Source organism: Kribbella sp. NPDC002412 (assembly GCF_053592935.1).
The window spans coordinates 56034-112742 of record NZ_JBSFBL010000003.1 but is presented as its reverse complement, the minus strand read 5'-3'; the positions used below and the strand labels follow the sequence as shown (position 1 = coordinate 112742).

The following is a 56709-nucleotide window of genomic DNA, read 5'->3' as shown; positions in this document are numbered from 1 at the left end:
CTTCCTGACCCTGATCATCGCCGCCGTCTTGCTCCGGGCCACCCGCCGCGAGCGGATCGAATACTGAGGGGCCGACGGACATGACCGTACCTGTACAGATCGACGTCGAGGACACCCGGCCGAAGACCGAGTCGGTGGCCCATCCGGCCGGTGGCAAGGAGCGTTCCTTCAGCCCGGTCAACGTGTTCTCCCACACGGTGCTGATCGCCTGGAGCATCCTGGTCGTGGTGCCGTTCGTGTGGGCGGTGATCGCCTCGCTGAAGAGCACCGGCGAGATCTTCGGCGACAACCCGTGGGCGCTGCCCAAGGACCTGCTGTGGTCCAACTACACCAAGGCCTGGGACAAGGGCATCGGCCAGTACCTGTTCAACAGCCTGGTCGTGGTGACCGGCGGTGTCTTCGGCACCATGCTGTTCGGCTCGATGGTGGCCTACGTGCTGGCCCGCTACGAGTTCCCCGGCAACCGGTTCGTCTACTACCTGTTCGCGGCCGGGATGATGTTCCCGGTCTTCCTGGCGATCGTGCCGCTGTTCTTCGTCGTCAAGGGCTTCGGGATGGTGTCGACGTACCAGGGCCTGATCCTGGTGTACATCGCCTACTCGCTGCCGTTCACCGTGTTCTTCATGCACGCGTTCTTCCGAACGTTGCCGACCTCGATCGCCGAGGCCGCCCTGGTCGACGGGGCCTCCCACACGACCACGTTCTTCCGGGTGATGCTCCCGATGGCCAAGCCGGGCCTGATCAGCGTCGGCATCTTCAACGTGCTGGGCCAGTTCAACCAGTTCGTGCTGCCGTCGTTCCTGTCGCCGGAGAAACCCGTGCTGTCGCAGGGCATCGCGACCCTGCTGGGCAGCCAGCGCTACGAGAACGACTGGGGCACGCTGTTCGCCGCCCTGACCATCGCCATGGTCCCGGTCATCGCGGTCTACCTGGTCTTCTACCGCCAGGTCCAGGCCGGCCTGACCGGTGCCACCCTGAAGTAGCTACCCTGCCGGGGTGCTGAAACGTCGGACTGTTCTGCAGGGCGCGCTGGCCGGCGCCCTGCTGACCGGCTGTTCCTCGGGCACGGAGCCGCCGCCCGCTGTGGATCCGGCGAATCCGTTCGGCGTGGCCGCGGACGCGCCGCTGGACGTGCTGGCCGGGGAGGAGTACGGCGGCTTCGGGGCGGCGGCGTACCGGAAGAAGTATCCGGCGGTGACCGTGACTCCGACCGTGTCGGACAAGCTGCGGGACCTGGTGCTGCCGCGGGTCGCGGCCGGCAACCCTCCGGATGTCGTGCTGAACACCGGCGACGGGCGGCTCGCGCTCCCGCGGCTGGTGGCGCAGGACCAGTTGGCGGATCTGCAGTCGCTGCTGGAGGCGCCGGCCTGGGACAACGCCGACGCCAAGGTGCAGGACGCCGTACTGCCTGGAGTGCTCGAGGCCGGGCGGTACGACGGGACGCAGCGGACGGTGAACTACGTCGCGACCGTGTACGGGCTGTGGTACTCGGCCAGCCTGTTCCAGCGGTTCGGCTGGGACGTGCCGCGGACCTGGCCGGAACTACTTGCCCTCGGCACCGAAATGAAGGCGGCCGGGCTGGGCCCGTTCGTCTACGCCGGCGCGCACCCGTACTACGTGCTGGAGCTGGTCCTCACGCTGGCCGCGAAGACCGGCGGCCACGACGTGCTGAAGCGGATCGACAACCTCGAGGACGGCGCCTGGAAGGACGAGAGCGTCACCCGGGCGATCACGGCGGTCGGCGAGCTCGCCAAGCGCGGCCTGATCGCGCCGGGCAGCCTCGAGTTCGACCACATCGCCTCGCAGAAACGCTTCCTGGCCTCCAAGGCCGGCCTGCTGCCGTGCGGCAACTGGCTCGAGAACGAGATGAAACCGCTGATCCCCTCGGGGTTCGTGCTCACCATGCTCGGCGTGCCGCCGCTCGACGGCTCCCCGGCGCTGGTCCGCGGCGTGCACGTGGCGGCCACCGCGCCGTACCTGGTTCCGGAGAAGGCCAAGAACAAGGCGGGTGGACTCGAGTACCTGCGGGCGATGCTGTCCAGGGACGTCGCCGCCCAGGTCACCACCGAGTCGAACCAGCTCACCGTCGTCCGCGGCGCGGCCGACGGTCTGGAGATCGGTACGGCGCTCCGCTCCGCCCGTGACCTGCTGACGGCAGCCGGTGACCAGCTCATCACCTGGTACTTCGCCGACTGGTACCCCGAGTTCGCCACCGCCGCCGCTCAGGCCACCGGCCAGTTCCTCGCCGGCGGCCTCGCGCTCCCCGAGTGGACCGCCCGCATCCAGTCCGCGGCCGACAAACTCAAGCAGGACAAGGCGGTCACGAAGTACCACCGGGACTGACTGCTGGGTTAGGTTAGGAAACCCTAACTCAAGTGAAATCCCTGTGAGGTTGTCATGCGGTCACTCCTGCGCCCGCTCGCGTTGCTCGTCGTTCCGTTGCTGGCACTCACCGCCTGCGGGGGCGCTGAGGAGGCGCCGGAGGCCGCGGCCGGGTCCCAGGCCGGGGCCGAGTCCGGGGCGTTCCCGGTGACGATCAAGAACAAGTTCGGCGAGACGGTCGTCAAGGAGGCGCCGAAGCGGGTGGTGGCGGTCGGGCTGGTGGAGCAGGACGCGCTGCTGGCGCTGGGCGTGGTGCCGGTGGCGACGACCGAGTGGTTCGGGGAGAAGCCCGGGGCGTTGTTCCCGTGGGCGAAGGAGAAGCTCGGCGACGGCGCGGTGCCGACGGTGCTGAAGGACAAGGACGGGATCCAGTTCGAGCAGATCGCGGCGCTGCAGCCGGATCTGATCATCGGGCTGTACTCCGGGATCACCGCCGACGACTACAAGAAGCTCACCGCGATCGCGCCAACCGTGGCGCAACCCACCGGGGTACCGGACTACGGCGTGGCCTGGCAGGACGTGGCCCGGACGGTCGGGCAGGCGGTCGGCAAGCCGAAGCAGGCCGACGAGCTGGTGAAGGGGATCGAGGCGCGGTTCGCCAAGGTGCGCGACGAGCACCCCGAGTTCCAGGGCAAGACGGCGCTGGCGGCGACGCCGTGGGAGGGCTACTTCATCTACGGCACCCAGGACCCGCGGTCGCGGTTGCTGACCGACTTCGGGTTCGCGCTGCCGGAGGGGCTGGACGAGGTGATCGGCGACAAGTTCGGCGGCAACGTCAGCGCCGAGCGGCTCTCGGTCCTCGACCAGCAGGTGCTGGTCTGGTTCCCGGCCAAGGGCGGTACGGCGAAGCTCAAGGCGGATCCGCTCTACAAGAACTTCAAGGTCCGCACCGAGGGCCGGGACGTCTTCATCGAGGAGAACTACGACGACCAGCTGTACGGCGCGATCCAGTTCGTCTCGGTGCTGAGCCTGCCGATCGTCCTCGACCAGCTGGTTCCCAAGCTGTCCACGGCAGTCGACGGAGACCCCGCCACGAACGCGTAACCGCGCGGAAAAAGACCTCGCCGTCGGCGGAGAGCCGTCGTAACCTCGGAAGAGGGTGGTGAGGTCGATGGAGTGGGTAGCTGTGCTGCTCCTTTTCTTGTTGTTGTGCGTGTTGCTCAACCTGCTGTTGCCGCAGCCGCCGGCGTCGCGCTGGCGCCGGGGGGTGCAGACGTCCGCGCGACGAGTCACCAAGCGGCTACGCCGGCAAACCGTGCCCGCGCCCGACCCGTTCGACACGCTCCGCCTGCAGACCCGGCTCGGCCACCTGGCCGGTGAGATCCGGCGGATCGAGTCCGCGCCCGGGGTGTACGCGCGTGCCCACAAGCTGATGGCCGTCGAGGCGGCGTACGACGACCTGCTCGACGAGGCCTGCCGTCTGGCCGGCGTGCCGGACGCGGACGACCTCGAGCGCAGTGAGGAGAAGCGCTGGCGCGAGGAACAGGCCCTCGCCTCCCGCGGCTGGTCCTGGTAGCCGCCCCGGTGTCGGGGGCGGACCTGGGGCGCTGGCAGAATCGGGGGCATGTCTGTAGCTGCGCCTGACCCCTCCGCAGCCGGATCCCAGCGTCGCCCTCGGGTGCTGTCCGGGATCCAGCCGACGGCCGACTCCTTCCACTTCGGCAACTACCTCGGTGCGTTGCGTCAGTGGGTGGCCCTGCAGGACGACCACGACGCGTTCTACTGCGTCGTCGACCTGCACGCGATCACGGTGGAGTACGACCCGAAGGCGCTGCGGGACCGGACCCGTCGTTCGGTGGCGCAGCTGCTCGCGGCCGGGATCGACCCGGAGCGGTCCACGCTGTTCGTCCAGTCGCACGTGCCCGAGCACGCCCAGCTGGGCTGGGTGCTGGGCTGCCTGACCGGGTTCGGCGAGGCCAGCCGGATGACGCAGTTCAAGGACAAGTCCGCCAAGGGCGGCGCCGACCGGGCCACCGTCGGTCTGTTCACCTACCCGATCCTGCAGGCCGCGGACATCCTGATCTACCAGGCCGACCGGGTCCCGGTGGGCGAGGACCAGCGCCAGCACCTGGAGCTGACCCGCGACCTGGCCCAGCGGTTCAACCACCGGTTCGGCAAGACCTTCCGGCTGCCCGAGCCGTACATCGTCAAGGAGACCGCGAAGATCGCGGACCTGCAGGACCCGACCGCCAAGATGAGCAAGTCCAGCTCGTCGCCGGCCGGCATCATCGACCTGCTCGACGACCCGAAGGTGAGCGCGAAGAAGATCCGCTCCGCGGTCACCGACTCCGGCCGCGACGTCGTCTTCGACCCGGAGAACAAGGCCGGCGTGGCCAACCTGCTGACCATCTACTCCGCGCTCACCGGCCGCAAGATCAGCGAGCTCGAGGACGAGTACGCCGGCCGCGGGTACGGCGACTTCAAGAAGGACCTGGCCGAGGTGGTGGTCGAGTTCGTCACGCCGTTCCGGGAGCAGACGCTCGGCTACCTGGACGACAAGGCCCAGCTGGACGCCATCCTGGCCGCCGGGGCCGAGCGCGCCCGGGCGGTGACCGAGCCGACGCTGCAGCGGGTGTACGACCGGCTGGGCTTCGTGCCCGGGCCGGCCCTCGGATCGGGCCGGTAGGCCCGCGGATGGCGACGATCGGTGTCGCGATCCCGATCGCCGAACCCTACGGCTCGGAATTGCAGAAGCACCGGGCCGACTTCGGTGATCCGATGGCCTTGTCGATCCCCACGCACGTCACCCTGCTGCCGCCGACCGAGATCGACGACGCCGACCTGGGGCTGATCGACGACCACCTGCTCGAGGTGGCCGCGCGGTTCCCGAGCTTCCGGATCCGGCTGCGCGGCACGGCGACGTTCCGGCCGATCTCGCCGGTGGTGTTCGTGCCGCTGGCCGAAGGCATCTCGTCCTGCGAGGTGCTGCAGTCGCAGGTCCGGTCGGGGCCGTTGCAGGTCGAACTCCGGTTCCCGTACCACCCGCACGTGACGGTGGCGCACGACCTGGACAAGGAGGCGCTGGACCGCGCGTACGACGCCCTCGCCGAGTACGACTGCGCCTTCGACGTCGACGCCTTCAGCCGGTACGAGCACGGCGCCGACGGCGTGTGGCGCCCCCAGCGCTCCTTCCCCCTGACAGGCTAGGTCTCCGTACGACGGGTACAGGAGATCAATGAACATCAAGGCGGCGTGGCGCCGGTTGAGCCGGACGCAGCTGTGGCGGGCCTGGCAGCGGTACGGCGACCGGCGGGGCAACCGGCTGGCGGGGGCGACGAGCTTCTTCGGGTTCCTGTCGATGTTCCCGCTGATCGTGCTGGCGGCGGCGGTCGTCGGCTCACTGCTCGGTGACGACGCGATCGAGAAGCTGAAGGAGACGCTGGAGAAGACCCTGCCCGGGATCGGCGACCGGATCGACATCGACTCGCTGGTCAGCCACGCCGGCACCATCGGGCTGATCTCGGCTGTCACGCTGCTGTTCACCGGCCTGGGCTGGATCGACTCGCTGCGGGCCTCGATCCGGTCCATGCACGAACTGGACGACGAGCCGGGCAACATCGTCCAGCTGAAGGTGGTCGACTTCGGCGCGCTGCTCGGGCTCGGCGTGATCGGCGTGATCGCCACCGGTGCCTCGTCGGTCCTGGCCGGGCTGTCGGAGCGCATCGTCGACTGGGCCGACCTGGAAGGAACCTGGCTGGCGCAGTGGGGTATCGAGGCCTGCAGCGTCGTGCTCGGCATCGGCGCCGGCGCCGTACTGGTCCTCTACATCCAGACGGCGTTGCCGCGGATCATCCTGCCGCGCAAGGTCGCGCTGATCGCCGCGCTGGCCGGCGGAATCCTGTTCTACGCGGCGCAGAAGCTCGGCAACGCCTACGTCGACCACGTGCTCGGCCGCAATGCGGCGTACGGCGCTCTGGCGTTGCCGCTGGCGCTGCTGGTGTGGATCTACCTGATCACGCGGGCGATCATGCTCATCGCAGCCTGGAGCAAGGAAGCGTGGCTCGACAAGCAGGCAGCTGAGGAGGCGGCCGCCGAGCCGGAACCGGAACCCGAGCCGGCACCGGAACCGCTGCTCGCCGGGCCGCCTGGCAAGCGCTACAAGGTCGTGCCGGTGCCGCAGAAGAAGGCGGACACGGTCGCCGTCGCCGCCGGCGCGGTGCTGGGCGTCACAGCCAGCGCTCTTGTCATGCAGCTGGCCAAAGCCGCCCGCTCGATCCGCCGGTAGCGCTAGTGCCGCCGCCTGCGGAGTGCGCGGGGGCGTCGGAGGAACAGGCCGAGGAGCAGGACCGGTGGTCCCGCGTAGGCCCACGCCGGGATGCGGACGACCAGTGACTGGACCGCCTGCCCCGGGTTGAGGACAGTACGGCTGCGTGGCGGCTGCGTCGCCGTACCGGACTCGGACTGCTTGCCGCCGACGGGGCCGCCGGCCGCCTTCGACGGCGGTGCGGCGGCGGGCTTGACCAGGGTGCCGACCGGGTTGAGCTGGTCGTAGTTCTTGAACGTCCAGCTGAGCAGGTTGGTCGCGTCCTCGGTGATGCCGTGCGGCGCGTTCATCAGCGTCACCACCAGGGTGTGGCCGTTGCGGCGGGCCGCGCCGATGAAAGTGTTGCGGGCCAGCGTCGTGTAGCCGGTCTTGATGCCGAGCGCGCCGTCGTAGTTGAACAGCAGCTTGTTCTGGTTCGCGACCTGGTACGTGCCCTTGTTGCCGACGTTCGGGAAGGCCGTGTACTTCGTCGACGCGTACTTGGCGAAGTCAGGCCGGGCCAGGCCCGCCCGCGCGAACAGAGCCAGGTCGTAGGCGCTGGAGTACTGTCCGTCGGCGTCCAGCCCGGTCGGGTCGGTCACCGTGGTGTCGTGCGCCCCGAGCTCCTTGGCCTTCTGGTTCATCCGCTGGATGGTGCTCTTGACGCCACCCTGGTCGTGGACGCACAGGGCGTGCACCGCGTCGTTGCCGGACGCCAGGAACATGCCCTGGAAGAGCAGGTCGACCGAGTAGCGCAGCCCGGGGTGGACGCCGACCTTGCTGCCCACGATCCCGGCGTCGCCGTCGGTGCCGACCAGCACGTCCGACTTCTTCAGCCGGGGCAGCAGCACGAGCGCGGTGAGGGTCTTGAGCGTGCTGGCGGGCCGCAGCTTGGCGTGCGGCGCCTTCGCGGCCAGCACCTCGCCGGTGTCGATGTCGGCGACGACGTACGCCGATGCCTGGACGGCCGGCGGTGTCGCGCCATCGGCGACCACCGTCGGCTTCGTGGTCAGCAGGTCGCCGCCGACCGGGCCTTGTGGGCCCTGGCCGGCGGCGGTTGCTGTCAGCGGACCGCTGACCACCAGTGCGGCGGTAGCGGCTGCCGTCAGAAGCACACGCATCGGCGGCACTCTAGACGGCGACAGGGTTAGGCGTCACGCCCGGTACGCGGTCCACATGTTGCTGATCCGCGTGCTCTGCCCGGGAGTGAACTGGTTGTAGCAGGCGTCGTACGAGTAGTCCATGTAGTTGTGGATCGGGTCCAGACCGGGCAGCGAGCAGGAGTCGCGGCCGGTCGGGCAGCCGTTGGTGGCGCTGCCCTGGGCCGGCGTGTCGGACACGGAGTCATTCGTGCTCGTGCAGCCGCCCTGGAACGTGTGGTAGAGCCCGAACCAGTGGCCGGCCTCGTGCGTGGCGGTCTTGCCGAGGTTGTAGTTCGTCGACGAACCACCCGGCAGCGAGCTGTACTGCACCCGGATACCGTCGATCGACGGGTTGCTCGCGTAGTCCCACGGGAACGTCGCGATACCGAGGTAGGAGAAGTTGACCAGCCAGATGTTGAGCGCGTTCTTGCCGCCCTTGCGGGTCTGCGAGCGGTAGGTGGTGCTCTGGCCGTCGCGGTGCCAGGTGCTGTTGTTGTAGCGGTAGGTGCCGGCCAGGTAGAAGCTGAAACCGGTGTTCGCGGCCTGGGACGACTCGCCGCCGGCGAAGTTCTGGTTCAGCTCGGCGATCTGCTGCGAGATCTGGGTGTTGGTCACGTCACCGGCGCCGGAGCTGCTGCGCATCACGTGCACGTACACGGGCACGCTCGCGGCGGCCAGCGTGCCGGCCTTCGGCGCCAGCCCGCGGGCTGCCTTCGCCTTCAGGATCTGCACGGTCTTCGCGTCGATCGCCTTCTGCTCGGCCACGGACAGCTCGCGGTGGTCAGCCTCCTGGCCGCCGCGCGCCGAGGTCGGGTCGGCCGGCATGAAGCAGGGGTTGCCGACCTGGTCGACCGGCAGCTTCGCCGACGCCTGACCGCCGAGTGGGCTGAACGTGAGCGCCGTACCGGCCAGCAGAACGGCCAGGGCGCGGGGACGGGTGATGAAAGATCGCATAGGAGCGTCCTCCGGAAAAGGGCCGCTTGGGCGGTGCGGCCGAATCCCCCGATTTTCCGCACGATCCCGGGAAGTGCAAACCCATCCGCTGACAGTTGAGTGCCACGGCACCACCGCGCCGGACGTTGACACGAGAGGGGTAGGCTTGAGTCAATGGACTGGTTGTAGACCAATAGACCGTGGGAGTGGCCGTGGCTTCTGGTGGTGGGAAGTTGAGCGTGCAGGAGCTCCGGGACCTGGTGGCTCGAGGTCAGGTCGACACCGTGCTGGTGGCGATCACCGACATGCAGGGCCGGTTGCAGGGCAAGCGCTGCGGCGGGCGGTACTTCGTCGAGGAGGTGCTGAAACACGGCACCGAGGGCTGCAACTACCTGCTCGCCGTGGACGTCGACATGAACACCGTGGACGGCTACGAGATGTCCTCCTGGGACCGCGGGTACGGCGACCTGGTGATGGCGCCCGACCTGGACACGCTCCGGCTGGTCCCATGGCAGCCGGGCACGGCGCTGGTGCTGTGCGACGTCGAGTGGCTGGACGGCACGCCGGTGGTGGCGTCGCCGCGGCAGGTGCTCAAGGCGCAGCTCGAGCGGCTGGCCGAGCGCGGCATGAAGGCGTACGTCGGCACCGAGCTCGAGTTCATCGTCTTCGACGACACCTACGAGGCCGCGTGGGACAAGCGCTACCGCGACCTCACCCCGGGCAACCAGTACAACGTCGACTACTCGCTGCTCGGCACCGCCCGGGTCGAGCCGCTGCTGCGCGCCATCCGCAACGGGATGACCGGCGCAGGCATGTACGTCGAGTCGGCCAAGGGCGAGTGCAACCTCGGCCAGCACGAGATCGCGTTCCGGTACGACGAGGCCGTCGTCACCTGCGACAACCACTCGATCTACAAGAACGGCGCGAAGGAGATCGCCGCCAACCACGGCAAGAGCCTGACCTTCATGGCCAAGTACGACGAGCGCGAGGGCAACTCGTGCCACATCCACCTGAGCTTCCGGTCCACCGAGGGCGCCGCGGTCCTGGCCGGTGACCGCGATCACGGGTTCTCCGAGCTGATGGAGCAGTTCATCGCCGGCCAGCTCGCCTGCCTGTCCGAGTTCACCTACCTGCTGGCGCCGAACATCAACTCCTACAAGCGGTTCAGCAAGGGCAGCTTCGCGCCGACCGCGGTCGCCTGGGGCCTGGACAACCGCACCTGCTCGCTCCGCGTGGTCGGCCACGGCGAGTCGCTGCGGGTGGAGAACCGGCTGCCCGGAGGTGACGTGAACCCGTACCTCGGCGTCGCCGCGATCATCGCCTCCGGCCTCTACGGCATCGAGAACGAGCTGGAGCTCGAGCCGCTGCTGGAGGGCAACGCCTACGAGTCGGACAAGGAGCACGTGCCGTCGACCCTGCGTGAGGCGGCCGCGCTGTTCACCGGCTCGAAGATCGCCCGCGAGGCGTTCGGCGACGAGATGGTCGACCACTACGCCAACGCGGCCCGGGTCGAGCTCGACGCGTACGACGCCGCCGTCACCGACTGGGAGCGCATCCGTGGCTTCGAACGCCTTTAGCCCCCGCATCGGCATCACGACGTACCTGGAGCCGGCCTCGTGGGGGATCTGGCAGCGTGAAGCGGCGCTGCTGCCGAAGGTCTATCTCGATGCGGTCGTGGCCGCCGGCGGCGTACCGCTGTTGTTGCCTCCGGTCGGCACCGATCCGACCGTCCTGGAGTTGCTCGACGGTCTGGTCGTGTCCGGCGGCTGCGACGTCGATCCCGGCGCGTACGGCGCTCGGTCGCACCCGGAGACGGTCGACACCAGACCCGGCCGGGACGAGCATGAGCGGATCCTGATCAGCGCGGCCCTCGACCGGGACCTGCCGTTGCTGGCGGTCTGCCGCGGACTGCAGATGCTCAACGTCACGCTCGGCGGCACGCTGCACCAGCACCTGCCGGAGGTCGTGGCCCACGACGAGCACCGGCCGATGCCGGCGATCTTCGGCACGACCGAGGTCAAGGTCGAGCCGGACACGCTGGCCGCACGGATCTTCGGCGACCGCACGAGCGGGCGCTGCTACCACCACCAGGCCCTCGACGTCGTCGCCCCGACCCTGCGGGTGACCGCCCGCGCGGGTGACGGGACCGTCGAAGCGGCCGAGGTGGACGGGCGCGACTTCGCCATCGGCGTGCAGTGGCACCCGGAGGAGAACGCCGAAGACCTGCGGCTGTTCACGGCCCTGATCGAAGCATCCAGGAGAAGTTCATGACGCACGACGTGATCAACCCGGCCACCGAGAAGGTGGTCCGGACGATCTCGCTGGCGACCGAGGCGGACGCCGACGCGGCGATCGCCCGGGCCGCGAAGGCCTTCGAGACCTGGCGGAACGTCACGCCCGCGGACCGCGGCCGGCTGCTGCGCCGGTTCGCGGATGCGGTCGACGCCGACCTGGAGAACCTGGCCGCGCTGGAGGTCGAGAACGCCGGCCACACGATCGGCAACGCGCGCTGGGAGGCGGGCAACGTCCGGGACGTGCTGACCTACTACTCGGCCGCTCCGGAACGCCTGTTCGGCAAGCAGATTCCCGTTGCCGGCGGCATCGACGTGACGTTCCACGAGCCGCTCGGCGTGGTCGGCGTGATCGTGCCGTGGAACTTCCCGATGCCGATCGCCGGCTGGGGTTTCGCGCCCGCGCTGGCGGCCGGCAACACCGTCGTGCTGAAGCCGGCCGAGCTGACGCCGCTGACCGCGATCCGGCTCGGTGAGCTGGCGCTGGAGGCCGGGCTGCCGCCGGGCGTGTTCGAGGTGGTGCCGGGCCAGGGGTCGGTCGTCGGGCAGCGGTTCGTCACGCATCCCGCCGTACGCAAGGTGGTCTTCACCGGGTCGACCGCGGTCGGCAAGCAGATCATGGCCGGGTGTGCCGAGCAGGTGAAGCGGGTGACGCTCGAGCTCGGCGGGAAGTCGGCCAACGTCGTGTTCGCCGACGCGGACCTGGAGAAGGCCGCGGCCCATGCGCCGTACGGCGTGTTCGACAACGCCGGCCAGGACTGCTGCGCGCGGTCGCGGATCCTGGTCGAGCGGACGGCGTACGACCGGTTCCTGGAGCTGCTCGAGCCGGCGGTGAAGGGGTTCAAGGTCGGTGATCCGAGTGATCCGGCGACCGAGATGGGGCCGCTGATCTCGGCCGAGCAGCTCGCCAAGGTCGAGTCCTACGTGGAGAACGTGGCGTTTCAGGGGACGGCGCCCAGTGGTCCCGGCTTCTGGTTCCCACCGACCGTGCTGACCGCGCCGAGTGAGCGGGTGCTTCGGGAGGAGATCTTCGGGCCGGTGGTCGCGGTCGTGCCGTTCGAGGACGAGGCGGACGCGCTGCGGATCGCGAACGACAGCGAGTACGGGCTGTCCGGGTCGATCTGGACCCGGGACGTCGGCCGTGCGCTGCGGGTCGGTCGCGGTGTCGAGGCGGGCAACCTGTCGGTCAACTCGAACTCGTCCGTGCGGTACTCGACGCCGTTCGGCGGCTACAAGCAGTCCGGCCTCGGCCGCGAGCTCGGCCCGGACGCGCTGGACGCGTTCACCGAGACCAAGAACATCTTCATCAGCACGGAGGACTGAATGGACGTGAAGGCAAGCCGGCTGGAGGGCCGGGTCGCGGTGGTCACCGGCGGGGCGAGCGGGATCGGCCTGGCCACGGTACGGCGGCTCGCGGCGGAGGGCGCGCACGTCGTCATCGGTGACCTCGACCCCGCCGCCGGAAAGGCTGCCGCGGACGAGGCCGGCGGGTTGTTCGTCGCCACCGACGTCACCGACGCGGCTGCGGTGGACAATCTCTTCAAGCAGGCCTTCGACACCTACGGCAGCGTCGACATCGCATTCAACAACGCGGGCATCTCGCCGCCGGACGACGCGTCGATCCTGGACACCGGGCTCGAGGCGTGGCGCAAGGTGCAGGAGGTCAACCTGACCTCGGTGTACCTGTGCTGCAAGGCCGCGATCCCTTACATGCAACGGCAGGGCAAGGGCTCGATCATCAACACGGCGTCGTTCGTCGCGGTGATGGGCGCGGCCACCTCGCAGATCTCGTACTCCGCGTCCAAGGGCGGCGTGCTGGCGATGAGCCGCGAGCTCGGCGTCGAGTTCGCCCGGCAGGGGATCCGGGTCAACGCGCTCTGCCCGGGCCCGGTGAACACGCCGCTGCTCACCGAGCTGTTCGCGAAGGACCCGGAGCGGGCCGAGCGCCGGCTGGTACACGTGCCGATGGGGCGGTTCGGCGAGCCGGAGGAGATCGCGGCCGCGGTCGCCTTCCTGGCCAGCGACGACGCCTCCTTCATCACCGCCAACACGTTCCTGGTGGACGGCGGCATCTCGGGCGCGTACGTGACCCCGCTCTAGTCTGTGACCATGGTTGCCCAGGCAGACGATGCGTTGTTCCGGCCGGTCCGGACCGGGAACCCGTTCGAGGAGACGGTCGAACGGTTGCTGCAGGCAATCAAACTCGGGGTCGTGGTGCCGGGGGACCGGCTGCCGTCCGAACGCGACCTGGCGGCCCGGCTGAACGTCAGCCGGGTCACCCTGCGCGAGGCGATCCACGCGCTGACCGAGGCGGGCTACGTCGAGTCCCGGCGCGGGCGATACGGCGGCACGTTCGTCAACGAGCAGTTGCCGAAGCCCCGCCGTACCCCGGCCAAGCGACTGGCCCGCGAGCTGGGTGACGGCTTGGACGACGCCTTGGTACTGCGTGCCGCCTTGGAAACCGGGGCCGCGGAGGCGGCCGCCGCCCGGTCGCTGAGCGCCGCCGAGGAGGAGCACCTCCGCCGGTGTCTCGCGGAAACCTCGGCCGCCTCGCTGACCGACTACCGCCGCCTGGATTCGCGGCTGCACCTGGCGATCGCGGAGGTCACCGGCTCTCCGTCGCTCACCTCGGCGACGGCCGACGCCCGGATGCGGCTGAACGAACTGCTGGACGCGATCCCTTTGCTGGAACGCAACATCGAGCACTCCAACGAGCAGCACGAGGCGATCGTCGACGCGATCCTGGCCGGGGACGTCGAGGCCGCCCGCCGCGCGATGCAGGAACACCTGTCCGGCACCGCGGCCCTGCTCAGAGCCTTCCTCAGTTTCCCTTGACACCGGTTGTGGCGCATGTCTCAATGATCTCCAAAGGTCTAGGGGGAGACCATTGAAGCTGCTGCCCCGAGGAGGCGCCGGTGAGCAAGGACGAGAGTGTTGTCGAGCCGACAGCCCTGACCGAGGACGAGAAACGCCTGCACCAGCTGGGGTACGCGCAGGAGTTGTCCAGGACGATGTCCGGGTTCTCCAACTTCGCGGTGTCGTTCACGATCATCTCGATCCTGTCCGGCTGCCTGACGCTGTACGGGTTCGGGATGAACACCGGCGGACCGGTGATGATCGTGTGGGGCTGGCCGATCGTCGGCCTGATGACGTTGTTCGTCGGCCTCGCGATGGCCGAGGTGTGCTCGAGCTACCCGACCGCGGGCGGCCTGTACTACTGGTCCGCCAAGCTCGCTTCGAAGAACGGCCCGGCCTGGTCCTGGTTCACCGGCTGGTTCAACTTCCTCGGCCAGGTCGCGGTGACCGCGGGCATCGACTTCGGCGCCGCGTTCTTCCTGAACGCGTTCCTCGACCTGCAGTTCGGCTTCAGCGCGACGCCGGGGCACACCATCCTGCTGTTCGGCATCATCCTGCTGGTGCACGGGTTGCTGAACTCGCTCGGCGTGAAGCTGGTCGCGCGGCTCAACGACATCAGCGTTTGGTGGCACATCGCCGGCGTGCTGTTCATCGTCGGCGCGCTCGTCGTGCTGCCGGACAACCACCAGTCGGCCGGGTTCGTGTTCGGTGAGTTCGTCAACAACACCGGCTGGGGCTCGACGTTCTACGTGGCCCTGCTCGGCCTGCTGCTGGCGCAGTACACCTTCACCGGGTACGACGCCTCCGCGCACATGACCGAGGAGACGCACGACGCGGCCCGGTCGGGGCCGCGCGGGATCGTGATGTCGATCCTGGTCTCGCTCGGCGCCGGGTGGGTGCTGCTGATCGGCCTCACGTTCGCGATCCAGAGCTACGACGGCGCCCTCGAGAGCGAGACCGGTGTGCCGCCCGCGCAGATCTTCATCGACGCGGTCGGGCTGACGATGGGCAAGGTGCTGCTGCTGGTCGTGATCGGGGCGCAGCTGTTCTGCGGGATGTCATCGGTGACGGCGAACTCGCGGATGATCTACGCGTTCTCCCGCGACGGCGCGCTGCCCGGGTCGAAGTTCTGGCACCGGATCAACCACCGGACCCGGACGCCCACCAACGCGATCTGGCTGGCCGCCGGCGGCTCTTTCCTGCTCGGCCTGCCATACCTGTGGAACGTGACCGCGTACGCCGCGGTGACCTCGATCGCGGTGATCGGGCTCTACATCGCCTACGTGCTGCCGACCCTGCTCCGGTTGCTGCAGGGGTCCGACTTCCAGCCCGGCCCGTGGTCGCTCGGCCGCTGGAGCCGGCCGATCGGCATCGTGGCGATCGTCTGGGTCGCCTTCATCACGATCCTGTTCATGCTGCCCCAGGTCAGCCCGGTCAGCGGCAGCACCTTCAACTACACGCCGGTCGCCGTACTGGTCGTCCTCGGCTTCGCGACGGTCTACTGGCTCGTCTCCGCCCGCCGCTGGTTCGAGGGCCCCAAGGTCCAGGGCACCGAGGAGGAGCTGGCCGCGATCGAACGCGACCTCGAATCCATCTAACTTTCAACCACAACGACTCGGTCGCCGGGGTTCCGGCGGCCGAGTCGTGCGTTGCCGGTGCGGTGTCGACCGGCAGCCGCTGCCATCTCGTGCCCCGGCACAACAGTGCCGTCCGGAGCGCTCATATCAGGCATGCGACGGGTGACAGGATGGTGACGGGATGGTTTCCTCATGTGACACTCACCGTGTCGGATGGTCGTTGACTGTGATAATCGGCGAGGGTAATCCTTCGAGGAGTTCTGTGATCGATGACTGACGACGAGCTGGTCGGGCGCGCCGGGCTGGTCGAGCGTGCGCGGAAGCAGCTCGAGACCAGCGGCAGCGTGCTGCTCTACGGCCCGACCGGGATCGGCAAGTCAGCCCTCGGCCGCGCGCTGGTCGCGGATCGCACCAAGGCCGGCTGCCGGGTCCTCAGCGCCGCCCCGTCACAGTCCGAAGCCGGCCTCCCGTACGTCACTCTCCTCGACCTGCTCTCCAACCAGCTCGAGCTGGCCTGGCAGGTGCTGCCCGACCACCTCCGGCAGCCGCTCGAGGTGGCTCTGCTGAAAGCCAGTGCGCCTGACACGGTGCGCGACGAGCTGGCTGTGCGCCTCGCCGTACTGCATGTTCTCCGTCGGCTGGCCGCCAACGGGCCGGTGCTGCTCGTGGTGGACGACATCCAGTGGGTGGACCCGTCCAGCCTCGAGGTCCTGACCTTCTGCGCCCGCCGGCTGACCGACGGGGTGCACATGCTCGCCACCGAGCAGGTGGCCGACGGCGACCTGCCGGTGATGGCGGAGGCGTGCCCCGAGCCGGTGCTGCAGCTGGAGGTGCCGCCGCTCACCGAGCCCGACGTCCTCGGTCTGCTGCGGCAGCGCCTGTCCAGCCCACTTCCGGTGCGCACGGCCCGCCGCATCTTCACGGCGAGCGCAGGGAATCCCTTCATGGCGCTGGAGCTCGGCCGCGCGGTGCTGCGCCATCCGCAGGGGGTGTCGCCGAACGATCCGCTCCCGGTGTCCAGCCGGCTCAAGACGCTGCTCGGCGACCGCCTGGCCGACCTCTCGGCCGGCGCGCACGAGCTCCTGCTCCATGCGGCCTCGTCGCCGCGTCCGACGACGACTCAGATCGCGCAGTCCCTCGGGCGGCCGATCGACGGTCAGCTGGCCGAGGCCGAAGCGCTCGGGCTGGTCGACGTGTCCTCCGAGCGCCTGCGGTTCACGCATCCACTGCTGCGGGAGTTCGTGTACGCCGAGGCGACGTCGGCCGCCCGGCGGCAGGCGCACGCCCAGCTCGCGGCCGTGGTCGACGAGCCGGTCGAGAACGCGACCCACCGCGCGCTCGCCACCCAGGAGGCCAACCCGGAGCTTGCCGTCACCATCGAGGAGGCCGCCGCGGTCGCGGCCGGCCGTGGTGCGCCTGGCGCGGCCGCGACACTGTGGCGGCTGGCCGCCGAGCGTACGCCGATCAGCCTGCCGGACGACCGTGCTCGACGCCTGACGCGAGCCGCTGACGACGCCGCGGCCGCCGGGCATCTGGCGGAGTCGGCCGAGATGGCGCGGCACGCCGTACAGGCGGCAACGAATCCAGAGACCAAGGTGCCGGCGCTGTTGCTGCTGGTGGACGCCGCGTGGCCCGATCGGGACCGGCGCGTGGAGCTGCTGGCGGAGGCGTTCGAGGCCGCGGTCGGGAACAAGCGGCTCGAGGCGCGGGTGCGGATCATGCGCAGCCACAGCGAGTACTTCGACCGCCGGCTGGACGAGGCGCAGGAGGATGCGCGGGTCGCCGAGGGGTTGGCCCGGGAGTGCGGTGACACCGAGGCGATCGTGGACGCGCTGAGCGCGGCTTCGTCGGTGCAGATCGCCCGGGATGCCGAGCAGACCGCGGATGCGCTGCTGCAGCAGGCGGCTGACCTGTCGCACGACCTACCGCTCACCAAGACCGTGGTCAACGCGCGGCAGATGGCGGCGATGCGGGAGCTGTTCCGCGGCCGGACCGCGGAGGCGATCTCGTCGATCAGCGCGCTGGTGGACGAGGTCCGCGACGGCGGGGCGATGCGGTGGCTGGCGTCCGTGCTGATCTCGGCGACCGCGATCTACGAACGCAGCGGGCGCGGTGCGGACGCGCTCGCCGCGGGACACGAGTGCTACCAGTTGATGCAGGACATCGGCGAAGAGGCCGAGGTCGGCATGATCATCGCGAGCCGCGCGGAGTGGGCCGGCGGCAGTGCGGCGATGGGCCGGCAGTTGGCCGAGGCCGCGCTCGAGGGCGTCCGGCTGGTCGGGAACGACGAGTGGACCGGGCCTGCACTGGCGTCGCTGGGGCTGATCGGCGTGCTGACCGGGGATCCGCAACGTGCGGTGGAGGCGTTCGACGCGATCGCGGACTCGGGGGAGGCGGCGATGCCGTTCGACCCGGCCGTCATCCCGTGGCACGCGGACTACGCGGAGGCGTTGGTCGCGGCCGGGCGGCTGGAGGACGCGGCGACGCTGATCGCCGACATCCGCAATCGTGCCGAGACGTTGGACCGCGCGGTCGTGCGGGTCGGGCTGGCCCGTTCCGAGGCCTTGCTGATCGCCAAGCAAGGCGACCCGGCCGCCGCGCTGGACCTGCTGGAGAAGACGATCAGTACGGCGGGGGATCGCGTCTACCCGCTGGACCTGGCCCGCTGCGAACTCACCCGCGGCCGGGTCGCCCGGCAGGCTCGCCGCCGTTCGGTCGCCCGGACGGCGTTCCTGGACGCGATCGAGCAGTTCGAGGCGTACGGCGCTCCCGCGTGGCGTGAGGTGGCGGAGACCGAGCTCGCGCGTCTCGACGTACCGAGTCGCAGCCGTCAGCCGTCGGAGCTCACCGACAACGAGCAGCAGATCGTCTCCATGGTTCGCGACGGCTCGACCAATCGCGAGATCGCGGCCGCCCTGTACCTCAGCGTCAAGGCCGTCGAGTCCCAGCTGACCCGGCTCTACCGGCGCTTCGGTGTGGCCAACCGGACGCAGCTCCTGCGGATGGTCGATCGGCCGAATCCGTAGTTGAACGTCGTACCGGTCTGCAGGGAAACCCTTGAGTGACCCGCCAGTAGCTTGGCATCTCTTGCCGTCCGCTTCCCGATCGACGACTGTCGTTGGGCAGTGAGCTCGCCCCTCGCGCCGGGGCGGCCGAGTGAGGCGCGGCCGCCCCGTTTCGCCTTCCTTGCGACAATGAACCGGTGAAACTCGAACGCAAGCACGCTCTCGTCCTGATCGGCATCGCGATCTGGAACGTGGTGACCTACCTGCGCTTCATCAAGGCGCTCGCCGACACCGAGGGGCGGCCGACCGGGTACTACGTCGCGCACACGATCCTGATCGTCGTGAACCTGCTGATCGCCGGGGTGCTCGGCACCTGGGGCGTGAAGGCGTACAAGGCCTCGAAGCTCAGCGCTTCACAAAACTCGCCGGTGTGACGCCGAGCATCTTCCGGAAGTGCCGGTTGAGGTGTGACTGGTCGTAGAAGCCGGCCAGCGTCGCCACCTCGGCCGGCGGGCAGCCGTCGAGCAGGTAGCGCCGCGCCAGGTCCACCCGTCGGCCGGTCAGATAGCGGTGGGGCGGCATCCCGTACTCGCGGCTGAACGCCCTGACCAGGTGGGTCGGATGAGCGTGTACGAGCTTTGCTGCGTCGTCCAGCGTGATCCCGGCTGGGACGTGGCCATCCAGTACGTCGCGCAGTCGGCTCGCGAGCCCGGGGTCGCGCCGGTCCGGTGGATCGGTGACGTTTCGGCGGAGGTGTTGGCGCAGGCGTTCCTCGATCAGGGTCAGCCGGCTTTGCGCTTCCAGGTCTTCCTTGCCGTCTCGGAGTACGCCGTGGAGTTGGTGGATGCGGTGCCGCAGGACGGGATCGACGTACTCGGGCTGGTCGACGGCGGCGCCGATCACGTTGTCGCCGAGGCGATCGGGCTCGAGGTACAGCACCCGTTTGCGGAAGCCCTCGGGGCGGACCGAGCGGCCGTCGTGCGGGACGTTCGGCGGTAGCAGCGAGACCTGCGCTTGGGCCAGGCCGTGCTCGCGGTGGTCCAGGTCGTACCGTACGGCGCCCTCGTCGACGATCAGGACGGTCCAGGCGTCGTGCGTGTGACTCGGGTACGCGTGCGACGGGAAGTGGGCGTGCAGGACCTCGACGACGCCGCTCAGCGCGGGCCGCCAGGCCCTCACCTCAGCGCCGGCGTTCACCCTTCAGAACATACGCTGCCTGCCGTGAAGGTCTATCTGAGCGTGGACATGGAAGGCATCACCGGGCTGGTCGACGCGGAGGACGTCCAGCCGCCGGGCCGCGACTACGAACGCGGCCGGGTGCTGATGACCGAGGACACGAACGCCGCGATCCGGGGCGCCTACGCGGCGGGCGCGACCGCCGTACTGGTGAACGACGCGCACGGCCCGATGCGCAACCTGCTGCCCGACGTCCTCGACCGGCGCGCCACGCTGATCAAGGGCCGGCCGAAGCCGATGGGCATGATGGAGGGGCTGACCAGCGAGTACGACGCCGCCCTCTGCATCGGCTACCACGCGCGGGCCGGGGTGCTCGGCGTCCTCAGCCACAGCTTCATGGGCCACGAGATCGAGGACATCTGGCTCGACGACCAGGTCGCCGGCGAGATCGGCCTCTTCCACGCTGCGGCTGCCGCGTACGGCGTACCTGTCGCGATGCTCACCGGCGACGACACAGCCTGCTTTGAAATGACCGCCTGGGACCCGAACGTGGCCGTCGTCCCGGTGAAATACGCCAAGGACCGCTTCGCCGCCGAACTGGTCCCCGTCCCCGACGCCCAAGCCGCCATCGAGCAAACCGCCGCCAAAGCTCTCGCGGCCCTCCCGCCCCTCCCCACCAACCGAACCTCCACCGGCGAACTGACCGTCCGCTGGCAGTCGGCTTCCGTCGTCTCCCACCTGACTGCCATCCCCGGCGTCACCCGCCGAGACGACCGCACCGTCACGGTCCAAGCCGACATGCCCCACCTCTACCGCCTCTTCAACCTCTTCCTCCGAGTAGCCACCGCAGTAACCACCAACCCGCCGTACTGCTGAAAGACATCGCCCCTCGGCGGCGACAGTCCTTTCCGCGCGCCGCCGAGGGGGCCAACAGACAGCCGCCGCCGAGGGCGGTGACCCTCACAGTCCCCACCAGCAAGCCGTCCGGCCTGCCTCCGGGCTGCACAATCCCACCGCGACCTCAGTCCACTCGCCGACCGCCTGCGGGCGCGATCACACGCCGCGGCGCTGCCGAAGGCGGCCAACAGTCAGTCGGCGGAGGCGGTGTCCTTCCTCCACCCAGAGCACAGTCCACTCGCCGAACACCTGTTGGCGCGACCGCGCTGTGCGGCGCCGCCGGAGGCGGCCAATAATGCGATCGCGGCGGCGGATGGTCGGCGAGTCGGCTGTGGTGGGGTGGGTTGACAGGCCGGGGCGAGCCGGACGGCGTGTTGATGTGGGGCTGTGGGAGGGCACCGCTTCCGCCGCGGCAGTCTGTTGGCAGCCTCTCCGCCCGACTCTCTGCAACTTCAGGGGATAACCACGCGGGTTATGGGTTCTCTACTCGTGTACGCGCAGAGAACCCAGTATTTGAGCGGATAACCCCTCGTACGTCGTACGGCATGGCGCACTGTGGCGGACGGCGAGGCAGCCTCGGCCCACTCTCCGCAGCTTTAGGGATGACCACGCGGGTTGTGGGTTGTCTGCTCGTATGCGAGCGGAGAACCCAGCATTTGTGGGGATAACCCGTCGAAGGTCGGGCGGCGATGCTGGCGCTCGGAGGCGGGCGGGGGGTGGGGCTGGGGGCGCTAAGAACGTACAAGCGGTGGGGTGGGGGTTGCGGCACGGTGGTGGGATGGATGACGTGAGTGGGCCGGTTCGGTTCGAGACGAAGATTGGTGTGGTTTTGCGGGGGGATTTGGCGGGGTGGCAGCGGGTTAATGTGACGGCGTTCTTGGTGAGTGGGATTGCGGGGACGCGGGCGGAGGTGGTGGGGGACGCGTATGAGGATGCGGATGGGCAGACTTACCTGCCGATGTTTCGGCAGCCGGTGATGGTGTTCGAGGGGGACAAGGAGTTCATGCGGGTGGCGCATGAGCGGGCGGTGCGGCGCGGGGTGGAGTGTGCGGTGTTCACCCAGGAACTGTTTGCTACGGGCAATGATCGGGACAATCGGGCGGCGGTGAAGGCGGTGCGGACCGCGGAGCTCGACCTGGTGGGGATCGCGGTGTACGGGCCGAAGAACGCGGTCGACAAGGTGCTCAAGGGCGCGGCCAAGCACCCCTGACCGAAGCGGTCAAGAACCCCTGAGCGAAGCGGTCAAGAACCCCCGAGCGAAGCGGCCCAGGCAGCCCTGAGCGAGCGGCCAAGCGCCTCGGAGCGACCAGTCTCAGCGTGGTGAGAAGTAGCGCCAGGTGGTGCCGCGGTCGAGGGTGGTGGCTATGCGCTTGTCCAAGGTAGGCCCGTAGATCATGTCGTCGCTGCGGGCGAGGTCGGTCAGCTTCGGCGGTGTCTTGCTCAGCAGGATGGGCCGGAACTCGTAGATCGCGTACAGCTTGTTCGTCGGGTCGGCCTGTGGGGCGCCGAGCAGCAGGGCGGTCTGGTCGTTGAACGGCACGGCCGGCGTGCCCTTGGTCCAGGTCGGTGACGGCACCGTCCGCCAGGTGGCGCCCCGGTCGGTCGACATCCGCACGATCGTGACCTCCTCAGTGGTCGAGGTGGTCGCGATCAGCGTGTGGCCGCCGGGGCTGACCGCCAACGAGGCGCCCGGGTGATCGGGATCGAGCAGCGTCTGCCCCCATGTCTTGCCCCCGTCGTCGGTCCAGAGGACGTCGGCGCGCGGCGCGTCCCCGCTCTGATTGCCCAGGACCCACCAGCGCCCAGTGCTGTCGCGGACCGCCGAACCGGCGCTGTCCAGACCCTCGACCACGAGCGGACGCACCGTCGACTCCTCGGGATTCAGTACGGCGAGCTGCCCGGGGATGATGTCGTCGCTGAGGATCTTGTCCTTGCCGAACGTGGTCGACGCCGTGAGGGTCCGCAGCGCGCTGGCTCTAGGACCACGATCGGTCAGCCGGAACATCACGTTCTTCGGCGAGGCCGGGTCGTCCTCGGCCAGCCGTGGATCTCCTGGCCTGCCCAGTGCGACGACCTCGTCACGGACCTGCAGGGTCACCCAGTACGACGTCCCCACCGGTGTCGTCGCCTGCTGGTTGTCCCGTTGCAGCACAGCCGCGTAGGTACACCAGCTGTTGCAGCTGGTCCAGGTCGCTCCCCAGCGCTTCGACGAAGCCAGCGTCACCGAGGTCACCTCGGCGTCCGCGCCGCGCACCAACGCCTCACCCGCCGGGTCGGAAGCGTTCACCAGCGGCGGCACCGAGGGGGCGACCGGCGGCTGGGTGTCGTTCCGCGTGCCCCACGGAACGACAGCGGCCAGTACGACGACGGTCGCGGCGCCGGCGGCGACCAGGGCCTGGCGGCGTCGGCGGCGCCGTACCCCTCGGCGTTCCAGCTGCTCGAACGGCAGCGGGTCGATCGCGTCCTGGGCGGCCCAGGCCAGGTCTTTGAGCTCAGACATGGTCGACCTCCTCGGTGAAGTCGCGGACGAGGGGGGCCAGGCGGGCGCGGCCGCGGGCAAGGCGGGCCTTGACGGTGCCCTCGGGGATGCCCAGTTGGAGGGCGATGTCGCGGATCGGGAGGTCGACGATGTGGAACAGGGCGAGCGCCTCGCGCTGTTCCCACGGGAGCTGCTTCAGCGCGTCGACGAGGGCCACGTGATCGGGCGACAGGCCTGGTACGGCGTCCGGCGGCGGGCCGGCGCGGCTGATCAAGCCGTGGAAGACGGTGGCGCGGCGGAACCGGCTGCGGGCCACGTTGAGCGCGACGGTGCGCAGCCACGCCTCGGGGTTGTCGACCTGGGTGAACCGGCGCGGTTTCTCGACCGCGCGGACGAACGCCTCCTGGACCGCGTCCTCGGCCTCGCTGAGGCTGCCGCAGAGCGCGTACAGCTGGCCGACCAGCCGGCGGTAGCAGCCGTCGTACACCTCGCGCAGGCTTTCCATGCCGGCCTCCCCCAGAACGCAACCAACCTCTGCCCGGACGACTCCCGGTGGACAGAGGTTGGTTGCTTCACGGCCTGAATGTGACCCGCGTCACATCAGCTCAGCAGACGAACTCGTAGCTCTCGGCGTCGTTGTCGAAGCCCTGCAGCTCCAGGTTGTGGTACGACGTGTTGGCCTTGAGGTCCACGCTCCGGCCGCCGAGGTTGTCGTCGGCGTACAGCCGGACGATGCAGTTGGTCTCATTGCGGACCGACGAGATCTCGTTGTCGCCGTCCCAGCCGTCGATGTCACAGCCGTCCGGGCAGGTGTCCGGGGTCGTGTCGACGTACTGGCTGCCGGTGAAGTCAGGGTCCTCCCACATCCGCACGTTGCCGGCGGTCGGCGCGTTCTCGGCGGCCGCCGCCGGGGTGATCGCGGCGAACGCCGCCATTGCCAGTCCACAGACCAGAGTCGCTGCTACCCGCTTGCGGTTCATCTTCGTCTCCCTCGAGTTGGTGGTTCTGCAACACCTCCACCCAAAGCGCGCGGGCTTTCAGATCACTTTCAGTCAACTTTCGCAATCCCGCTGTGACGGAGCCGAGACGGAGCCGACGGACAGCCGTCACCCAGGCGACGAAAAGCCCCTGGACCGGACCGGTCCAGGGGCGTTCGTGGCTGCCGCAGGGTCAGACGCGCCGGAAGATCAGCGCGCGCTTCACTTCCTGGATCGCCTTGGTGACCTCGATACCGCGCGGGCACGCGTCGGTGCAGTTGAAGGTGGTCCGGCAGCGCCAGACACCCTCCTTGTCGTTGAGGATCTCCAGCCGCTGCTCGGTGCCCTCGTCGCGGCTGTCGAAGATGAACCGGTGCGCGCCGACGATCGCCTGCGGGCCGAAGTACTGGCCGTCGGACCAGAACACCGGGCAGGACGTCGTACAGGCCGCGCACAGGATGCACTTGGTGGTGTCGTCGAACCGGTCCCGGTCGGCCTGGGACTGGATCCGCTCCCGGGTCGGCTCGTGGCCGCTGGTGACCAGGAACGGCATCACCGAGCGGTACGCGTCGAAGAACGGCTCCATGTCGACGACCAGGTCCTTGAGCACCGGCAGGCCCTTGATGGGCTCGACGATGATCTCCTTCTCCGGGTTCAGGTCCTTGATCAGCGTCTTGCAGGCCAGCCGGTTGCGGCCGTTGATCCGCATCGCGTCGGAGCCGCAGACACCGTGCGCGCAGGACCGGCGGAAGGTCAGCGTGCCGTCCTGGTCCCACTTGATCTTGTGCAGCGCGTCCAGGACCCGGTCGGTCGGCTGCAACGTGACCGAGTACGTCTTCCACTCGGACTCGTCGACGACCTCCGGGTTGTACCGCAGGATCTTGACCTTGACGTCCATCAGTACTTGCGCTCCATCGGCTTGTAGCGGGTCTGCACGACCGGCTTGTAGTCCAGCCGGATGTTGACGTTGCCTTCGGCATCGATGTCGCGGTACGCCATCGTGTGCCGCATGAAGTTCACGTCGTCGCGCTTGTCGTAGTCCTCGCGGAAGTGGCCGCCGCGGGACTCCTTGCGGGCCAGCGCGGACACCACCAGCACCTCGGCCAGGTCGATCAGGAAGCCGAGCTCGACGGCCTCGAGCAGGTCGGTGTTGAACCGCTTGCCCTTGTCCTGGACGGCAACGTTCGCGAAACGTTCCTTCAGCGCCTCGATGTCGACCAGCGCCTGCTTCAGCGACCCCTCGGTCCGGTACACCTGAGCGTTCAGGTCCATGGTGGCCTGCAGGTCGGCGCGGATCGCGGCCACCCGCTCGGCACCGGTCGCGTTCCGCAGCCCCTCGACCAGGTCCACGACGAAGGTCTCCGGGTTGTCCGGAAGGTCTTCGAAGACGGCGGTCTCGGCGTACTCGGCGGCCGCGATGCCGGCCCGGCGGCCGAACACGTTGATGTCGAGCAGCGAGTTGGTGCCCAGCCGGTTCGCGCCGTGCACCGACACGCAGGCGACCTCGCCCGCGGCGTACAGGCCGGGGATCACGTCGTCGTTGTTGGCCAGCGCCTCGCCCTTGATGTTGGTCGGGATGCCGCCCATCGCGTAGTGCGCGGTCGGGAACACCGGGATCTGCTCGGTGTAGGGCTCCACGCCGAGGTAGGTCCGGGCGAACTCGGTGATGTCCGGCAGCTTCGCGTCGATGTGGGCCGGCTCCAGGTGGGTCAGGTCGAGCATCACGTATGCGCCGTCCGGGCCGCAGCCGCGGCCCTCGCGCACCTCGTTCGCCATCGCCCGGGCGACCATGTCCCGCGGCGCCAGGTCCTTCACGGTCGGCGCGTAGCGCTCCATGAACCGCTCGTTGTCCTTGTTCCGCAGGATTCCGCCCTCGCCGCGGGCCGCCTCGGACAGCAGTACGCCGAGACCCGCCAGGCCGGTCGGGTGGAACTGGAAGAACTCCATGTCCTCCAGCGGCAGGCCCTTGCGCCAGACGATGCCCATCCCGTCGCCGGTCAGCGTGTGCGCGTTCGACGTCGTACGGAAGACCTTGCCGAACCCGCCGGAGGCGAAGATCACCGACTTGGCCGAGAACACGTGCAGCTCGCCGGTGGCCAGCTCGTAGGCGACCACACCGCTGGCCCGGCCGTCGGTCATCAGCAGGTCCAGGACGTAGAACTCGTTGAAGAACTCCACGTTCTGCTTGATGCACTGCTGGTACAGCGTCTGCAGGATCATGTGGCCGGTGCGGTCGGCCGCGAAGCACGAACGCCGTACCACGGCCTCACCGTGGTTGCGGGTGTGGCCGCCGAAGAACCGCTGGTCGATCTTGCCCTCGGCGGTCCGGTTGAACGGCAGGCCCATCTTCTCCAGGTCGAGGACCGCGTCGACGGCCTCGCGGCACATCACCTCGGCCGCGTCCTGGTCGACCAGGAAGTCACCACCCTTGACCGTGTCGAAGGTGTGCCACTCCCAGTTGTCCTCCTCGACGTTGGCCAGCGCGGCGCACATGCCGCCCTGGGCCGCGCCGGTGTGCGACCGGGTCGGGTAGAGCTTGGTGAGCACCGCGGTCCGGGTCCGCTTGCTGGACTCGAGGGCGGCCCGCATACCGGCTCCGCCCGCGCCGACGATGACGACGTCGTACTGATGGCGCTGCATTGTTCAGAGATCCTTACTTGCTGCAGACCGACAGCGTGCTGTGCGGGTCCAGGCAGGGGTCGAAGGTGAAGATCACCAGGGTGCCGAGCACGACGATCACGATCGACGCGGTGATCAGCAGGGACTTCAGCCAGAACCGGGTCTGGTCCTTCTCGGCGTAGTCGTTGATGATCGTGCGCAGTCCGTTGGTGCCGTGCAGCATCGCCAGCCACAGCATCAGCAGGTCCCAGACCTGCCACAGCGGGTTGGCCCACTTGCCGGCCACGAAACCGAAGTCCAGCGCGTTGATTCCGTCGCCGAGCATCAGGTTCACGAACAGGTGACCGAGCACCAGGACGACGAGGGCGAGGCCGGACAGCCGCATGAACAGCCAGCTGTACAGCTCGAAGTTGGTCTGCCCGGACCGGTTCCGGCCGCCGCCCTTCAGGTTGCGCGACCGGCTGCTGGAGCGGGGAGCCGCGATCTCACTCATCTCAGCCTCCGAAGACGTGGGTGAGGTGTCGGATCACGAACGGCACGAACAGCACCACCCAGATCACGCCGACGCCGATCATCAGCTGGCGCTGGTAGCGCGGGCCCTTGGCCCAGAAGTCCACCAGGATCAGCCGGATGCCGTTGAACGCGTGGAACAGGATGGCAGCCACCAGGCCGACCTCGAGCAGGCCGACGATCGGGTTCTTGTAGGTGCCGATGACCTCGTTGTACGCCTCCGGGGAGACCCGGACCAGCGCGGTGTCGAGCACGTGCACCAGCAGGAAGAAGAAGATCCCCACGCCGGTGATCCGGTGCGCGACCCATGACCACATGCCCTCCCGGCCGCGGTACAGCGTGCCGGCTGGTTTGCTGGGCAAACCGATCCTCCGATCGGACGTCTGACCGAGAGCCGTGCGGCTGCCGCGACCGGCTCGACCGGGCGAAAACCAGGCCGCTTCGATGCTAGTCCTGTGATCAGGCTCGAAATGTCCTGACAGGTGTGAGATCGGTCGCGTCTTGACTTCAACCGGGCTTCAGCGTCGAGACTGCCGACAGGCCTGGGATGTCGCCCGGGTCACATCGAGGGGAGAACACGGTGAGTTTCTGGATCTGTGCGACGTGTGCGGTCGAGCACTCCGAGCAGGTCGAGGTCTGCGCGATCTGCGCCGACGAACGCCAGTGGGTGCCCGCCGACGGGCAGCACTGGACGACGCTCGAGGAACTGGCCGCCGCCGGGACCACGGTGGCGATCGAGGAGGTGGAGCCGCGGCTGTACGGCGTCACGTCGAAGCCGCCGACCGGGATCGGCCAGCAGTCGATGCTGGTGCAGACATCCGGGGGGAACCTGCTGTGGGACCCGATCGGGTACGTCGACGACGACGCCGTACGGCGGATCCGTGAGCTCGGCGAGGTCGTCGGGATCATCGCCAGCCACCCGCACATGTACGGCGTCCAAGTCGAGTGGAGCCACCGGCTGGGCAACGTCCCGGTGTACGTCTCCGAGGCGGACGCCGAGTGGGTCGCCCGGCAGGACCCGGTGATCCAGACCTGGTCGGGCAAGCTGACACCGCTCCCGGGCGTCACGGTGATCCAGCCCGGCGGACACTTCCCGGGCAGCGCGATCACCCACTGGGCGGAAGGTGCCGACGGCAAGGGCGTGGTGCTGTCCGGCGACACGATCTTCGCCAACCCGGACCGCACCTCGGTGAGCTTCATGCGCAGCTACCCGAACCGCATCCCACTCTCCGGTGCCGTCGTCGACCGGGTAGCTCGCTCCCTCGACGTCTTCGACTACGACCGCCTCTACAACAACTTCGGCGCCTGCATCCCCGTAGACGCCAAAGCAGTAGTCCGCCGCTCCGCCGACCGCCACGCCGCCTGGACCCGAGGCGACTACGACCACCTCACCTGACACCCAGCCCGGACCGCCCCCACGGCAAGGGGCGGTCCGGGGGCGGTGTCAGCTGCGGCCGACTGCCAGGCCGTCGATTTGGACGAGCTTGCCGGTCGAGGCGCTGACGAGCTTGAGGGTGCCGCTGAAGAGGGTGGATTGGACCGGGAGGCCGAGCACGACCTGGCGGTGGGTTGTCGGGTAGGCGAGGTTGACCGTGGTCAGGTACCTGTTGCCGGCGTACACCGCGACGGAACCGCAGGTCGGGCAGCGGGTCGCGATCAGGAAGAACCGCTTGCCCTGCACGGTCCGCGTCAGCGATTTGCCGTACGTCGTCGTCTGCGTCGTGGTCCCGTAGTAGAACGTCGACCCGGTCGCCCGGGTCCAGCCGGTCGAGGCCAACGTCAACGATCGGTCGTCGAGCGGCCGGGAGAAACAGCGTTCGGTACTCCACTGGCCGACGTTCCCGAGCTTGTCCTTCGCCCGCACCGATACGCAGTACTCGTACCCGGCCGCGACCGCGAGATTCATCGACGTCGCGGTCGTGTTCGTCCACGGCTGCACGTAAGCGCCGTACGGCCCGGCAGACGTGGCCCGCCGGTATTGCACGTCGTACGACGCAACCCCGTTGGCATCCGTAGCCGACACCGTCAAGGTCGCCGTCGCAGCCACCGAAGACTGGTAAGCCGGCGCCACCATCCGCGCCACCGGCCCCGTCGCGTCGACGGTGATGTTCCGGTACGCCGTGGCGCCGGTTCCGTCCGGTGCGATCGCACTGACGACGACCTGGTAGTCCCCGGACCGCAGCCCGGTCGCCGTGAAGGGCGAAGTGCACGGCGCGGCCGCCACGAACGATCCCTTGACCTCGCAGCGGAACCTGGTGCCTGCCGGGACGGCCGATCCGTCGAACGGAATGGAGATGTCCGGCCCCATCACCGCCGGTGTCGGCTTGATCGTCACGCCGAGCCGCTGCCAGGCCACGTCGGCTCGATTCGTCACGCTCTTCAGCCCGCTGTACACGTACAGGCCGCCGCCGGCGGATACGCCGAGCCGGTAGACGCGCCCGCTGGCCGTCAGCGCCAGGATCCAGGCGCCGCCGGACGGATCCAAGGTGATCTCACGCACCTCCGAGTCGAGCGTCGGAGTCGCTCCGTCCGGATCCCCGGACAGTCGCACGGTCGAGCCGTCACCGTAGGCGACCCACTGGCCGTTGGCCGAGACTCGAACCGGCCGGTCGGCCGGCACCTCGGCCTGACCCGGCCAGGTGGAGACCCGGGTCCCGCCGGCCGTGGCCTGGATCGTGGCGAGCCGGCTCGGCGTGAGGCGGTGGTCGGACACCACCAAGGTGCGGGCGTCCGGCATCCAGCTCGGGCTGGACAGCTGGCAGGCGATCTTCGTCGGCGTACCGCCGGTGGCCGCGATCACGTACACGCACGGGCTGTCGTTCTCGGGCGCCTGGAACGCGATGCGGGTGCCGTCAGGCGACCAGGACAGGCGGGTGATCGGCGCCGTGGAGCTCCAGAGTTTCACCGGTACGCCGACATCGCCCGGGGCGACCTTCTGCGTCCACAGAGTTCGCTCGGCGGTGTTCGTGACGTAGACGAGCGACTGCCCGTCCGGGGAACTGGCGACGGCCTCCTTGGGCTTGACCGAGCTCGGATCCGCCGGGAACGGGACGACGTTGCCGAACTCGTCTGCCGCCGCCAGGTCCCGGCTGTCCGGTTCGCCCTGCGTCACCACGATCTGCTCGTTCGTCCGCGGGACGGGCAACCGCGTGCTGACCGGTCCTTCGCCGACTTCGTTGACGACCGAGACGGCGTACTCGATGCCAGGCTTGGTGGTGGGCTCGGGCACGACGAAGTCGCCGGTCGTCTTCTCCGGGAACCACTCGACAGTCTCCACGCCGTTCAGGTAGCGGTGCAGGTTGTAGCCGAGAACCGCCGTACCACCTGCGGTCTGCAACGACCGCCAGTTGACCGTGTGGCCGTTGTACGTCGGCCGCACGGCCACGTTCTGTGCCTGGGCGACATCGACTCCGTGACCCGTGAGCTTCACGCTGTGCCGGCCCGAGGAGGTGGAGTCGATGACGGTCAGGGTGTTCGAGTCCGGGCCGGTCAGCTGAGGCATGTACCGCACGGTCGCGGTGCACGTCGCGCCAGGCAGCAACGACTGCGGGCAGTCCTCCGGGGCTTCTGGGTCCATTCGCCAGTCCACCCCTTCCTTGGCGACCGAGAACCCGGAGATCTGGACCGGATCGATGCCCGTGTTCTTGACGGTGAACGCGGCCCTCGCGGCCTCGCCGTACCTGACCTTGCCGAAGTCGTGCCGCTCCGGCGTGAAGGACAGTGCCTGGTAGCCGAGCGCGCTCCGGTAGCGGATCTCGTACCACGCGCCCGCGTCGGCGCCCTCGCACGTTCCGGCGGCCAGCGAGGCGGCGAAGGTCTCGAGTTGCAGGTCCGGCGTGTAGCTGACGGCGGTGACGCGAAGCGTGGCGGCGGAGGTGCAACTGCGCTCGCCTTGCGTGAGAGTCACCGCGGTCGGGGACTGCAAGTCGTAGTACCCGGGACCGGCGACGAGGGCCGGCAGCGTCACCTTCAGCGAACCGGCGGTCAACGTCCGGGAGCCGTCGGTGGGCGCCGAGGCCGTGACCGGGCTCGCGATCTCGTTCTTCAGCCAGGTGGTGGCCGCGCCGCTGTTGGCGTCGAGGGACAGTACGTCGATGTCGCCGACGGCCGGTGCCTCGGCGGCTCGGGTGGCTTTGAGTTCGGGGCTGGTGGCTGGGTCGGTGTCGGAGGTGGCGACCACGCGGTAGTCGGCGGTGGCGCCGGCGGGGATCGTCTCGTCGATCCAGGTGGTCGTCGAGTCGGTCAGAGCACCGCTGATGTCCTGCCAGTCCGTGGTCTGTTTGCGTTCGACTCGGTAGCCGGTGGCGTTGTCGATGTCGGTCCAGGTGACGCCGATGCCGTTGCGGGTCGGGAAGACCTGGGCGGTGGGTGCTGTGACGGACTCGTCGCCGAAGGCGTTGTGGGCTATGACGGGGATCGTGATGGCCGCGAGGGCGGCGGCCAGGGCGGAGCGGAAGAGGGCAGGGCGGGACAGGGCAGGCATGCGGGCGCGGCGCATTGGATCTCCAGGCAGGGGGATTCCGGCGCGCCCCGAACGCACCGGCGAGAAAGGAAAGGAATACCGCGATTGCGGTCTTCACCGCAACCCGCTTGCAGGTTTATGCAGCGAGGCGGGATTGGGCCAGGCGGGTGTGCAGGGCGAGCATGCGGTCTACGCAGGTGTTCCAGTCGTAGCGCTCGGCTCGGCGGCGGGCTGCGGCGCGGCGGCCGGGGAGGTCGGCCAGGGCCAGTACGGCGTTGGCCAGGGCGGATGGGGTTGCAGGGGCCCAGCGGCCGCAGGATTCGTCGACCAGCTCGCGGGCGCCGCCGGTGTTGGCGGTGACGACCGGGGTGCCGGAGGCGAGGGCTTCGAGGACGGCGAGGCCGAAGGTTTCGCCGGGGCAGACGGAGAGGGCGATGTCGGCCTCGGCTAGGTGGCGGGCGAGGGTACGGCGGCCGTCGACGTAGCCGTGGAACGTGATCGGCGCTGACCCGGCGATGGCGATGAGCTCGTCGAGGTGCGGGCCGGAGCCGTACACGTCCATTCGCATCCGAACGCCTCGGCGGTGGAGCTCGGCCGCGGTGGCGACGGCCAGGTGCGGGCTCTTCTCGCGGGACAGGCGGCCGGCGTGCACGAGCTTGAGTACGCCGTCGTCCGCCGGCTCGGCCAATGACGGGTGGAAGGTGTCCAGGTCGACGCCGAGCGGGATCCGGACCAGCGGCGTGGTCACCTCGTCGAACTCCGCCGCGGCGTAGCGGGATGTCACCACGACAGCGTCGTACGTCCGGCTGAGGAGTTTGTAGAGCGCGCCAACTCCGGCCGCGACGCCGAGTTGGCGGCCGGTGCGGAGTGAGAGCATCGCGTCCAGGCGTTCGTGACTGAACAGGATCGCGCCGATGTCGTTCTTGCGGGCCCAACGGGCCACCGGCAACAACGTCGACTTGTCCGAGATCTCCACGGTGGTGGGCCGGAACCGTTCGAGCGTGTCGATCACGCGCCACGGGTCGGTGATCAGCCGGTAGCCGCCGCCGACCTTCGGCGCCTTCATCCGGATCACGGTGCCGGCCTCGGTCTCGCTCACGGTGTCGCGTTCGCCGGGCGTGATCACGATCCGCTCCGCGCCGGCGTCGGCGTACCCCTGGCCGAGGTGCTCGATCGCGGTCCGCATCCCACCCGAGGTCGGTCCGACGAAGTTGGCCAGCTGAGCGATCCGCAGTCGGGTCATGCGACCCGCCGTACGGCCGCCGCCTCGCGGAGGACCTCGGCGTAGTGCCGGTCCACAAGGTCGTCGACCACCGCCGGCCAGGTCCGGCTCTGCACCCGTTCCAGTCCGGCGGCGGCCATCCGGCCGCGGGCGGCCGGGTGGTCCAGCAGGGTCTGGACCGCGGTCCGTAGCGAGCCGGGCTGACCGGGTTCGAACAGCAGCCCGTTGTCGCCCGGACGGATCAGGTCGAGCGGACCGCCCGCGGCCGGGCCGACCGTGGCGACCCCGGAGGCCTGCGCCTCCTGGATGGTCTGGCAGAACGTCTCGTGCTCGCCGGTGTGCACGAACACGTCCAGCCCGGCGAAGATCGAGGCCAGGTCGGCGCCCCGGCGCATTCCGAGGAATGTTGCATTGGGCAAGGAGTGTTCGAGCGCGGCGCGGTCCGGGCCGTCGCCGGCGACCACGATCCGGCAGTCCAGGCCGGTCAGCTCGGCGAGCCGCCGTACCTTCTTCTCCGCGGCCAGCCGGCCGACGTACCCGACGATCGGCCTGCCGTCCGGGGAGATCTCCCGGCGCCAGGCCTCGTCGCGGTGGCTGGGGTCGAACAGGTCCAGGTTCACACCGCGGCCCCACAGGTGCACCCGCGGTACGCCGCCTTGCACGAGCTGCTGAACCGACGCGGTGGACGGCGCCAGGGTGCGGTCGGCGCGGGAGTGCACCCGCCGTACCCAGCGCCAGACGCCGCGGTCGGCGGCCGCGAACCAGGGGTACTGGCGGGCGAACCCGGCGATGTCGGTCTGGAAGATCGCGACCGTCGGCAGGCCGAGCTTCCGCGCGCTGCGCAGGCCGTAGGCGCCGATGATGAACGGCGAGGCCAGGTGCACCAGGTCGGGCCGGAACTCGGCCATCGCCCGCTCGATCGAGGGGTCGGGCAGCCCGACCGGGAACTCCTTGTACCCCGGGATGCCGAAGCTGCGCGCCCGCAGCACGGGCACGTCGCGGTAGGTGTCGGGGCCGGGCCCGGCGGCGATGATCAGCAGCTCGTGCCCACGGGCGAGCAGCCGGTCGGCGACGTGGCGAACCGTGTTCGCGACGCCATTGATCTGCGGCAGGAAGGACTCAGCGACCATCACGATGCGCACGCCTCGAAGGTTCCCCACCGCGCATGAACCCTCGGCGACGCTCTCGTGACACCGCGTCGATTCCCTGTCGACGCGTACAGAGACGTGAAGTGTCCTTCAGGTTGCCGCCCGGCAGCACCCGGTGAGGACCATGCGAACAGCCGGGATTCGTCCTCCGCTTGCCGATGGGTGGTGTCAGCGGGTGAGGGTTGTGGTGACGGTCGCTGCGGGGTACCAGTTCTCGAAGTCCTTGTACTGGGCGGTGAACGTGGTGGTGCCGCGGGGCAGGGCGTAGGCGGTGGTGAACGTGCCTGCGGAGGTCAGCTCGGGGTTGCCGATCGAGCGGGCCGTCGAGCCCGGCGGAGTGGCGAAGACTTGGAGGAACTGCTGGTTGGTGGAGCTGCCCGGGCGGGACATCGGCGAGGTCCAGGTGACGGTGACGTAGGCGGTGGACTTGTCCTTGCCCGAACCGGTCCGTGCCGTGACGTGGATGTCGGTGACCGGTGCCTTCGGCGGGTGGGACGGGCCGAAGGAGTGCAGTAGCTGGACGTTCTGGTACGTGTCGTCGTACGTGACGGCCCAAGCCCTGGTGCCGGTGGAGTTCAGCAGCAGCGTGCCCTTCCAGATCTCGTCGCTGCGACGGAAATCCACGGCGTACGTCGGGGTGGTGCTGCCCTTGGCGTAGAAGAGGACGTCGGCGTCGTTGGAGCCGGTGCTCGAACGAGCCACCGCGACCGTGGAACCGTCGGCGGACCAGGCCGCGTCGGCCGGGTAGGCGCCGCTCGGGTAGGTGGTGGAGTCGGAGAGGTCCGGCAGCTTGTACGAGTGGTGCTCGTACGGGTAGCCGGTCGTCTCGACGACCTCTGCGCCGTCGGGGCTGACGGTGTAGTCGACGAGGTTCTCGCCGGTCCTCTCGCGCCGGCCGACGACTGCCGGGGTGGCGCCCGAGACGTCGATGACGTACGTCGTGACCGGCGAGATCCCGGTATCCCCGGCGACCAGCAGGCCGTTGGTGGCGCCGGAGATGATCGGGTGGTAGTCGGGACCGTCCGTGTAGACGATCGGGGCCGTTCCGGGCGCGGACCAGATCAGCAGGCCGGACTTGCCGATGCCGCAGTCGAGGAAGGCGGCCACGACCTTGTCGCCGGTCGGTTCGGTGGCGTAGACGCAGGCGCCGGCCGGGGCGGCGTACGTTGCCGAGGGCACCAAAGTGTCCGCGTCCAGGGCGGTCACCCGGTCGTAGTCGTGAGTGACGAGGAGCTGCTGACGGTCGGCGCTGAGGACCACGTCGGAGGCACCGGTCACAGCCGCGACCTTGGTCTGCAGGACGCCGTCCAGGTCGGTCACGACGAGCGGGAGCTCGCTCCCGGCGCCTTGCGCCAGATAGAGCCGGCCGCGGGCCTCGTCGAGCTCCAGCGCGCGGAGATCCTGCACCGGCAGCTGGGTGCCGACGCTCTTCGCAAGCACCGGCTCGTCGGCCGAGCTGGGGTCGGCGATCACCACACCGACCGCGGACAGCAGGATCAGGGCGAGGCCCCCGAGGGCCGGTCCACGCGCACGCATTCGAGTACTCCGGAGGGTCGGCGGAAAGTCCTTCCCCCGAAGCCGGGTCAGCCTAGAAGGAATTCACCGGTCGGCCAAATCGGCCGGAAGACTGTGTCGGAGCACACGCGCTGCGTGCGCGATGTCACCCAGGCGGTGCATACCAGTGCGGGTGTGGTTCGGCCTACCGTGGGGGAATGAGTCATCGGAGTGAGTCGGGGTTCGAGTTCGCGCCGGTGTACGGGCCGGAGGCGCTGGACGGGTTCGCGGCGGACGCGAAGCTGGGGGAGCCGGGGCGGTTCCCGTTCACCCGCGGGGTCTACCCGACGATGTACACCGAGCGGCCCTGGACGATGCGCCAGTACGCCGGTTTCGGTACGGCGGCCGAGTCGAACCAGCGGTACCACCAGCTGATCGACCACGGCACGATGGGCCTGTCGGTCGCCTTCGACCTGCCCACCCAGATGGGCTACGACTCCGACGCCCCGATCGCGCACGGCGAGGTCGGCAAGGTCGGGGTGGCGATCGACTCGATCGACGACATGCGGGTGCTGTTCGACAAGATCCCGCTGGACCAGGTGTCCACCTCGATGACGATCAACGCGCCCGGCTCGGTGCTCCTGCTGCTCTACCAGCTGGTTGCCGAGGAGCAGGGCGTCGCCGGTGACAAGCTCACCGGCACGATCCAGAACGACGTGCTGAAGGAGTACATCGCCCGCGGCACCTACATCTACCCGCCGAAGGAGTCGCTGCGGCTGATCAGCGACATCTTCGCGTACTGCAAGGCGGAGCTGCCGCGCTGGAACACGATCTCGATCTCCGGCTACCACATGGCCGAGGCCGGAGCCACGCCCGCGCAGGAGATCGCGTTCACGCTCGCCGACGGGATCGAGTACGTCCGGGCCGCGGTCGCGTCCGGGCTGGACGTCGACGAGTTCGCGCCCCGGCTGTCGTTCTTCTTCGTCGCCCGAACCACGCTGCTCGAGGAGGTCGCGAAGTTCCGCGCCGCCCGCCGGATCTGGGCCCGGGTGATGCGCGACGAGTTCGGCGCCACCAACCCGAAGTCGATGATGCTGCGGTTCCACACCCAGACCGCCGGCGTCCAGCTCACCGCGCAGCAGCCCGAGGTGAACCTGGTCCGGGTGGCGATCCAGGGCCTGGCCGCCGTACTGGGGGGAACGCAGTCCCTGCACACCAACTCGTACGACGAAGCCATCGCCCTGCCCACCGAGAAGGCCGCCCGGCTCGCGCTGCGCACCCAGCAGGTGCTCGCCTACGAGACCGACGTGACCGCGACCGTCGACCCGTTCGCCGGTTCGTACGTCGTCGAGTCGCTCACCGACGAGGTGGAGGCGGCCGCGGTCGAGCTGATGGATCAGGTCCAGGAGTACGGCGGTGCCGTCGCCGCGATCGAGAAGGGCTTCCAGAAGCAGGAGATCGAGCGGTCGGCGTACCGCATCGCCCAGGAGATCGACTCGACCGAGCGGGTCGTGGTCGGGATGAACAAGTTCAGGATCGCCGAGGAGGAGCCGTACGAGCCGCTCCGGGTGGATCCGGCCATCGAGGCCCAGCAGGTCGAGCGGCTGGCCAAGCTGCGGGCCGAGCGGGACCAGACGGCCGTGGACGAGGCGCTGGCCGACCTCCAGGCGGCGGCCCGGGGCTCGGAGAACTGCCTCTACCCGATGAAGAAGGCGCTGCGGGCCCGGGCGACCGTGGGCGAGGTGTGCAACGCCCTGCGCGACGTCTGGGGCGTGTACGTGCCGGCCGACACCTTCTGATTCTCGTCCGGTCTGGACCGCCGCCCGGAAGCACCACACGGTGGTCGAGGTCCAGGTCCCGAACCGCTGATCGACCCTCAGTCCAGCAGGGCGCAGGACGCCAGCACCATCATCCCGATGGTGATGGCGTCCTCGTCCACGGTGAAGCCCGGCGTGTGCAGGTCCGCGGCGTCGTCCACACCGGCCGAGCGGACTCCCAGCCGGGCCATCGCGCCCGGGACGTGCTCGAGGTACCAGGCGAAGTCCTCGCCGCCGAGGCTCTGATCCGTGGACGCCACCGCGTCGGGCCCGACGGACAGCTCGACCGCGCGCTTCAGCACGCCGATGGCGTCCGCGTCGTTCATCACCGGCGGTACGCCGTGGGTCACCTCGGTGCTCACCTCGACGTCGTACGGGGCGATCAGCTGCCCGGCCAGCGTCGGGACCAGTTCGGCTGCCAGCTTCCAGGCGTTCACGTCCAGGCAGCGCAGGGTGCCCTCGGCCTCGCCGCGGGCCGGGATCGCGTTCGCGGCCGAGCCCGCGGTGATGCGGCCCCAGACCAGCGACATGCCGGCCCTCGGGTCGACCCGGCGGGACAGCGCGGCCGGCATCTCGGTGACCAGGGTGGCGAGGGCGAAGACGAGATCGCCGGTGAGGTGCGGCCGGGAGGTGTGGCCGCCCTCGCCGGTCAGCCGGACCAGGATGCGGTCGGCGCCGGCGGTCAGTGCGCCGACCCGGAGGCCGACCTGGCCGACCGGCAACCGGGGATCACAGTGCAGGCCGTAGATCCGCCGTACGCCGTCCATCCCACCGGCTGCGATCACGCCGAGGGCGCCACCGGGCATGACCTCCTCGGCGGGCTGGAAGATCAGCCGGACGCGGTGGTTCAGCAGGCCCTCGGCCGCCATCTGGGCGAGGACCACCGCGGTGCCGAGCAGGACGGCGGTGTGCACGTCGTGGCCGCAGGCGTGGGCCACGCCCTCGTAGCTGGAACGAAAGGGAGCGTCACTACCGTCCGTGACCGGCAGCGCGTCGATGTCGGCGCGCAGCGCCACGCAGGTGTCGCCGGAACCGATGTCGCAGATCAGGCCGGTGCCGGTCGGCAGCACCTGCGGGGACAGCCCGGCGGCCACCAGCCGCTGCCGGATCAGCTCGGTCGTCCGAACCTCGTGCCAGCCCAGCTCCGGGTGGGCGTGCAGATCGCGACGTACCGCCACGATCTCGTCCCGGACCGCGGCGATCCGGCTCTGCAGATCGCTGAGCAGCACCTGCTGCGAAATCGTCATTGCGCGATTCTCGCATCGCGGTTGCGAGACGCCGGTCCCAGGCTCCGAGACCGGACCGATCCGGTCAGGCGCAGCTCACCCGCCGCGTTGGCGTTCTGGCGGAGCGTCACGGTGGAAACTACGATTGAGTAACGAGCATTTCAGTCACGCATTGTCAGTGGCTGGGGGGTCTTGCCGGGTCTATCGTGTCGCTGCGACCGCCTGCACGGGGCGATCGGAGATCGAGGAGGCATCTTGCGGCACACGACGAAGCTGGCGGCTCTTGCCGTCACCGTGGCGCTGGTGGTGGCCGGCTGCGCGAAGAAGGAAGAGCCTGGTGCCGCCGCCAGTGACGAGCTGTGCGCCGACAAGTCGGGGGCGGGACCCAAGATCGGCCTGGCCTACGACATCGGCGGCCGCGGCGACAAGTCCTTCAACGACCTCGCCGCGGCGGGTGTGAAGAAGGCCGTGGAAGAGTTGGACGCCACCTGTGAGGAGGCCGAGGCCGCCCAGGAGGAGCCCGACTCCGTGAAGGAGGAGCGGCTGCGCACGCTGGCCGAGGCCGGCTACAACCCGATCATCGGCGTGGGCTTCGTCTACACCGAAGAGGTCGTCAAGGTCGCCAAGGAGTACCCGGACATCAAGTTCGCCGTCGTCGACGGTTTCGGCGAAGCCCCGAACGTCACCAACCTGGTGTTCTCGGTCGAGCAGGGCTCGTTCCTGGTCGGTGTCGCCGCGGGCCTGAAGTCCAAGGCCAAGAAGGTCGGCTTCATCGGCGGTGTCCGGGGACCGATCATCGACCCGTTCGCGGCCGGGTACAAGGCCGGGGTCGCCGCCGTCGACCCGAGCATCACGGTCGACATGAAGTGGCTGTCCGACAAGGGTGACGCCAAGGCGTTCGCGAACCCGGCGGGCGGCAAGACCGCTGCGACGGCGCTGTACGACGCCGGTGCAGATGTCGTCTTCCACGCCGCGGGCCTGTCCGGCAACGGCCTGTTCGACGTTGCCGCCACGAAGCCGGACGGCACCTGGGCGATCGGCGTCGACGCCGACCAGTACCAGACCGCGACCCCGGAACAGCAGAAGCGCATCCTGACGTCGTCGCTGAAGAAGGTCGACGTCGCCGTCTTCGACTACGTGAAGATGTTCAAGGACGGCACCACCAAGGCCGGCTTCGACCTCTACGACATCAAGCGTGACGGTGTCGGGTACGCCACCAGCGGTGGCTTCGTCGACGACATCGCGCCCAAGATCGAGGAGTACAAGGCCAAGCTCGTCTCCGGCGAGCTCACGGCGCCGTCGAAACTCTGACGACAGGAAATCTCGGGCTCGGGCCGGTGACGCGGTAGCGTTCTGGCCCGGGCCCGAAGCTCGTCCGGCGACAACGGGGTCGCCGCGGAGATCTGGGAGTGTGCGACATCGACACCATGACTCAGACGACGGCCGTCCGGCTGCGGGGAATCGGCAAGAGTTTTCCCGGTGTGGTGGCCAATCACGACGTCGACATCGACGTCCGGTCCGGCACCGTGCACGCCCTGGTGGGAGAGAACGGGGCCGGCAAGTCGACGTTGATGAAGATCCTGTACGGCGTGCAGAAGCCGGACGAGGGCTCGATCGAGATCAACGGCGACGAGGTGGTCCTGCACTCCCCGGCCGACGCCATCAAGCACGGTGTCGGGATGGTCTTCCAGCACTTCATGCTGGCCGACAACCTGACCGTGCTGGAGAACGTCGTCCTCGGCGCCGAGAAGCTGTACGGCATCGGCGACAAGGCCCGCGCGAAGATCAAGGAGCTCTCGGACGCCTACGGGTTCGGCCTGTCGCCCGACGACCTGGTCGAGGACCTCGGTGTGGGCCAGCGGCAACGAATCGAGATTCTCAAGGTCCTGTACCGCGGCGCGAAGATCATCATCCTGGACGAGCCGACCGCCGTCCTGGTGCCGCAGGAGGTCGACGCGCTGTTCGGCAACCTGCGCGAGCTGAAGTCCGAGGGCTACACCCTGCTGTTCATCTCGCACAAGCTCGACGAGGTGCTCGCGGTCGCGGACGACGTCACCGTGATGCGGCGTGGCACGACCGTCGCGTCGGTGCACCCGAAGGACGTCTCCGCGCGGCAGCTGGCCGAGCTGATGGTGGGCTCGGAGCTGCCGTCGCCGAGCACGGAGGAGTCGACCGTCACCGAGGACGTCCAGCTCACGGTCGAGAACGTGACCCTGGCCGGCGCCGGCGAACGGAACCTGCTGGACGACGTGTCGCTGCGCATCCACCGCGGCGAGGTGCTCGGCATCGCCGGTGTCGAGGGCAACGGCCAGACCGAGCTGGTCGAGCTGGTGATGGGCATCCGGCCGGCCACCTCCGGACGGGTCCGGCTCGGTGACAAGGACATCACCGACTGGCGCACCGCGGACCGTCGCAACGCCGGGATCGGCTACATCCCCGAGGACCGGCACCGGCACGGCCTGCTGCTCGACTTCCCGCTGTGGGAGAACCGGATCCTCGGTCACCAGGACCGGTCGCCGAGCTCGCGCGGACCGTGGATCAACAAGTCCGGCGCCCGCAAGGACAGCGACCGCATCGTCGAGCAGTACGACGTCCGGACGCCGTCGATCGAGACCACCGCCCGGGCCCTGTCCGGCGGTAACCAGCAGAAGTTCATCGTCGGCCGCGAGATGAGCGGCGACCCGGTGCTGCTGATCGCGTCCCACCCGACCCGGGGTGTGGACGTCGGCGCCCAGGCCGCGATCTGGGACCACATCCGGGAGGCCCGGCGGCAGGGGCTGGCGGTGCTGCTGATCTCCGCCGACCTGGACGAGCTGATCGGTCTGTCGGACCAGATCCAGGTGATCCTGCGCGGCAAGCTGGTCGGCGAATTCGACCCTGACACCGTCACCCCGGAGCAGCTCGGCTCCGCGATGACCGGTGCCGGAGAAGAGGAGTGATGGGCAAGCTCGACCTGCGCCGGATCGGCCTGGCGCTCGCCGCGCCGGTGCTCGCGATCGTCGTCGCGCTGGTGATCACCTGCTTGATCCTGCTGGCGGCCGGCAGTTCGGTCTCCGGCTTCCTCAGCACGATCTTCTCCATGCCGGCCGAACGCAACGTCATCAACATCCTGAACAACGCGTCGATCCTCTACCTGTCCGGCCTGGCGGCCGCGATCGGGTTCCGGATGAACCTGTTCAACATCGGCGTCGAGGGGCAGTACCAGGTGGCGGTCTTCACCGCCGCGGTGTTCGCCGCCCAGGGCTGGCTGCCGGGACCGCTCAACGTGCTGGTCTCGATCGTGCTGGCGATGACGGCGGGCGCGCTCTGGGCGTCCATCGCCGGCCTGCTGAAGGTCACCCGTGGCGTCAGCGAGGTGATCTCGACGATCATGCTGAACGCGATCGCGGTGTCGCTCACGGCGTACCTGCTCCGCCAGGTCGGTGTGGAGACGGGGAGCAACCTGGCCACCCAGGAGATCCCGCAGGACAGCTGGGTGCCCGGTATCCCGTTGTTGCCGGGGGCTCCGAACGAGCTGCTCGGCCTCGCCCTGCTGGCCGTCCTCGGCGGGATCGGGTACGCCGTCCTGCTGAGCCGGTCGAAGTTCGGCTTCAACCTGCGGGCCACCGGCACGTCGGCCAGCGCGGCCGTTGCCAGCGGCATCGACGTACGGCGGATGGTGGTCGTGTCGCTGATGATCTCCGGCTCGATCGCCGGCCTGATCGGGTTGCCGCTGCTGTTCGGCAGCTCGCACAGCTACGGCACCACGTTCCAGGCCGGGATCGGCTTCGCCGGCATCGCGGTCGCGCTGCTCGGCCGGAACAACCCGATCGGCATCGCGTTCGGCGCGCTGCTGTTCTCCTACCTGACCGAGCAGAGCAACCTGCTCGAGATCAACGCGCGGGTGTCGCCGGACATCGTCGCGATCAGCCAGGGCGTGATCGTGCTCGCCGTCGTGATCGCCTACGAGGTGGTCCGCCGGTACCGCAACGCGCTCGAGCAACGGCAGGTGGCAGCCGAACTCAGCAGCTCGGCCCCGGCCGAGGCGACCCCGGAGGCGACCCGATGACGATGGCTCCCGAAGAGCTCCGGCCGGCCGGAGCCCCGTCCGAGGCCCTGGTGCCGCGGCGCCGGATCAGCATCTGGATCTGGCTGCTGATCGGCCTGGCGCTGCTGTCCGCGGTCCGGGTGCTGACCGGCGCGCACGAGGTCGCCTCGGCCGGCACCATGCGCGAGGCGGTGAACGCCTCGGTCCCGATCGCCCTGGCCGCGCTGGCCGGTCTGTGGTCGGAGCGGGCCGGCGTGGTCAACATCGGCCTCGAGGGCATGATGATCCTGGGCACCATCGGCGCCGGGTACTTCGGCTACTGGTACGGCCCGTGGTCCGGCATCGTCGGCGCGATGATCTTCGGCATGATCGGCGCCGCGCTGCACGCGCTGGCGACGGTGATCTTCGGCGTCGACCACATCGTGTCCGGTGTCGCGATCAACATCATCGCGCTCGGTACGGCGGCCTTCCTGGCCGACACCTGGTTCTCCGGCCTGCAGGGTGGTGGCCCGACCCAGTCGCCACCGCTGGACGCCCCGCTGTCGATCACGATTCCCGGGGTCTCCGAGGCGATGATCGACCTGCAGAACAAGCACTGGTTCATCATCTCGGACCTGGCCTCACTGGTCGCCGCGGTGACCACCGAGCTGTCCACCATGACGATCCTGGCGGCCGTGCTGATCGTCGGCAGCGCGCTGCTGCTGTGGCGTACGGCGTTCGGTCTGCGGCTGCGGTCCTGCGGCGAGAGCCCGGTCGCGGCCGAGACGCTGGGCGTCAACGTCTACCGCTACAAGTTCATCGCCGTCCTGACCTCGGGCGCGATCGCCGGCGCGGGCGGCGCGTTCATCGCGCTGGTCTCGTCCGGGATCTACCAGAACGGGCAGACCGGTGGCCGTGGCTACATCGGCCTGGCCGCGATGATCTTCGGCAACTGGCGCCCGGGCGGCCTGGTGATGGGCTCGGCGCTGTTCGGCTACACCGACGCGCTCCAGCTCCGGGCCGGCGGTGAGGCGGTGCACGCGCTGCTGATCATCGTCGCGATCATCCTGCTCGGCGTCGCCGTGCTGCAGTACCGGCGCGGGCAGAAGATCGCCGCGGTCACCTCGCTGGTGATCGCGATCGGGTTCGCGATCTGGTTCTTCACCACCGACACCGTCCCGGCCGACTTCACCCGGATGACGCCGTACGTGACGACCCTGCTGGTCCTCGGGCTGGCGGCACAGCGGCTCCGGATGCCGGCTGCCGACGGGCTCCGATATCGACGAGGTCAGGCGGGTTAGCGCCGTGCCGGACGAAACCTCGGCCGTCGACTGGCCGGCGCTCCGGTCGGCGGCGGTCGAGGCGATGGGGCGGGCCTACGCGCCGTACTCGCGCTTCCCGGTCGGCGCCGCGGCGCTGGTCGACGACGGCCGGGTGGTGACCGGGTGCAACGTCGAGAACGCGTCGTACGGGCTGGGGCTGTGCGCGGAGTGCGGGCTGGTCTCGGAGCTGATGAACACCGGCGGCGGCCGCCTGGTCGCGTTCACCTGCGTGAACGGGCACGGTGAGCTGCTGGCGCCGTGCGGCCGGTGCCGTCAGCTGCTGCACGAGCATGGCGGTCCCGCGCTGTTGCTCGAGACATCGAGCGGGATCCGGCCGCTGCGCGAGCTGCTGCCGGACGCGTTCGGGCCGGAGTCCCTGGAGGAGGAGAAGTGAGCTTCGACGCTGTCGACGTGATCCGCGCCAAGCGGGACTCCGGTGAGCTGAGCGACGGCCAGATCGACTGGGTGATCGACGCCTACACCCGCGGCGACGTCGCCGACGAGCAGATGTCTGCGCTGGCGATGGCGATCCTGCTGAACGGGATGAACCGCCGCGAGATCGCCCGCTGGACCGCGGCGATGATCGCCTCCGGCGAGCGGATGGACTTCGCCCGGCTGTCCCGGCCGACCGCCGACAAGCACTCGACCGGTGGGGTCGGCGACAAGATCACGTTGCCGCTGGCGCCGGTGGTGGCGGCGTGCGGAGTCGCCGTACCGCAGCTGTCCGGGCGCGGCCTCGGCCACACCGGCGGCACGCTGGACAAGCTGGAGTCGATCCCGGGGTGGCGCGCCGCGCTGTCCAACGAGGAGCTGATGCGCCAGCTGGAGGACGTCGGCGCGGTCATCTGCGCGGCCGGTGACGGGCTGGCGCCGGCCGACAAGAAGCTCTACGCGCTGCGGGACGTGACCGGCACGGTCGAGGCGATCCCGCTGATCGCCAGCTCGATCATGAGCAAGAAGATCGCCGAGGGCACCGGCGCCCTGGTGCTGGACGTGAAGGTCGGCTCCGGCGCCTTCATGAAGGAGCTCGCCGACGCCCGCGAGCTGGCCGAGACGATGGTTGCGCTCGGCACCGACGCGGGCGTGAAGACCGTTGCCCTGCTCACCGACATGTCCGTCCCGCTGGGGCTGACCGCCGGCAACGCCCTGGAGGTCCGCGAGTCGGTCGAGGTGCTGGCCGGCGGCGGCCCGGCGGACGTCGTCGAGCTCACCGTCGCCCTGGCGACCGAGATGCTCGCGGCCGCCGGCGTCACGGACGTGGACCCCGCCGAGAAGCTGCGCGACGGTACGGCGATGGACGTCTGGCGCGCCATGATCGCGGCCCAGGGCGGCGACCCGGCGGCGGAGCTCCCGGTCGCGCCCGAGCAGCACGTCGTACCGGCGCCGTCGTCCGGAGTCCTGTCGAAGCTCGACGCGCTGGCCGTCGGTGTCGCCGCCTGGCGCCTCGGCGCCGGCCGGGCCCGCAAGGAGGACCCGGTGTCCGCCGTCGCGGGCGTCGAGCTGCACGCCAAGCCCGGCGACCAGGTCACCGAGGGCCAGCCGCTCCTGACCCTCCACACCGACGACCCGGCCCGCTTCGATCGCGCCCTGGAGTCCCTGACCGACGCGGTCGAGGTCTCCACGTCGTACCAGCCGAACCCGCTGATCATCGACCGCATCACGGCCTGACGGCGCGCGCCGGCGCTGAGTGAACCGCTCGGCTGGTATGAAACGCATCCAGCGCCGCGCTCCCGCCGGGCTGGGTGACGTCCTAGCTGGACGTGGCGGTCAGGCGGGATCGCTGCTGGGCTGCCAGGGTTGTGAGCAGGGCGGTGTCCGGGAGAGGGTCGGTGCCCAGGGCACCGGTCTGGCGGACGGTGAGCTCGGCGACCAGGGCGCCCACGGTGATGCTCACCTGGGCGACCGCCTCGGACTGGCCGGTGCCGCCGTCGTAGTCGACCCGGGCGTCACTCAGCGCGTTCGGCACGCCGAAGGCCCGCTCGTGCGTGTCCTGGCTCCAGAAACCCTGCTGCAGCGTCTTCGCCTTCGCCGGCGATGCGGCCCGGAACAGCTGCACCGTGTACTGCTTCTTCTTGTCCGGGCTCAGCAGGCTCGTACGGTAGCCCTCGACGAACCCGGCGTTCAGCAGCAGCGCCCGGTCCAGTGCGGGATCGGCCGACCAGTTCTCCACGAAGGCGGTCGCGGTGAACGCACCACCGGCGCTGCGCGGATCAGCGACGTACCCACGCGGCAGCACGACCAGTCCGGCCAGCGTGGTCTTCGCGGTCTTGTCCCGCACCGCCGCCGGGGCTTTGGTTGCCGAGGGCGTCTGTAGCGTGCCGACCGAGGCTCCGGCGTCGTTCCCGCAGCCTGTCACCCCGAGCAAGAGCGCGGTCACTACAGCGGCAACGCCTGGCGCAGTCCGCTTCACGGTTGTTCTCCGTCCGACTTCTCGCCCCGAGATCATCAGAAGGTCTCCGGGCCAGATGCCATCAGACCAAGGTGAACCCCGGGCGAACGGACGGCGAATCAGCGGGAGCGCGCCTCCGTGAGCAGCGTCTCGATCCGGCGCCGGGCCGCCTTCGGATGCAGGGGTTCGCAGCCCGCGTCGAGACAGCGCCGGACCACCTGCGGGTCGTCGCGGAGCAGCAGCAGACCGCGACGCAGCAGGGTGAGCGGCGGCTTGCGGTGTTCGCGCAGGTCGCGCTGGAACCGGCGGACGAAGGTGACGATGCGGTGGTGCCGGACGCAGATCGCGGCGGCGAGCAGCCCGCGGTCGCGCAACGCGTCGACGATCTGGTCCGCGAAGATGCCCTCGGCAATGATCAGCGGCGATCCCGCGGTGGACACCGGCCGGTGCCCGACGGTGCCGTCGGCGGCGATGTCGTAGATCGGGAGGTCCGCGACCCCCGCCGTACACAGCGTCTCCAGCGCGGCGACGGCCCGGTCGCCGTCCCAGGACCGCGGGTCGTCCCAGTCCACGATCCCGAGCGGTGAGCGCGGCATCGCCTCGTCGTCGCCGTCGCGGTAGAAGTCGTCCAGGCGGACGACGGGCAGCCCGACCAACTCGGCCAGGTGCGACTTCCCCGTCCCCGAAGGCCCCGCCAGCAACACCACACGCGCACTCACCGGGCCATTCTGGGGTATGGTCCGCTCACCGGGGAGGGGGTGGGGGATGCCCGACAGGCTGACGAAGGCCGGTACGGCGGCGTACGCGCTGGTGGCGATCGTCATGGGTGTGCAGGCGGCGCTCATGATCCGGCGCGACAACGGCTGGGACAGCGTCCATGGCTGGGTGTTCGCGAGCCTGCTGGCTGTGGTCGTGCTGACCGGCGTTCTGCTGGCAGCCGGCGCGCTGACCCGCCGTGGGCTGATCGCCGACGACGGACCCTGGATCTTCCGGAACGGCTGGATCGTGCTGGTCGTCCTGCTCGCCGTGAATGTGCTGGTGTCGATGCTCGCCCCGGCTGACCAGGACGGACCGTTGGTCTGGGTGACCGGGCCGGCTGTGTTTCTGCCGCCCTTCGTCCGGCGGCTGGAAGAGTCGTACTACGACGGAGTGGCCGAAGCTAGAGCAGGGCGTGACGGAGAGCGGCCGCCTGGGTCTTGAACCAGTGGTTGGTGCGGTCGGTGAGGGCTGCCTCGCCGGTCGTCCAGCGCTGGTGGAACCACGGGTGACCGGTTTCGGCGCCGCGGCGGACGTAGTCCATGCACCAGATGTGGTTGCGAGCGGTCGCGTCCACCAGACGGATCCGGTCCGCCTCGTCGAGGCCGTACGCGTCGGCGAACCGGCGGAGCCGGAGCAACGAGCGGCCGCGGCGCGGGTCGGCGATGTCGGCCTCGGGGCGCAACGGGGCCCACAGCCGTACGGCGGTGGCGACATCCCACAGCGCGGAGCCGGGACCGGCCAGGTCGAAGTCGATCAAGGCAACCGCCACCCCGTCCCGGAACACCACGTTGTCCAGGTTGGGATCGTTGTGGCTGACGAGCTCCTCGACGTACTCGACCGGCACCGGCTCGGCCCAGTCCAGCCCGGTGGGGTCGAAGCCCGCGACCGCCTGGTGGTACTCGCGGAGCAGCCGGGCGACGCTGTCGAGCGCCGTGTCGGTCATCGACCAGGCCGGGTACGGCTGAGTCACCGTCTCACCCGGCAGGTAGGACAGCACCTCGCGTTGCTGGGAGTCGACCCCCAGGAAGGTCGGCGCACCGGTGAAGCCCACGCTCTCCAGGTGCTCGAGGAGGGCGTGCGTGGCGGTGCTGCTCGCGCGCAGGGGCCGCCGTACGGTGTCGCCGACGCGCACCACGAGCCCACGGTTGGCGGTACCGCCGAGCAGCAGTGTCTCGACCTCGGACATCGGGCGTCAGTGTGTCTCGTCCAGCAGCGCCTTCGCCAGGGGTGAGTGGGTAACGATCCCGTTCACCAGCCCGCTGCGGACCGCGGCCCGGACGGCGTCGACCTTCGCCAGGCCGTACGGGATCGCGATCACCTCGTCGATCGCGTCCATCTGCTCGGCGTTGATCGCGACCACCCGGTCGGTCACCCGGCTGTGCACCGGCTGCCCGTCCGCGTCCACGAACACCCCGGAGATGTCCGCCACCACGCCGCGCTTCAGCAACTGGTCACAGGCCTTCTCGTCCATCGCGTCGTACAGGGTCGACTGGCCGGCCGCCCAGGACCCGAGCCCGACCACGGCCTTGGTCACCGAGTCGAAGTGGCTGATCGCCTCGGCCACCTCCGGCTGCTGCCGCAACGCCCGCGCCGTGGCGGCGTCCGGCACGACGAGCGGGGCGTAGAAGAGGTACGCCGGTCCGCCGGACAGCCGGGCCGTGTGCCGCACGAGCTCGACGGAGTTCGCCTCGACGTCCGGCCGGGTCAGCGCACCGGTGAGTTGTACGACGGGGACGCGCGCGAGCGTGGTGAGTTGCTCGGTCATCGCGGTGACCGCGCGCGCCCAGGCGAGACCCAGGACGTCCTCGGCGGTGACGATCTCGGACAGCAGGTCGGCGGCGGCCTTGCCGAGCTGGAGCCGGAGTGCGGCCGGGTCCTCCTCGGGGGTGTCGACCACGATCGCGCGGCGGAGGCCGAGCGTCTCCTGCAGCCGGGCGGACAGGTCGATGTCGATCGCGCCCGGGTGGCTGATCTCGATCCGCACCAGGCCGCTGTTGCGCGCCTGGTCCAGCAGCCGGGCGACCTTGAACCGGCTCAGCCGGAACTCGTCGGCGATCTCCACCTTCGACCGCCCGTCGACGTAGTACCGGCGCGCGATCGACGCCGTCAGCACCAGCTGTGCCGGGCCGAAGGTGCTCGACTCCATGAAGCCTCCCCGCCTCTCCGCTCCGCTCATATGAGCAGGCCTGCGCCCTAGTGTTGCACAGACTCTTGACAGGTCAAGGGCCTTCCCGGTTCACTTCTGGAGTGAGCAGACCCCTGCTCAAATGAGCGAACCCCTTTTGACAGCGAAGGAGCAGCTCGTGCTGGGACAGCGGAAACGCCTCGGGGCGGTCGCGGTCGCATTCCTGGTGAGTGTGGTCAGCGGCTGTGCCGGGTGGGGCGGCGGTGCGGGCGGCGGCGGGGCCGACAGCATCAACGTGCTGATGGTGAACAACCCGCAGATGGTCGACCTGCAGAAGCTGACCGCCGACCACTTCACCAAGGAGACCGGGATCAAGGTCAACTTCACGGTGCTGCCGGAGAACGACGTCCGGGACAAGATCAGCCAGGAGTTCTCCAGCCAGGCCGGCCAGTACGACGTGGCCTCGCTGAGCAACTTCGAGATCCCGATCTACGCGACCAGCAAGTGGATCGCGCCGCTCTCGGACTACATCGACAACGACCCCTCCTTCGACCAGGACGACGTGCTGAAGCCGATGACCGAGTCGCTGTCCGGTGAGGACGGCAAGATCTACGGCGAGCCGTTCTACGGCGAGTCGTCGTTCCTGATGTACCGCAAGGACGTGCTGGCCTCGAAGGGCCTGACGATGCCGGCCAAGCCGACCTGGCAGGAGGTCGCGGACATCGCGGCCAAGGTGGACAACGCCCAGCCCGGGATGCGCGGGATCTGCCTGCGCGGCCAGCCCGGCTGGGGCCAGCTGTTCGCGCCGCTGACCACGGTGGTGAACACCTTCGGCGGTACCTGGTTCACCGAGGACTGGCAGGCGCAGGTGGACGCGCCGGAGTTCAAGGAGGCGACCAACTTCTACGTCGACCTGGTCCGCGCGCACGGCGAGCTCGGCGCACCGCAGGCCGGCTTCACCGAGTGCCTGAACAACACCATCCAGAGCAACGTCGCGATGTGGTACGACGCCACCTCCGCGGCCGGATCGCTGGAGGCGCCGAACTCCCCGGTGAAGGGGAAGATGGGCTACGCGCCCGCGCCGGTCGTCAAGACGGACAGCTCCGGCTGGCTGTACGCGTGGGCCTGGGGCATCCAGGAGGCCAGCAAGAAGAAGGACAACGCCTGGAAGTTCATCTCCTGGGCGTCCGGCAAGGACTACGAGCAGCTCGTCGGCGAGGAGCTCGGCTGGTCCCGCGTCCCGGCCGGCAAGCGGGCGTCGACGTACGAGAACCAGCAGTACCTGCAGGAGGCCGGCGCGTTCGCGGAGCCGACCCGGCAGGCGATCGAGACCGCCGATCCGCGCAACCCGGGAACCCAGCCGCGGCCGGCGATCGGGATCCAGTTCGTCGACATCCCGGAGTTCCCGGATCTCGGCACCCAGGTCAGCCAGGACGTGAGCTCGGCGATCGCCGGGCGGATGAGCGTTGACGAAGCGCTGAAACGCGGGCAGGAGCTCGCCGACGACGTCGCGGAGCGCTACCGCTCGCGCGAAGCGAAGTAAGGGGATGGGTCATGTCCGTCGACACTGAAACGCGCCAAGGACGTCGCCAGGCCACGAAGCCACCCGGTTCGGACGGCACGGCGATGCGCCGGGCCGGCGACTGGGCCCGCCGGGCCCCGCTGATGCCCGCGCTGGTGTTCATGATCATCGTGACCCAGCTGCCGTTCGTGGTCACCATCGTGGTGTCCTTCATGGACTGGAACGCCTACTACCCGGACGAGCGCGGGTTCGCCGGGGTGGACAACTTCCGCCGGGTGCTGACCGACGCGAACACCCGGAGCGCGATCTGGGTGACGATCGTGCTGACCGCGGGCGTCGTACTCATCAGCCTGGTGCTCGGGCTGCTGATCGCGTTGCTGCTGGACCGCAAGTTCCGTGGCCGGGGCGTGGTCCGGACGATGATGATCACGCCGTTCCTCGTCGTACCGGTGGCGGCTGCCCTGCTGTGGAAGCACGCGCTGTACAACCCGACGTACGGGCTCTTCAACGGGGTGCTGAAGTGGTTGTTCGGTGACAACGCGCCGCAGCCGGACTGGATCAGCAACCAGCCGTTGTGGTCGATCATCTTCGCACTGGTCTGGCAGTGGACGCCGTTCATGATGCTGATCCTGCTGGCCGGGCTGCAGAGCCGTCCGCTGGACGTGATCGAGGCGGCCGGGATCGACGGCGCGAACCAGTGGGAGATCTTCCGCTACATGACGCTGCCGCACCTGCGCCAGTACCTGGAGCTGTCCGCGCTGCTCGGCTCGATCTACGTGGTGCAGAACTTCGACGCCGTCTTCACCATCACCTCCGGTGGCCTGGGTACGGCGAACCTGCCCTACACGATCTACCAGACCTTCTACACCGCGCACGACTACGGCCGGGCCTCCGCGGCCGGCGTGATCGTGGTGATCGGCACCATCGTGATCGCGACGCTCGCGCTGCGGTCGGTGTCCACGCTGTTCCGAGAGGAGACCGGACGATGAGCGGGCAGGTGCAGATGGTCAAGGGACATCGGCGTCGCGGTGGTGGGTGGGCGCTGAGCGGCCTGGCCTGGATCGTGGGCATCCTGTTCGTGCTGCCGGTGCTGTGGATGCTGCTGACCTCGTTCCACTCCGAGGAGGACGCGGCGAAGAACCCGCCGGACATCGCGGCGCCGTTGACGCTGGACGGCTACCGATCGTTCTTCGACACCGGGCCCTGGCCGTCGTTGCTCAACTCGCTGACCGCGAGCATCCTGTCCACGGTGCTGGTGATCCTGCTCGCCTTCCCGGCGGCGTACGCGCTGTCGATCCGGCCGGTGCGGAAGTGGACCGACGTGCTGTTCTTCTTCCTGTCCACCAAGATGCTGCCGGTCGTGGCGGGCCTGCTGCCGATCTACCTGTTCGCCCAGTCGGTCGGGTTCCTGGACAACATCTGGCTGCTGATCATCCTCTACACCTCGATGAACCTGCCGATCGCGGTCTGGATGCTGCGCAGCTTCCTGTCCGAGGTGCCGGTGGAGATCCTCGAGGCGGCGTCGGTCGACGGCGCCAACCTGACCCGCACGCTGCGGTCGGTGGTCGCGCCGGTCGTGACGCCGGGGATCGCGTCGGCGGCGCTGATCTGCTTCATCTTCAGCTGGAACGAGCTCTTGTTCGCCCGGGTGCTGACCGGCACGGTGGCGCAGACGGCCCCGGTGTTCTTGACTGGGTTCGTGACCAGCCAAGGATTGTTCCTCGCCAAAGTCTGTGCCGCGTCCATCGTGGTGTCGCTGCCGGTGCTGATCGCCGGGTTCGCCGCCCAGGACAAGCTCGTCCAGGGCCTGTCGCTGGGGGCGGTCAAGTGACCCTGCTGACCACGGACGCTCTGGATGCTCTCGGCAACGAGGTGGCGGTGCCGGGCTACGACCGTACGGCGGTCCGCCCGGGCATCGTGCACTTCGGGGTCGGCGGCTTCCACCGGGCCCACCAGGCGATGTACCTCGACCGGCTGATGAACGACGGCAAGGCGCTCGACTGGGGCATCGTCGGCGTCGGCGTGCTCCCGCACGACCGGCGGATGTACGACGTCCTGTCCGCCCAGGACCACCTGTACACGCTGGTGATCAAGCACCCGGACGGGACGCTCGAGCCCCGGGTGGTCGGGTCGATCGTGGGCTACCTGTTCGCCCCCGACGACCCGGACGCCGTCCTCGACCGGCTCGTCGACCCGGCGACCCGGATCGTCTCGCTGACGATCACCGAGGGCGGGTACCACGTCAACCAGGTGACCGGGGAGCTGGACACCTCCGACCCGGCGCTCGCCGCCGACCTGGAGCCGGGGGCGACCCCGGGCAGCGCGTTCGGGTTCATCGTCGAGGCGCTGGCCCGGCGGCGGGCGGCCGGCGTGCCGCCGTTCACGGTGATGTCGTGCGACAACATCCCGGGCAACGGGCACGTCGCCCGGAAGATGCTGGCGTCGTTCGCCCGGCTCAAGGACCCGGAGACTGCTGCCTTCCTCGAGTCCGAGGTGCGGTTCCCGAACTGCATGGTGGACCGGATCACGCCGGTCACCGCGGACGCCGACCGGGAGGCGCTGGCGGAGCGGTTCGGGGTCGAGGACGGCTGGCCGGTGGTGTGCGAGCCGTTCACGCAGTGGGTCCTCGAGGACGACTTCGGCGGCGACCGGCCGCCGTACGAGGATGTCGGCGTCCAGATCGTCGGCGACGTCGAGCCCTACGAGCTGATGAAGCTGCGGCTGTTGAACGCGAGCCACCAGGCGCTCTGCTACCTCGGGTACCTGGCCGGCTACCGCTACGCGCACGAGGTGTGCCAGGACAAGCTGTTCGTCGACTTCCTGCTCGGCTACATGGACGTCGAAGGGACGCCGACCCTGCCGCCGGTGCCCGGGGTCGACCTCGACCGGTACAAGCACCAGCTGATCGAGCGGTTCGCGAACCCGGAGGTGCGGGACACGCTGGCGCGGCTGTGTGCGGAGAGTTCCGACCGGATCCCGAAGTGGCTGCTGCCCGTGGTGCGGGAGCAGCTGGCGGCCGGGCGGGAGATCGACCGGTCCGTGCTGGTGGTCGCGTCCTGGGCCCGGTACGCCGAGGCCGTCGACGAGCAGGGTCAGCCGATCGAGGTGGTCGACCGGCTGCGCGACAAGCTGGTGGAGCGGGCACAGCACAACCGCGAGGACCCGCTGGTGTTCATCTCCGACCCGGACCTCTTCGGCGACCTCGCGGCCAACGAGCAGTTCGTCACGCAGTACAAGGCCGCCCTGCAGTCGCTCCACGAGATCGGCGCCCGCGCCACACTCGAAGCGCTCTAGTCTGGGGCCCATGACTGAGCAGAGGCTGGTTGCCGGGGTGGACTGTTCCACGCAGGCGACCAAGGTGGTCGTGTGCGATGCCGAGACCGGTGCGGTACTGCGGGAGGGGCGCGCACCGCATCCGGACGGGACGCAGGTGGACCCTGCCGAGTGGTGGAAGGCGTGGGAGATCGCGTCCGACGGGCTGCTCGACGGGGTCGAGGCGATCTCGATCGGCGGCCAGCAGCACGGGATGGTCCTGCTCGACGAAGCCGGTGAGGTGGTGCACCCCGCCGTACTGTGGAACGACACGTCGTCCGCCGACGCGACGGCTGAGCTGGTGTCTGAGCTCGGTGGGCCCGGTGCGTGGGCTGACGCTGTCGGGTCGGTGCCGGTGCCGAGCTTCACCGTGACCAAGCTGCGCTGGATCCGGGACGCCGACGCCTCCGCTCCGGCGGACGCGGCGCGGCGCGCGGCCGCCGAGCGTGCTGCGGCGGTCGTCCTGCCACACGACTGGATGACGCATCGGCTGGCGGCCGACCGGCAGGGCATCTCCGGGATCACGACGGACCGCGGTGACGCGTCCGGCACCGGGTGGTGGTCGCCGGCGACGAACAGCTACCGCCCGGACCTGGTCGAGCTCGCCTTCGGGCGGTCGCTGGAGCTGCCGCGGGTCGCCGGACCGGCGGAGATCGTCGGCCAGACCGCGACGGGTGCCGCGCTGGCGGCGGGCACTGGTGACAACATGGCGGCCGCGCTCGGGCTGGACCTCCAGCCGGGCGATGTCGCCGTCTCGCTGGGCACGAGCGGTACGGCGTTTGCCCGGTCGGCCGACCCGACTGCGGACCCGAGCGGGCTGGTCGCCGGGTTCGCCGACGCCACCGGCGGCTACCTGCCGCTGGTCTGCACGCTGAACGCCGCCCGCGTCCTGTCCGCCACGGCTGAGCTGCTCGGGATGGACCTCGAGGCGTTCAACGACGCCGCGCTCACGTCGTCCGGCAGCGACGGTCTGGTGCTGCTGCCGTACCTGGACGGCGAGCGTACGCCGGACCTCCCGCACTCGACCGGCCTGATCTACGGCCTCACCCGCGCCACCGCCAAGCCCGCCACGATGGCACGCGCCGCGGTCGAAGGCCTGCTCTGCGGTCTGGCCGACGCGGTCGACGCCCTCCGCGCCCAGGGCCTCCCGGTCCGCCGCATCCTGCTGCTGGGCGGCGCCGCCCGCTCCCGTGCCGTCCAGGCCCTGGCCCCGGCCCTCCTGGGCGCCGAGGTGATCCTCCCCGAACCAGCCGAGTACGTAGCCCTGGGCGCCGCCCGCCAAGCAGCCTGGGCCCTCACCGGCGCCGACACACCACCCACCTGGCAAGTCCCAGCCGGCAAACCCGAGCCCGCCACCCTCACCGACGCCGAAGCCACCAAGATCCGCTCCCTCTACACCCACGTCCTCACCAACACCCACCCCGTCCTCGCCAAGCCCTACAACCGCTAGGAGCCGGCAGTCGGGCGAGTGATCAGAGGCGGGGGCCGAGGGGGTCTTCGTCGGGTGGGACGGGGGTTCGGCGGGTGGTGTTGGTGAGGGAGCGTTCGGGCAGCCAGAGGATGAAGGTGCTGCCTACGCCGACCTCGGAGTGCAGGGCGACGGTGCCGCCGTGGGACTCGGCGATCTGGCGGACGATGGCCAGGCCGAGGCCGGTACGGCGTTGGCCCGTCGACGGGACCGTCGCCGGGTGCTGGCGTTGACCGGAGCGGAAGAACCGGTCGAAGACGCGGTCGGCGTCCTCGGCCGCGATCCCGGGACCTTCGTCGCGTACGGCGATCCACGCCCAGCCGCTGCGGCTCCCGACGGCCAGCACCAACTCACTCCCACCACGAGCGAGCCGGACGGCGTTGGAGAGCAGGTTGTCCACCGCCCGCCGCAGCGCCGACGCGTCCCCGGCCGCGATCGGTCCGGGCGACAGGCGCCGTACGACGTGAAGCTCGCGATCGGCCGCGAGCAGCTCGTACTCCTCGGCCGCCTCGCCCGCGATGGCGGCCAGGTCCACGTCCGCGTCGACGAAGGCCGGTGACGACCGCCGGGCCGACGCGAGCAGGTCCTCGACCAGCCGGGTCATCCGCTGGATCGCCCGGCTGACGATCGCGGTCGCCTGAGCCCGGTCCTCGGCCGTGGTGTCGTCGTGCGCGAGCACGGCGTCCACGTTCGCCTGGATCACCGCCAGCGGGTTGCGCAGCTCGTGCGACGCGTCGTCGACCAGTTGCCGCTGCGACATGAACGCCGACTCGAGCCGGCCGAGCATGTCGTCGACGGTGTCGGCCAGGTTCCGCAGCTCGTCCCGCGGTCCGTCCAGCGCGATCCGGCGGGTCAGGTCGGTGGCCGAGATCTCCTGCGCGGTCGTCGTGATCCGCCGTACCGGACGCAGCGCGCGCCCCGACAACCACCAGCCGGTGCCGAGGCTGACCAGGAGCAGCGCGCCCATGCCGGCGGCCGAGTAGTTCCGCAGCGTCTGCAGGGTCTGGTAGTTCACCGCGGACTCGATCGTCGAGATCTCCGCGGCCTCGATGACGTGCCCCGGCTTGACCTTCAGGTTGCCGTTGGCGTCCTTGTAGACCTTGTTCACCGTGATCGGGCTCAGCGGCTTCGGATCCAGGAACGCCGACAGCGCGACGTACACCCCGCCGAGCAGCAACGCGGACAGCGCGATCAGCACGGCCGAGTAGGTCACCGTGAGCCGGAACCGAATCGTCTGGGTCCACGGCGGGCGCTTGAACTTCATGTCTCACCTCGAAGCCGGTAGCCGCGGCCGATGACGGTTTCCAGAACGGGTTCCTCGCCCTCCTGGGTGAGTTTGCGGCGGAGGGT

Annotated in this window: 53 protein-coding genes (2 of these 53 running past the window's edge); 32 read left to right on the top strand and 21 right to left on the bottom strand. The window is 69.6% G+C overall.

Features of this window, described 5'->3' with window-relative positions:
* From ACWCOV_RS03670 to ACWCOV_RS03635, 8 genes are all read left to right on the top strand, one after another.
* Window positions 1-67: the end of a carbohydrate ABC transporter permease gene (locus ACWCOV_RS03670; protein WP_449827665.1), read on the top strand. 845 nt of this gene lie to the left of the window's left edge; the window shows 67 of its 912 coding nt (coding positions 846-912); the start codon falls outside the window, past its left edge; the stop codon is at window positions 65-67.
* Window positions 68-80: 13 nt separating this feature from the next.
* The gene (locus ACWCOV_RS03665) at window positions 81-983 is read left to right on the top strand and encodes a carbohydrate ABC transporter permease (protein WP_449827664.1); all 903 of its coding nucleotides are present in this window, start codon (window positions 81-83) and stop codon (window positions 981-983) included.
* Between the two features lie 13 nt (window positions 984-996).
* On the top strand, window positions 997-2343 hold the full coding sequence (ngcE, locus tag ACWCOV_RS03660; protein ID WP_449827663.1) for an N-acetylglucosamine/diacetylchitobiose ABC transporter substrate-binding protein: 1347 nt from the start codon (window positions 997-999) through the stop codon (window positions 2341-2343).
* A 54-nt stretch (window positions 2344-2397) separates the two neighbouring features.
* On the top strand, window positions 2398-3426 hold the full coding sequence (locus tag ACWCOV_RS03655; RefSeq protein ID WP_449827662.1) for an iron-siderophore ABC transporter substrate-binding protein: 1029 nt from the start codon (window positions 2398-2400) through the stop codon (window positions 3424-3426).
* Window positions 3427-3508: 82 nt separating this feature from the next.
* Window positions 3509-3898 (top strand): hypothetical protein, encoded by a 390-nt coding sequence (locus ACWCOV_RS03650; protein ID WP_449827661.1) that lies wholly within the window; start codon window positions 3509-3511, stop codon window positions 3896-3898.
* 48 nt (window positions 3899-3946) lie between these two features.
* Complete coding sequence (gene trpS, locus ACWCOV_RS03645; protein WP_449827660.1) at window positions 3947-5008, top strand: tryptophan--tRNA ligase; 1062 nt, start codon at window positions 3947-3949, stop codon at window positions 5006-5008.
* Window positions 5009-5016: 8 nt separating this feature from the next.
* Entirely contained in the window at window positions 5017-5529 is a 513-nt protein-coding gene (locus tag ACWCOV_RS03640; protein ID WP_449827659.1) for a 2'-5' RNA ligase family protein, read from the top strand.
* A 28-nt stretch (window positions 5530-5557) separates the two neighbouring features.
* Window positions 5558-6607, top strand: a complete 1050-nt coding sequence (locus ACWCOV_RS03635; protein WP_449827658.1) for a YihY/virulence factor BrkB family protein — start codon at window positions 5558-5560, stop codon at window positions 6605-6607.
* A 2-nt stretch (window positions 6608-6609) separates the two neighbouring features.
* Here ACWCOV_RS03635 and ACWCOV_RS03630 read toward each other — a convergent pair whose 3' ends face one another.
* Both ACWCOV_RS03630 and ACWCOV_RS03625 read right to left on the bottom strand, forming a co-directional pair.
* Window positions 6610-7746 (bottom strand): D-alanyl-D-alanine carboxypeptidase family protein, encoded by a 1137-nt coding sequence (locus tag ACWCOV_RS03630; RefSeq protein ID WP_449827657.1) that lies wholly within the window; start codon window positions 7744-7746, stop codon window positions 6610-6612.
* Between the two features lie 33 nt (window positions 7747-7779).
* The gene (locus tag ACWCOV_RS03625) at window positions 7780-8721 is read right to left on the bottom strand and encodes a zinc metalloprotease (protein WP_449827656.1); all 942 of its coding nucleotides are present in this window, start codon (window positions 8719-8721) and stop codon (window positions 7780-7782) included.
* Between the two features lie 191 nt (window positions 8722-8912).
* Between ACWCOV_RS03625 and ACWCOV_RS03620 the strand changes: the two genes are divergently transcribed.
* The 8 genes from ACWCOV_RS03620 to ACWCOV_RS03585 all read left to right on the top strand — a co-directional run bounded on the left by ACWCOV_RS03620 (window position 8913) and on the right by ACWCOV_RS03585 (window position 18863).
* Window positions 8913-10277: a glutamine synthetase family protein gene (locus ACWCOV_RS03620; protein WP_449827655.1), complete on the top strand. Its 1365-nt coding sequence runs from the start codon at window positions 8913-8915 to the stop codon at window positions 10275-10277.
* Window positions 10258-10971, top strand: coding sequence for a gamma-glutamyl-gamma-aminobutyrate hydrolase family protein (locus ACWCOV_RS03615; protein WP_449827654.1), 714 nt, complete (start codon window positions 10258-10260; stop codon window positions 10969-10971). The genes ACWCOV_RS03620 and ACWCOV_RS03615 overlap by 20 nt, the downstream gene beginning before the upstream one ends.
* Window positions 10968-12314, top strand: coding sequence for an aldehyde dehydrogenase family protein (locus ACWCOV_RS03610; protein ID WP_449827653.1), 1347 nt, complete (start codon window positions 10968-10970; stop codon window positions 12312-12314). The genes ACWCOV_RS03615 and ACWCOV_RS03610 overlap by 4 nt, the downstream gene beginning before the upstream one ends.
* The gene (locus ACWCOV_RS03605) at window positions 12315-13091 is read left to right on the top strand and encodes a 3-oxoacyl-ACP reductase (protein ID WP_449827652.1); all 777 of its coding nucleotides are present in this window, start codon (window positions 12315-12317) and stop codon (window positions 13089-13091) included.
* A 9-nt stretch (window positions 13092-13100) separates the two neighbouring features.
* Entirely contained in the window at window positions 13101-13826 is a 726-nt protein-coding gene (locus ACWCOV_RS03600; protein WP_449827651.1) for a FadR/GntR family transcriptional regulator, read from the top strand.
* Between the two features lie 80 nt (window positions 13827-13906).
* The gene (locus ACWCOV_RS03595; RefSeq protein ID WP_449827650.1) at window positions 13907-15445 is read left to right on the top strand and encodes an amino acid permease; all 1539 of its coding nucleotides are present in this window, start codon (window positions 13907-13909) and stop codon (window positions 15443-15445) included.
* 248 nt (window positions 15446-15693) lie between these two features.
* The gene (locus ACWCOV_RS03590) at window positions 15694-18450 is read left to right on the top strand and encodes an AAA family ATPase (protein WP_449827649.1); all 2757 of its coding nucleotides are present in this window, start codon (window positions 15694-15696) and stop codon (window positions 18448-18450) included.
* A 176-nt stretch (window positions 18451-18626) separates the two neighbouring features.
* On the top strand, window positions 18627-18863 hold the full coding sequence (locus ACWCOV_RS03585; RefSeq protein ID WP_449827648.1) for an SCO4848 family membrane protein: 237 nt from the start codon (window positions 18627-18629) through the stop codon (window positions 18861-18863).
* Here the strand turns inward: ACWCOV_RS03585 and ACWCOV_RS03580 are convergent.
* Complete coding sequence (locus ACWCOV_RS03580) at window positions 18835-19626, bottom strand: AraC family transcriptional regulator (protein WP_449827647.1); 792 nt, start codon at window positions 19624-19626, stop codon at window positions 18835-18837. The two genes, ACWCOV_RS03585 and ACWCOV_RS03580, sit on opposite strands and share 29 nt — an antisense overlap.
* A 24-nt stretch (window positions 19627-19650) precedes the next feature.
* Here ACWCOV_RS03580 and ACWCOV_RS03575 point away from each other — a divergent pair, with 24 nt between their 5' ends.
* Both ACWCOV_RS03575 and ACWCOV_RS03570 read left to right on the top strand, forming a co-directional pair.
* The gene (locus tag ACWCOV_RS03575) at window positions 19651-20481 is read left to right on the top strand and encodes a M55 family metallopeptidase (RefSeq protein WP_449827646.1); all 831 of its coding nucleotides are present in this window, start codon (window positions 19651-19653) and stop codon (window positions 20479-20481) included.
* Between the two features lie 799 nt (window positions 20482-21280).
* Window positions 21281-21712, top strand: coding sequence for a DUF2000 family protein (locus ACWCOV_RS03570; RefSeq protein ID WP_449827645.1), 432 nt, complete (start codon window positions 21281-21283; stop codon window positions 21710-21712).
* Window positions 21713-21814: 102 nt separating this feature from the next.
* Here the strand turns inward: ACWCOV_RS03570 and ACWCOV_RS03565 are convergent, their stop codons facing one another.
* The 7 genes from ACWCOV_RS03565 to sdhC form a co-directional block, all read right to left on the bottom strand.
* Window positions 21815-23002, bottom strand: a complete 1188-nt coding sequence (locus ACWCOV_RS03565; protein ID WP_449827644.1) for a hypothetical protein — start codon at window positions 23000-23002, stop codon at window positions 21815-21817.
* Window positions 22995-23486 carry an RNA polymerase sigma factor gene (locus tag ACWCOV_RS03560; RefSeq protein WP_449827643.1) on the bottom strand — a complete coding sequence of 164 codons (492 nt, stop codon included), beginning with the start codon at window positions 23484-23486 and terminating at the stop codon, window positions 22995-22997. The genes ACWCOV_RS03565 and ACWCOV_RS03560 overlap by 8 nt, the downstream gene beginning before the upstream one ends.
* Window positions 23487-23586: 100 nt before the next feature.
* Complete coding sequence (locus ACWCOV_RS03555; RefSeq protein ID WP_449827642.1) at window positions 23587-23961, bottom strand: peptidase inhibitor family I36 protein; 375 nt, start codon at window positions 23959-23961, stop codon at window positions 23587-23589.
* A gap of 190 nt (window positions 23962-24151) precedes the next feature.
* Window positions 24152-24856, bottom strand: a complete 705-nt coding sequence (locus tag ACWCOV_RS03550; protein WP_449827641.1) for a succinate dehydrogenase iron-sulfur subunit — start codon at window positions 24854-24856, stop codon at window positions 24152-24154.
* Window positions 24856-26598, bottom strand: a complete 1743-nt coding sequence (gene sdhA / locus ACWCOV_RS03545) for a succinate dehydrogenase flavoprotein subunit (RefSeq protein ID WP_449827640.1) — start codon at window positions 26596-26598, stop codon at window positions 24856-24858. Before sdhA ends, ACWCOV_RS03550 begins: the two co-directional genes overlap by 1 nt.
* A 13-nt stretch (window positions 26599-26611) precedes the next feature.
* A complete protein-coding gene (locus ACWCOV_RS03540) occupies window positions 26612-27070 on the bottom strand; it encodes a succinate dehydrogenase hydrophobic membrane anchor subunit (protein ID WP_449827639.1) in 459 nt (152 codons plus the stop codon).
* Window position 27071: 1 nt separating this feature from the next.
* Window positions 27072-27449 (bottom strand): succinate dehydrogenase, cytochrome b556 subunit, encoded by a 378-nt coding sequence (sdhC, locus tag ACWCOV_RS03535; protein ID WP_131352855.1) that lies wholly within the window; start codon window positions 27447-27449, stop codon window positions 27072-27074.
* 218 nt (window positions 27450-27667) lie between these two features.
* Between sdhC and ACWCOV_RS03530 the strand changes: the two genes are divergently transcribed.
* Window positions 27668-28483 (top strand): MBL fold metallo-hydrolase, encoded by an 816-nt coding sequence (locus tag ACWCOV_RS03530; protein WP_449827638.1) that lies wholly within the window; start codon window positions 27668-27670, stop codon window positions 28481-28483.
* A gap of 48 nt (window positions 28484-28531) precedes the next feature.
* On the opposite strand, the gene ACWCOV_RS03525 is transcribed toward ACWCOV_RS03530, so the two are convergent.
* The 4 genes from ACWCOV_RS03525 to ACWCOV_RS03510 form a co-directional block, all read right to left on the bottom strand.
* Entirely contained in the window at window positions 28532-31585 is a 3054-nt protein-coding gene (locus ACWCOV_RS03525) for a choice-of-anchor D domain-containing protein (RefSeq protein ID WP_449827637.1), read from the bottom strand.
* A 100-nt stretch (window positions 31586-31685) separates the two neighbouring features.
* Window positions 31686-32792: a glycosyltransferase gene (locus tag ACWCOV_RS03520; protein WP_449827636.1), complete on the bottom strand. Its 1107-nt coding sequence runs from the start codon at window positions 32790-32792 to the stop codon at window positions 31686-31688.
* Window positions 32789-33913, bottom strand: a complete 1125-nt coding sequence (locus ACWCOV_RS03515) for a glycosyltransferase family 4 protein (RefSeq protein ID WP_449827635.1) — start codon at window positions 33911-33913, stop codon at window positions 32789-32791. Before ACWCOV_RS03515 ends, ACWCOV_RS03520 begins: the two co-directional genes overlap by 4 nt.
* Before the next feature lie 174 nt (window positions 33914-34087).
* Complete coding sequence (locus tag ACWCOV_RS03510; RefSeq protein WP_449827634.1) at window positions 34088-35455, bottom strand: hypothetical protein; 1368 nt, start codon at window positions 35453-35455, stop codon at window positions 34088-34090.
* Between the two features lie 176 nt (window positions 35456-35631).
* Between ACWCOV_RS03510 and ACWCOV_RS03505 the strand changes: the two genes are divergently transcribed.
* On the top strand, window positions 35632-37212 hold the full coding sequence (locus ACWCOV_RS03505) for an acyl-CoA mutase large subunit family protein (RefSeq protein ID WP_449827633.1): 1581 nt from the start codon (window positions 35632-35634) through the stop codon (window positions 37210-37212).
* A 77-nt stretch (window positions 37213-37289) separates the two neighbouring features.
* Here the strand turns inward: ACWCOV_RS03505 and ACWCOV_RS03500 are convergent, their stop codons facing one another.
* The gene (locus tag ACWCOV_RS03500; protein WP_449827632.1) at window positions 37290-38477 is read right to left on the bottom strand and encodes an amidohydrolase; all 1188 of its coding nucleotides are present in this window, start codon (window positions 38475-38477) and stop codon (window positions 37290-37292) included.
* A gap of 234 nt (window positions 38478-38711) precedes the next feature.
* Between ACWCOV_RS03500 and ACWCOV_RS03495 the strand changes: the two genes are divergently transcribed.
* The 6 genes from ACWCOV_RS03495 (at window position 38712) to ACWCOV_RS03470 (ending at window position 45452) form a co-directional block, all read left to right on the top strand.
* Window positions 38712-39767: a BMP family lipoprotein gene (locus ACWCOV_RS03495; RefSeq protein WP_449827631.1), complete on the top strand. Its 1056-nt coding sequence runs from the start codon at window positions 38712-38714 to the stop codon at window positions 39765-39767.
* 116 nt (window positions 39768-39883) lie between these two features.
* The gene (locus tag ACWCOV_RS03490; RefSeq protein WP_449827630.1) at window positions 39884-41395 is read left to right on the top strand and encodes an ABC transporter ATP-binding protein; all 1512 of its coding nucleotides are present in this window, start codon (window positions 39884-39886) and stop codon (window positions 41393-41395) included.
* On the top strand, window positions 41395-42504 hold the full coding sequence (locus tag ACWCOV_RS03485; RefSeq protein WP_449827629.1) for an ABC transporter permease: 1110 nt from the start codon (window positions 41395-41397) through the stop codon (window positions 42502-42504). The genes ACWCOV_RS03490 and ACWCOV_RS03485 overlap by 1 nt, the downstream gene beginning before the upstream one ends.
* Window positions 42501-43763, top strand: a complete 1263-nt coding sequence (locus ACWCOV_RS03480) for an ABC transporter permease (protein ID WP_449827628.1) — start codon at window positions 42501-42503, stop codon at window positions 43761-43763. The genes ACWCOV_RS03485 and ACWCOV_RS03480 overlap by 4 nt, the downstream gene beginning before the upstream one ends.
* Window positions 43764-43767: 4 nt before the next feature.
* Window positions 43768-44178 carry a cytidine deaminase gene (locus tag ACWCOV_RS03475; RefSeq protein ID WP_449827627.1) on the top strand — a complete coding sequence of 137 codons (411 nt, stop codon included), beginning with the start codon at window positions 43768-43770 and terminating at the stop codon, window positions 44176-44178.
* The gene (locus tag ACWCOV_RS03470; protein ID WP_449827626.1) at window positions 44175-45452 is read left to right on the top strand and encodes a thymidine phosphorylase; all 1278 of its coding nucleotides are present in this window, start codon (window positions 44175-44177) and stop codon (window positions 45450-45452) included. Before ACWCOV_RS03475 ends, ACWCOV_RS03470 begins: the two co-directional genes overlap by 4 nt.
* 82 nt (window positions 45453-45534) lie before the next feature.
* On the opposite strand, the gene ACWCOV_RS03465 is transcribed toward ACWCOV_RS03470, so the two are convergent.
* Window positions 45535-46194 carry a hypothetical protein gene (locus ACWCOV_RS03465; protein ID WP_449827625.1) on the bottom strand — a complete coding sequence of 220 codons (660 nt, stop codon included), beginning with the start codon at window positions 46192-46194 and terminating at the stop codon, window positions 45535-45537.
* Window positions 46195-46292: 98 nt separating this feature from the next.
* Window positions 46293-46892 (bottom strand): uridine kinase family protein, encoded by a 600-nt coding sequence (locus tag ACWCOV_RS03460; RefSeq protein WP_449827624.1) that lies wholly within the window; start codon window positions 46890-46892, stop codon window positions 46293-46295.
* Window positions 46893-46938: 46 nt separating this feature from the next.
* Here ACWCOV_RS03460 and ACWCOV_RS03455 point away from each other — a divergent pair, with 46 nt between their 5' ends.
* Entirely contained in the window at window positions 46939-47373 is a 435-nt protein-coding gene (locus ACWCOV_RS03455; protein WP_449827623.1) for a hypothetical protein, read from the top strand.
* Here ACWCOV_RS03455 and ACWCOV_RS03450 read toward each other — a convergent pair.
* Both ACWCOV_RS03450 and ACWCOV_RS03445 read right to left on the bottom strand, forming a co-directional pair.
* Window positions 47333-48118: a phosphotransferase gene (locus ACWCOV_RS03450; protein ID WP_449827622.1), complete on the bottom strand. Its 786-nt coding sequence runs from the start codon at window positions 48116-48118 to the stop codon at window positions 47333-47335. The two genes, ACWCOV_RS03455 and ACWCOV_RS03450, sit on opposite strands and share 41 nt — an antisense overlap.
* Before the next feature lie 6 nt (window positions 48119-48124).
* A complete protein-coding gene (locus ACWCOV_RS03445; protein ID WP_449827621.1) occupies window positions 48125-49078 on the bottom strand; it encodes a sugar-binding transcriptional regulator in 954 nt (317 codons plus the stop codon).
* Window positions 49079-49235: 157 nt separating this feature from the next.
* Between ACWCOV_RS03445 and ACWCOV_RS03440 the strand changes: the two genes are divergently transcribed.
* From ACWCOV_RS03440 to ACWCOV_RS03420, 5 genes are read left to right on the top strand one after another with little or no spacing between them, the layout of a single operon-like run.
* On the top strand, window positions 49236-50600 hold the full coding sequence (locus ACWCOV_RS03440; RefSeq protein WP_449827620.1) for an ABC transporter substrate-binding protein: 1365 nt from the start codon (window positions 49236-49238) through the stop codon (window positions 50598-50600).
* 11 nt (window positions 50601-50611) lie between these two features.
* Window positions 50612-51568, top strand: a complete 957-nt coding sequence (locus ACWCOV_RS03435; protein ID WP_449827619.1) for a carbohydrate ABC transporter permease — start codon at window positions 50612-50614, stop codon at window positions 51566-51568.
* A complete protein-coding gene (locus ACWCOV_RS03430; RefSeq protein WP_449827618.1) occupies window positions 51565-52410 on the top strand; it encodes a carbohydrate ABC transporter permease in 846 nt (281 codons plus the stop codon). Before ACWCOV_RS03435 ends, ACWCOV_RS03430 begins: the two co-directional genes overlap by 4 nt.
* The gene (locus ACWCOV_RS03425; RefSeq protein ID WP_449827617.1) at window positions 52407-53873 is read left to right on the top strand and encodes a mannitol dehydrogenase family protein; all 1467 of its coding nucleotides are present in this window, start codon (window positions 52407-52409) and stop codon (window positions 53871-53873) included. Before ACWCOV_RS03430 ends, ACWCOV_RS03425 begins: the two co-directional genes overlap by 4 nt.
* A 10-nt stretch (window positions 53874-53883) precedes the next feature.
* Window positions 53884-55341 carry an FGGY family carbohydrate kinase gene (locus tag ACWCOV_RS03420; protein WP_449827616.1) on the top strand — a complete coding sequence of 486 codons (1458 nt, stop codon included), beginning with the start codon at window positions 53884-53886 and terminating at the stop codon, window positions 55339-55341.
* A gap of 22 nt (window positions 55342-55363) precedes the next feature.
* Here ACWCOV_RS03420 and ACWCOV_RS03415 read toward each other — a convergent pair whose 3' ends face one another.
* Both ACWCOV_RS03415 and ACWCOV_RS03410 read right to left on the bottom strand, forming a co-directional pair.
* Window positions 55364-56623 carry a sensor histidine kinase gene (locus ACWCOV_RS03415; RefSeq protein WP_449827615.1) on the bottom strand — a complete coding sequence of 420 codons (1260 nt, stop codon included), beginning with the start codon at window positions 56621-56623 and terminating at the stop codon, window positions 55364-55366.
* Window positions 56620-56709, bottom strand: partial view of a response regulator transcription factor gene (locus tag ACWCOV_RS03410; RefSeq protein WP_449827614.1) — the final stretch only. 603 nt of this gene lie beyond the right edge of the window; only the last 90 of its 693 coding nucleotides appear in the window; the start codon falls outside the window, past its right edge; it ends in the stop codon at window positions 56620-56622. Before ACWCOV_RS03410 ends, ACWCOV_RS03415 begins: the two co-directional genes overlap by 4 nt.

Bases quoted from the DNA above. Each gene is read 5' to 3' on its own strand.
- ACWCOV_RS03485 (WP_449827629.1), top strand. From the start codon at position 41,395: ATGGGCAAGCTCGACCTGCGCCGGATCGGCCTGGCGCTCGCCGCGCCG.
- ACWCOV_RS03480 (WP_449827628.1), top strand. From the start codon at position 42,501: ATGACGATGGCTCCCGAAGAGCTCCGGCCGGCCGGAGCCCCGTCCGAG.
- ACWCOV_RS03565 (WP_449827644.1), bottom strand. From the start codon at position 23,002: ATGTCTGAGCTCAAAGACCTGGCCTGGGCCGCCCAGGACGCGATCGAC.
- ACWCOV_RS03600 (WP_449827651.1), top strand. From the start codon at position 13,101: ATGGTTGCCCAGGCAGACGATGCGTTGTTCCGGCCGGTCCGGACCGGG.
- trpS (WP_449827660.1), top strand. From the start codon at position 3,947: ATGTCTGTAGCTGCGCCTGACCCCTCCGCAGCCGGATCCCAGCGTCGC.
- ACWCOV_RS03415 (WP_449827615.1), bottom strand. From the start codon at position 56,623: ATGAAGTTCAAGCGCCCGCCGTGGACCCAGACGATTCGGTTCCGGCTC.
- ACWCOV_RS03550 (WP_449827641.1), bottom strand. From the start codon at position 24,856: ATGGACGTCAAGGTCAAGATCCTGCGGTACAACCCGGAGGTCGTCGAC.
- ACWCOV_RS03510 (WP_449827634.1), bottom strand. From the start codon at position 35,455: ATGCGTGCGCGTGGACCGGCCCTCGGGGGCCTCGCCCTGATCCTGCTG.
- ACWCOV_RS03570 (WP_449827645.1), top strand. From the start codon at position 21,281: ATGGATGACGTGAGTGGGCCGGTTCGGTTCGAGACGAAGATTGGTGTG.
- ACWCOV_RS03655 (WP_449827662.1), top strand. From the start codon at position 2,398: ATGCGGTCACTCCTGCGCCCGCTCGCGTTGCTCGTCGTTCCGTTGCTG.
- ACWCOV_RS03430 (WP_449827618.1), top strand. From the start codon at position 51,565: ATGAGCGGGCAGGTGCAGATGGTCAAGGGACATCGGCGTCGCGGTGGT.
- ACWCOV_RS03420 (WP_449827616.1), top strand. From the start codon at position 53,884: ATGACTGAGCAGAGGCTGGTTGCCGGGGTGGACTGTTCCACGCAGGCG.
- ACWCOV_RS03490 (WP_449827630.1), top strand. From the start codon at position 39,884: ATGACTCAGACGACGGCCGTCCGGCTGCGGGGAATCGGCAAGAGTTTT.
- ACWCOV_RS03590 (WP_449827649.1), top strand. From the start codon at position 15,694: ATGACTGACGACGAGCTGGTCGGGCGCGCCGGGCTGGTCGAGCGTGCG.
- ACWCOV_RS03450 (WP_449827622.1), bottom strand. From the start codon at position 48,118: ATGTCCGAGGTCGAGACACTGCTGCTCGGCGGTACCGCCAACCGTGGG.
- ACWCOV_RS03630 (WP_449827657.1), bottom strand. From the start codon at position 7,746: ATGCGTGTGCTTCTGACGGCAGCCGCTACCGCCGCACTGGTGGTCAGC.
- ACWCOV_RS03500 (WP_449827632.1), bottom strand. From the start codon at position 38,477: ATGACGATTTCGCAGCAGGTGCTGCTCAGCGATCTGCAGAGCCGGATC.
- ACWCOV_RS03640 (WP_449827659.1), top strand. From the start codon at position 5,017: ATGGCGACGATCGGTGTCGCGATCCCGATCGCCGAACCCTACGGCTCG.
- ACWCOV_RS03665 (WP_449827664.1), top strand. From the start codon at position 81: ATGACCGTACCTGTACAGATCGACGTCGAGGACACCCGGCCGAAGACC.
- ACWCOV_RS03610 (WP_449827653.1), top strand. From the start codon at position 10,968: ATGACGCACGACGTGATCAACCCGGCCACCGAGAAGGTGGTCCGGACG.
- ACWCOV_RS03455 (WP_449827623.1), top strand. From the start codon at position 46,939: ATGCCCGACAGGCTGACGAAGGCCGGTACGGCGGCGTACGCGCTGGTG.
- ACWCOV_RS03505 (WP_449827633.1), top strand. From the start codon at position 35,632: ATGAGTCATCGGAGTGAGTCGGGGTTCGAGTTCGCGCCGGTGTACGGG.
- ACWCOV_RS03520 (WP_449827636.1), bottom strand. From the start codon at position 32,792: ATGACCCGACTGCGGATCGCTCAGCTGGCCAACTTCGTCGGACCGACC.
- ACWCOV_RS03445 (WP_449827621.1), bottom strand. From the start codon at position 49,078: ATGGAGTCGAGCACCTTCGGCCCGGCACAGCTGGTGCTGACGGCGTCG.
- ACWCOV_RS03635 (WP_449827658.1), top strand. From the start codon at position 5,558: ATGAACATCAAGGCGGCGTGGCGCCGGTTGAGCCGGACGCAGCTGTGG.
- sdhA (WP_449827640.1), bottom strand. From the start codon at position 26,598: ATGCAGCGCCATCAGTACGACGTCGTCATCGTCGGCGCGGGCGGAGCC.
- ACWCOV_RS03435 (WP_449827619.1), top strand. From the start codon at position 50,612: ATGTCCGTCGACACTGAAACGCGCCAAGGACGTCGCCAGGCCACGAAG.
- ACWCOV_RS03605 (WP_449827652.1), top strand. From the start codon at position 12,315: ATGGACGTGAAGGCAAGCCGGCTGGAGGGCCGGGTCGCGGTGGTCACC.
- ACWCOV_RS03555 (WP_449827642.1), bottom strand. From the start codon at position 23,961: ATGAACCGCAAGCGGGTAGCAGCGACTCTGGTCTGTGGACTGGCAATG.
- ACWCOV_RS03525 (WP_449827637.1), bottom strand. From the start codon at position 31,585: ATGCGCCGCGCCCGCATGCCTGCCCTGTCCCGCCCTGCCCTCTTCCGC.
- ACWCOV_RS03625 (WP_449827656.1), bottom strand. From the start codon at position 8,721: ATGCGATCTTTCATCACCCGTCCCCGCGCCCTGGCCGTTCTGCTGGCC.
- ACWCOV_RS03560 (WP_449827643.1), bottom strand. From the start codon at position 23,486: ATGGAAAGCCTGCGCGAGGTGTACGACGGCTGCTACCGCCGGCTGGTC.
- ACWCOV_RS03540 (WP_449827639.1), bottom strand. From the start codon at position 27,070: ATGAGTGAGATCGCGGCTCCCCGCTCCAGCAGCCGGTCGCGCAACCTG.